This window comes from Micromonospora sp. NBC_00860 (genome assembly GCF_045207375.1).
Lineage (GTDB): Bacteria > Actinomycetota > Actinomycetes > Mycobacteriales > Micromonosporaceae > Micromonospora > Micromonospora vinacea.
The window spans coordinates 2,804,834-2,858,888 of the sequence record NZ_CP108825.1; the positions used below are offsets into that span (position 1 = coordinate 2,804,834).

A 54,055-nucleotide genomic window follows, 5' to 3' on the forward strand; every position below is an offset into this window, starting at 1 on the left:
CCCTCCAAGATCGCACTACTTCAGGGATCTAGTGGTCTCCGTCGCCCGAGAGGCCCCTATATCCCTGAAGTAGTGCGGGCGGGACGGTCCTGCGGTGGCCGTCATCGGAGCTGTTCGGCCAGGCCGACGACGATGCCCTCGGGGCCGCGGAGGTAGCAGAGCCGGTAAATGTCCTCGAACTGCGCCAATTCCCCGACGAGCTCGGCGCCGTGGCCGCGCAGCCGGGCAACGACGTCCTCGATGTCGTCGACGGCGAACATGATGCGCCGAATGCCCCGCGTGTTCGCCGGTGCATCCTTCGGTTCCGCGCTGATCGCCGTCGGTCGGCGGAACATCGCCAGCTCGACCTTGCCGTGACCGTCCGGGGTACGCAGCATCGCGACCTCCTGCCGGACGTCGTCGATGCCGATGACACGCTCCACCCACCGCCCCTCGACCGGACCTCGCCCTTCCACCTCCATGCCAAGTTCGACGAAGAACGCGATGACCGCGTCAAGGTCCTCGACAACGATGAGGACGTTGTCCATCCGCTGGATCGCCATGCTGGATCTCCCTGCTCTGGTGCGGTCACGGTGACCCCACCCTCCCCGAGGACGGAGCCACTCGTCCGTTCTCGACATCCATAGCGGCCCGCCTTGGCGCGTGGCGGGCCGCTAGCCGTCGGCCCGGCTGTGCGGAGGCACGAGCATTCTCGACACGCCCGTCTCCACGTCGTACTCATAACCAGAGATCTTGATCTGGTCAGACAACAGGTGGCCCATTTCTGGACCCTAAGCGAGGCGCCCTGCCGCCCGGCCGCGTATCTGCGATGTGGCCTGATCAGCGCCTGTTCCGCAGGAGTTAACACCGTTGGTCGGTCCGGGACCCGTCAGTAGCGTCGTGCGCGTTCGGTCGACGACCTGATCGGCCTTGACCACAAGGAGAAAACGGATGGTCTCTGCGTTTGCGCGGCGCCTCGCCAGCGTGGTAGTCGCTGGCACGGTTCTGGCCGGGGCGATGCTCACGTCGGCGGGCCCGGCCGCAGCCGCCTACCCCACCTGCTACGGCAAACGGAAGGTGGCGACGGCCCCGTACAACGAGCTGGTGTGGATTCCCGCCGTGTCGTCCACCGGCTCGACCAGCTGCAACCTGCGCCTGGGCAACTACAACAACACCGGTGTCAGCGTGCTCCAGGATGCGATCAACAGGTGCAACCGGCCGCAGAACTTCGCCCCGATTGTCGTAGACGGCGACTTCGGGCAGAAGACCAAGGATCTGCTCATCGTGGCGCAGGCGATCCGGGAGACGACGACGGACGGCATCTACGGCCCCCTCACCCGGGATGCGCTCTTCTGGCCACTGCCATCCGGGGAAGGCTGCCGCGCGGTCCTCTGACCGCCGGTCAGTCGTCGCGGGTTGTGTCGGCACGGCTGACGGCGTCACCGCCACCATCCGGGCCTTGCGAGCGGACCGCGGCCACCCGATCATCGCCGTGTGCTGCGCATCCACTTCTCCCGCGAAGATTTGGCGCGTATCCATTTCGCGCCCGGCGTCGACTGGTTCTGGGAGACCGCACTTAGCATCCACCAGCTGCGTCTGCGCGACTCCCATCCCCTTCTCGACTCGTGGAAGCGGTCCGCGCGGCAACAGCTACATCCCTCCGCCGGGCTGAGAGCGAAGACGAACCTGATCATCGCTCTCAGCCCGCCCCGCGGCTACTTCCCCGACTTCCTCACACCCCCGGACCAGGGGTTCGATTCTGGCGTCGAGGCCATCCTGTCCACCCCCCGCGCGCGACTGCAACAGGAGATCGGTCTACTCGCCGCGTCCAACAAGGACGTCCGCGCCGGCGTCGACAGCCTCGCCCGAGGCCAACCGGCGGCGCTGGCCGCCCTCGGGACCGCCCTACGGGCCTACCGCGACGTGGTGCTGGCACCGATGTGGGCACAGGTGTCCGCCGCAGTCCAGACCGACCTGCAACGCCGCCTGCGGCACCTGGTCGCCGGAGGATGGGCGCAGGTGCTCGACACCCTGCACCCCCAGGCCAGATACGCCGACGGCACCCTGCACGTCGCGCAGTGGGGCGTGGCCCGCGACAGCGACCTGCACCTCGACGGACGCGGGCTGACCCTGATTCCGTCGTACTTCAAGGAAGCCCGGCAGCTGATGGTGCTCGCCGACTTCGACCTGCCGCCGGTGCTGGTCTACCCGATCGACCCCGCCATCCGGGTCCTCACGGACGCCAGTCACTCACCCCTGGCCGCGCTGATCGGCGCCACCCGCAGCCGCATCCTCGAACTCGCGGCGGGCCGCAACACCTCCGAGATCGCCCGGATCGCCGGCATCTCCGTGCCGGCGGCGAGCAAACACCTGGCGGTACTGCGCCAGAACAACGTCATCACCAGCGTTCGACGTGGTGGCATGGTCATCCACACCACGACCGCGCTCGGCATGGCGCTGCTACAAGGCGACGGCGTGACCGCGGCTGGGGTCAACGTCGCTGGTGTACGCGCCACTAAGTAGCTGGCGCGGCCATGCGACGCCGCACGGCCCGGCGATGGCCGGGATGTGTGGGGAGGCCGGATGATCGAGGTAACGGGACCCGTCAGGACTGATGCTGGCATGCAGGTGCTCTGGAACCCGGCCACACGGCGGCTGGAAGGCTGAGTGGGTGGGGCTGAAGAACGAGTTCGCGGCACAGCTTGCCGAGGCGCGCCTGGCTGAATGGCAACGCGCCAACTACGGCGACTGGCGGGCGATGCTCGACGACAAGGAGGTACGCACCGTCGTCGGGGCGGACGGCACGCGGTACTGCATGGTCAGCTACGCCCTCGATGACGGCGACGGGCGTATCCGTATGTCCGTCGCCGTGGATCACGGGACCTGGTCGGCGTTCGTACCGCTGGTGCGCGACGAGATCATGAATCCGGATGGCACGTTCGTGGAGTGAGGAGCGGTCAGCTGCTGCGACAGTGTGCCGGCAGCCGTCCGTGCGTCCGGGCTCGATCGACGTGAGGCGAATATCGGCGGAGACGCCGACGGACTATCGCACCAGTCGCCCGGCGTGGGGGCGCCAGGTCAGGCTGCGGTCTTGCGGATGATCAGTCCCGGTCCCACTCCGACGAGGCACTGAGCACCAGCGGGATCGTGTCGACCAACTCTCGCGGCCCTTCCATCTGCCACGCACGTACACAGCAGCCGCAGCCGGTCTCCGCTATTGAGGTCAACGACTCGCGATAGCGCGCGATCCACGTTTCGGCGTCGGCCACCTCATGAGGCACGTCCACGCGAGCCATCATGCTGAATCGAGACATGGCGACACCGTAGCGGGAACCAGGCACGGTCCAGGCCCCCGCGCTACCACCGCCGACGCCATTCGACGGCACCCCGATGCGCCACCGCCGGGGCGTCTCCGCGCTGGACGTACAGCACCTCGTCCTCAACCCACCAGACGTCACCGGCACGAAGAAAGACGGGAGATGCCAACGTCAGGGCGAGGCAACAGCCGTCGGAGCTGCCGGGCAAGCCCTCCAGGTCGTCCACCAACGCCGCCCGGCCTGCTGTGACGGGCTCGGTCTTCACGCCACCATCTTGCCGGTGCCCGGATACCGGCCAGGACCAGGATTCATTGCGGGCTGCCTCCTTGATGACACCGGCGGTGAGCACGGTCGCCAACGGCCGCGACCTCTGACTGGCCGGTCAGCCCGGTCTACGAGTCGTCTCGGCCCTGCCAGGTCGTCACACAAGCCTCGTTACCCTCGATGTCGGCGAGAACCCAGAAGGCGGGGGCACGGGACGCGGACACCAGTCGGCCACCGGCCGTCAGCGCGGCGTCGATCCGCCGTGGTGCCTCGTCGTGCGGGACGCAGATGTCGAAGTGGATGCGATTCCGGCTCGGGCGTGGCTGATCCATCTGCTGAAACCACATCGCCGGACCCTGCCCGACCGGGTCGACGATCGGATCCTCGGGACCATCGGCTCCCGCCTCGTCCGTGTAGCCCAGCACGGCCTTCCAGAACGGCCGGACCGCTGCGATGTCGAGCGCGTCGATAGCGATCTCCACGAGCTGGACCGACCGCGGAGCTCCCGTACCGATCTCAGGCTCCGTCCGGAGCCCGACGTTCCGCATGGCGGCGGAAAGCCGATGCGCAAGGTCGATATCGCAAGCGGTGAGCGCCGCCTGATCCAACGACTGCAGGGTCAAGACGACCCGGTCGGACCGGATGTCAGCGCGTAGGTGCCCATCGGCGTCGCTACCGCAGGCCGCCACTACGCGCGCCGCCACCTCCGTTGCCTGGACCAATGAGCCGACGGGGACCGACGTGCGCAACGCGCCCAGCAGATACCGCCATCCCTGGTCGCTGATCGCATCCGAGGCCGCCTGCCGACTCAGCGCCTGGTCCATGTAGGCATCCTCACATGCGCCCGTAATGAGTTCCGCACGCTGGCAAGGTTCTCCAACATGTCTGCGCTGGTAGCGGGGCCCGTCGAGGGCTGAACGTCCATGTTCCACGCAGCGTGCGGCGCGCGATTAGCCGTCGAACCGTTCCCAGATGAAGTCCGGCGCGCGCAGCAGTCGCAGCGCCGACCGGTATCGGCTTCCTGCGTATACCTCTACTGATCCATCGGGGCAGGCCGCGGTCGTGACGACGAGCCCGGGAGCTACGTAATGCTGGGTAGGGTCTCCGGGCCATCGCATGGGTTGCAGAGGTACCTGATGCAGCGGTTCAACCAACCGCCGCGCCTGCTCGGCTGCAACAGTCGCGAAGCCACCAAAGGGACTGGAGTATGACGCCTCGCAGAGAAGGAACTGCAACAGGAACGCACTTAAGGGCTCCCGCTCGTGCTTCGCGTGCAGTCCGCTGTACTGAACTGTCGGGTCAGCCTCGGTCGGGTCCAGCAACATCGCGAAGACGCCCTGGCTCTCCGCCCCGAACTGCACCAGCCCGTCGTCCTCGTCCTCGAGCTCGTCGGCAGTGTAGAGCTGGTTGTGTAACCCGTACACCTCTTCGCGGCCGGCAGCCGCCCGGTAGAAGGCGAGCAACGGTTCGGGAAGTACCCGGTCCACGTCGCCAAGCGCATCGTCGCCTCGTGGGACGTCGGCGTACCAATCGGCCACGAACTCACCCAACGCGGCGACACCGTCGTAGGGCAGGAACCCGAGCCAGTTGAGGCCGGGAAGCGGGTGCTGCGATGTGGGCCGTACGCGGTCGAGAACGTAAAACGGCAGACGGTCTGTGATGTGCAGCTGGCAGAACGACAGTTTGCCTGGCAGACGATACGGAAACGGGCTGTCCTCAGCTATGTCACCCGGTTCGTGACGGCTGACCGCATGCCGCAACTCGCCCAACGACATGAATCCCTCTGGGAGGCGGACGAATCCGAGGCGCGGAAGCTCGGACCCGGCCAACCGGGCTTCCACACCTTCGGGGAAGGGCCCATGCAGCGCCAGATCGTCAAAGTTCTGCACCGCGCTGCCGTCGGGCCGGTCCCCGGCCTGGACGATGACCAGCGTCGCCGACGGCCCGACCACGAAGCTGACATCGCCACCCGACAGCACCTGCGCTCGCGCTCCCGCATACGACAGCACATCGGCTTCCGCAACGACACACCACGGCTCAGGCACGCGGCAAGGCTAGATGATTTCTACGCTCATCGGGTGTCCAGGCGTCGTCCCTAGCAATCGTTGGAGTACTAGAGCAGCGCATTTCCCAGAGTCCAATCTCCAGGGACGAGACGGTAGATCCGCCGCAGATCGTCTGCCGTCCGGCCCCGGACGAACAGCCACGCCCACTCGCCTGCCCCGTCTAGGCGCAGCAACTGGCCCGGCGCGGAGAACCAGCGAACTGGCTCCGCCGGTTCAGACCACATCGGGTACTCAGGAAAGTTGACCCGCTGGTAGTTCGCCTCGACCACGCTGATCAGCTCGGCCGGTAGCTCGGCGGCGTTCTCCAGGTACTCGGAACCGAACAGCACCTCGGTGAGCACCATCTCCACGCAGGCCAACGAGACACTGTCCAGGAACGGCCGCCAGCCCTCCCCGTGCTCCACGACCACTGGCGGATCCAGGTCAGCGATGTCGGCCAGCGGTATTCCCCACGAAGCCACGCCTTGGTTCTCGTCGCGAAAAACCAGCACCTCGCCGCGCTCGTCGACCCCCAGGACGCGTGGTGGCAACAGCCGGTCCTGGTTCCTTGTCAGGTCATCGCGCCGACCGAACAGCAGGTACGCCTCACGCAACGCCGCCGGAAGCTCGAATCCCAGCGCCTGTTCCGCGTCACGCACCTCTTCGCGGTCAACCCCGTCACCGTCGCGCAACGGCCTGGTCCACTCAGCTGCGAAGGCCCGGATGAAGCGCCAGGCCTCCGCCCGACCGCCGATCCCAGACAACATGGCTTCCCCGACATCGAACCTGTCCGTCATCCAACCCTGCCCATCCGCGCCCCGTCTACGGAGGCTGAGGCTAGCGCCCGAGTTGACAGCCTGAAGACGGCATGACCATGGTCCAGGGGCCTTCCGGGCGACCTGAGGTGCAGCTCAGGTCGCCCGCCGCCGCTACTTGGCGTTGAAGTAGTTGGCCTCCGGGTGGTGGACCACGATCGCGTCGGTGGCCTGCTCCGGCATGAGCTGGAACTCCTCGGACAGCTCGACCCCGATCCGGTCCGCGCCGAGCAGGTCCATGATCTTCGCCCGGTCCTCCAGGTCGGGGCAGGCCGGGTAGCCGAACGCGTACCGGCAGCCCCGGTAGTCGTTGTGCAGGATGCCGGCCAGGTCCGCCGGGTCGTCGTGCCCCAGCGGACGACCGTCGGGCAGGGTCATCTCGGCGCGGATGCGCTGGTGCCAGTATTCGGCCAGCGCCTCGGTGAGCTGCACGGACAGCCCGTGCACCTCCAGGTAGTCGCGGTACTCGTTGCGGGCGAACAGCTTCGCCGCGTACTCGCTGACCGGCTGGCCGACGGTGACCAGTTGCAACGCGACCACATCGAGCTGGTCGCCCTGGGGCCTGAAGAAGTCCGCCAGGCAGAGCCGCCGCTCCTGCCGCTGCCGGGGGAAGGAGAACCGGGCGCGCTCCGCGTGCCCGTTCTCGTCGAGCACCACCAGGTCGTTGCCCTCGGAGTACGCGGGGAAGTAGCCGTACACCACGGCTGCCTCAAGGACCTGGTCGGCGATCAGCCGGTCCAGCCAGTACCGCAGGCGCGGCCGGCCCTCGGTCTCGACCAGTTCCTCGTAGGAGGGTCCGCTGCCGCCCCGGGCGCCGCGCAGCCCCCACTGCCCGGAGAAGGTGGCCCGCTCGTCGAGCAGCGCCGCGTAGTCGGCCATCGGCACGCCCTTGACGACCCGGGTGCCGAAGAACGGCGGGGTGGGCACCGCCACGTCGGCGGCCACGTCCGAGCGGACCGAGGAGTCGTGCAGCTCCGGCAGCGAGGTGGTGACCATGGAGCGCTGCCGTTCCCGGCGCGCCCGCCGGGCCGCGAGAGCCGCCTCCCGCTCCGGGTCGATCACCGGGGCGCCGCCACGCTTGGCGGTCATCACCTTGTCCATCAGGGACAGGCCCTCGAACGCGTCCCGCGCGTAGTGCACCTGCCCGGGGAACGTCGACCGCAGGTCGTCCTCGACGTAGGCGCGGGTCAGCGCCGCCCCACCGAGCAGGACGGGCCAACGCTCCGCTACCCCGCGGGTGGCCATCTCGGCCAGGTTCTCCTTCATGATGACTGTGCTCTTCACCAGCAGCCCGGACATGCCGATCGCGTCGGCGCGGTGCTGCTCGGCGGCGTCCAGGATGGCGCTGATCGGCTGCTTGATGCCGATGTTCACCACCTCGTAGCCGTTGTTGGACAGGATGATGTCGACGAGGTTCTTGCCGATGTCGTGCACGTCGCCGCGCACTGTGGCGAGCACGATGCGACCCTTGCCGCCGTCCTCCGCGGTCTCCATGTGCGGTTCCAGGTAGGCCACCGCGGTCTTCATCACCTCGGCGGACTGGAGCACGAACGGCAACTGCATCTGGCCGGAGCCGAACAGCTCACCGACCACCTTCATGCCGTCCAGCAGGATGTCGTTGATGATCGACAACGGGGACCGGCCGCCGGCCATCGCCTCGTCCAGGTCGGCCTCCAGGCCGTTGCGCTCGCCGTCGATGATCCGCCGCTTGAGCCGCTCGTCCAGCGGCAGCGCCGCCAGCTCCTGGGCGCGGGTGGCCCGGGCACTGGTCACGTCGACGCCCTCGAAGAGCTCCAGGAAGCGCTGCACCGGGTCGTACCCCTCGCGGCGCCTGTCGTAGACCAGGTCCAGGGCGACCTCGCGCTGCTCGTCGGGAATCTTCGACATCGGCAGGATCTTGCTGGCGTGCACGATCGCCGAGGTCAGCCCGGCCTGCACGCACTCGTGCAGGAACACCGAGTTGAGCACCTGCCGGGCCGCCGGGTTGAGCCCGAAGGAGATGTTCGAGATGCCCAGTGTGAAGTTGACGCCCGGGTAGCGGCGGGAGATCTCCCGGATCGCCTCGATCGTCTCGAGGCCGTCGCGGCGGGTCTCTTCCTGCCCGGTGGCGATCGGGAAGGTCAGCGCGTCGATCAGGATGTCGGCGCGGTCCATGCCCCACCGGCCGGTCAGGTCGTCGATCAACCGCGCCGCGACCCGGACCTTCCACTCCTGGGTACGGGCCTGCCCCTCCTCGTCGATGAGCAGCGCCACCACCGACGCGCCGTGCTCGCGGACGATCGGCATCACCCGGGCGTACCGGGACTCGGGGCCGTCGCCGTCCTCGAAGTTCACCGAGTTGACCACGCAGCGGCCGCCGAGCATCTCCAGCCCGGCCTCCACCACGTTCGGCTCGGTGGAGTCCAACATGATCGGCAGCGTCGACGCGGTGGCGAACCGGCCGGCCAGCTCCCGCATGTCCTGCGTGCCGTCCCGGCCGACGTAGTCCACGCACAGGTCGAGCAGGTGCGAGCCGTCGCGCGCCTGACTGCGGGCGATCTCCACACAGGCCCGCCAGTCACCGGCGAGCATCGCCTCCCGGAACGCCTTCGAGCCGTTGGCGTTGGTCCGCTCCCCCACCATCAGCACCGACGCGTCCTGGGCGAACGGCACCGGGTGGTACACCGAGGAGACGCCCGCCTCGTGCTGAGGCTCGCGGGCCGGGGCGGTGGCGCCGTGCAGCCGCTCGGACAGCACCCGGATGTGCTCCGGGGTGGTGCCGCAGCAGCCGCCGATCAGCCCCACGCCGTACTCGGTGATGAACCGCTCCAGGGCCTCGGCCAGCTCCACGGGAGTCAGCGGGAAGTACGCCCCGTCGGCGGTCAGCACCGGCAGGCCGGCGTTCGGCATCACCGACAGCGGGATCCGGGAGTGCTGCGACAGGTAGCGCAGATGCTCGCTCATCTCGGCCGGGCCGGTGGAACAGTTGAGCCCGATCAGGTCCACCCCGAGCGGCTCGATCGCGGCGAGGGCCGCGCCGATCTCACTGCCGACCAGCATCGTGCCGGTGGTCTCGACAGCGACGTGACAGATGATCGGCACCGACTGGCCCAGCTCGGCCATCGCCCGCTTCGACCCGACCACTGCCGCCTTCACCTGGAGCAGGTCCTGGCAGGTCTCGATGATCAGTGCGTCCGCGCCGCCGACGATCAGACCCGCGGCGTTCTCCTGGTAGGCGTCGCGCAGGGTCGAGTAGGGGGCGTGCCCGAGGGTGGGCAGCTTGGTGCCCGGCCCGATCGAGCCGAGCACGAACCGGGGCCGCTCGGGGGTGCTGGCCGCGTCGGCGGCCTCCCGGGCGATCCGGGCGCCCGCCTCGGACAACTCGCGGATGCGGTGCGGGATGTCGTACTCGGCGAGGTTGGCGAGGTTGGCGCCGAAGGTGTTGGTCTCCACGCAGTCGGCGCCGACCGCCAGGTAGGCGTCGTGCACCCCACGCACCACGTCCGGGCGGGTGACGTTGAGGATCTCGTTGCACCCCTCCAGCCCGTCGAAGTCGTCGAGCGAGAGGTCCGCGGCCTGCAGCATCGTGCCCATCGCGCCGTCGGCGATGAGGATCCGGTCTGCCAGCACATCCATCAATGAAGTCCGCACCCGTTCAGGTTAATGCGATCGGACCGCACTCCACGACCGCCCTCGAGCGATCCCCTATTGTGTCACCGGGATCACCCTGTCTGGTTCGTTCGGGTATGACCTGTTGCCGGACCGGCCGACCGGCGCGGCCGACGGGCCGCACCCTCGCCCGACACGTAGGCTGACGGACGTGAAGGACAACAGGGACGCCGCCGTGCCCCACGGTATGACGACCGGGCGCGGTCCCGGCGCCAGCCGCGACGAGCAGGGTGAGGTGACGGCGTGACCGAGTTCGACGGACTGCCGGTGCTGCGGTCCCCGGTGGCGATCGCCGCGTTCGAGGGTTGGAATGACGCCGCCGACGCGTCCACCGCGGCGGTCGAGCACCTGGAACAGGTCTGGAACGCCCGACAGATCGCCGAGCTGGATCCGGAGGACTTCTACGACTTCCAGGTCAGCCGGCCCACCATCACGATGGCCGACGGGGAGACCCGGCGGGTGGAGTGGCCGACGACCCGGTTCATGGTGGCCAGCCCGGAGGGCACCGACCGTGACGTGGTGCTGATCCGCGGCATCGAGCCGAGCATGCGCTGGCGGACGTTCTGCGAGCAGGTGCTGGAGATCTGCCACAGCCTGGAGGTGGAACGGGTGGTGCTGCTCGGCGCGTTGCTGGCCGACGTGCCGTACACCCGGCCGCTGCCCATCAGCGGCAGCGCCTCCGACGCGCAGGCCGCCGAGCGCTACCAGCTCACCCCCACCCGGTACGACGGTCCGACCGGCATCGTCGGCGTGCTGCACGACGCCTGCACCCGCGCCGAGGTGGACGCCGTCTCGTTCTGGGTGCACGTGCCGCACTACGCCAACAACCCGCCCTGCCCGAAGGCCACCCTCGCCCTGCTGCACCGGGTCGAGGAGGTCGTCGACCTGCCGGTGCCGATGGCCGACCTGGCGGAGGAGTCCGCCGAGTGGGAGCAACGGGTACGCAGCGCCGCCGAGCAGGACGCCGAGCTGGGCGAATACGTCCGCGAGCTGGAAGAACGGGTCGGCGACGAGGGAATCACCCCGTTGACCGGTGACGAGATCGCCCAGGAGTTCGAGAAGTACCTGCGCCGCCGGGGCGGTTCGGCCGGTCCCACCGCCGGCTCCTGGTAACACCATTTCGCTGCGGGCCTTCGGACTTTTTGTGGTCCGGGGGCCCGTTTTCGCGTGTCCCGGGTAGCGCCGTCACACCCTCTAGGGCATCCTAGGAACCTAGATGTGATCAAGGAGGCGGGTGTGCAGATCAACCCCGGGGCCGCCGAGTTCCCGCACCGACAGATCGCCGCGCAGCTCAAGGCCCAGGTCCGCCGCGGCGACTGGGGCCCGGGCGAGCGGCTGCCGTCCATCCCGGCCATCGCCGAGATGTTCGGCGTCGCCAAGCAAACCGTGCAACGCGCCGTCGACCAGCTGCGCGTCGAGGGCATCCTGATCACCAAACCCGGCTCCGGTACGTACGTCCGGGGCACCCGCCGCCGACTCAACCGCCTCTCCCGAGGCCGGTACGGCGGCTTCCGCGGCTACCACACCGACCTGGCCGCCCGATACCGTCAACAACTCGTCTCCGTCGGGCACGCCCCCGCCCCCGCCGAGGTGGCCGACGCGTTCGGCGTGTCCGACGGCACCAGCCTGCTCTGCCGCCGGCACCTCGTCCGCACCGACGACTCCCCCGTCGAGGTGGGCGCCTCCTGGTTCCTGCCCCGCGACACCGCCGGCACCTCGCTGGAGCGCACCGAGGCGTTCGGCCGGCCGCTCTACCAGGAGGCCGAGGAAGCCACCGGACGGCGGTACGTCTCGGCCACCGACACGATCAGCGCCCGCCAGCCGAGCCGGGAGGAGGCCGAGACCCTCCAGATCCGGCCGGACACCCCGGTGCTGCACCTGCTGCACGTCGCGTACGACGCGCAGCGCAAGCCGATCGAGGTGTCCCAGGCGACCTGGCCCGGCCCCATGACCACCCTCACCGAGGAGTACAAGATCCCCGGCCCCACCCCCGATCCGGACCCCGACCCCGGCCTGATCCTGGGCTGACCCGCCCGCCCCGGCCCGCCCCGCCCCGGCCCGGCCCGGCCCGGCCCGGTCGATCTTGCACTTCCTGTCGCCCTTCTGCCCCGCTTAGCAACTTTCGGAACGTCAGAAAGTGCAAGATCGACGGCTGAGCATGGGGGCGACGCATGGCGCCGTTACGCCCCACTTCGAGCGCTCCGTCGATCATGGAGTTGTGGTGCGTCGCATAAGGGGCGCAGCACTACATACCGGCCACCACAACTCCATGATCGGCCAAGCCGGCGCGGGGCGAGGGCCAGAGCCAGCGCGGGGCGAGCCAGCGCGGGATCAGAGGCGGATGCCCAGGAGGGCGTCGACCGTCTTCGCGAAGAGGGCGGGCGCTTCGGTGTCGTCGGTGGCGCCGGCGAGGGTCGCCTCGGCCCAACGGTCTGCTGCGGCCAGGGCTCCGGGGGTGTCCAGGTCGTCGGCCAGGCGTGCGCGTACCTCGGCCAGCAGCTCAGCCCCGGACGGCCCGGCGGGCGCGGCGGCGGCCCGCCGCCAACGGTCCAGGCGCTCGTGCGCGGCGGTGAGCAGGTCGTCGGTCCAGGTGCGGTCGCTGCGGTAGTGCCCGGAGATCAGCGCCAGCCGGATCGCCATCGGGTCGACCTTGTCGGCGCGCAGCCGGGACACGAAGACCAGGTTGCCGCGGGACTTGGACATCTTCTCGCCGTCCAGGCCGATCATTCCGGCGTGCACGTAGTGCTCGGCGAACGGCGCCTGGCCGGTGAGCCGCTCGGCGTGCGCGGCGGAGGCCTCGTGGTGCGGGAACAGCAGGTCGTTGCCGCCGCCCTGCACGTCGATCCGGTCGCCGAGCAGGTTGAGGGCGATCACCGCGCACTCGATGTGCCAGCCGGGGCGGCCCCGGCCCAACTCGCCGCCCGGCCAGGACGGCTCGCCCTCGCGGGCGCCGCGCCACAACAGCGGGTCGAGCGGGTCCCGCTTGCCGGCCCGGTCGGGGTCGCCGCCGCGCTCGGGGAAGATCTCCAGCATCTGCTCGCGGGTCAGGTTCGACTCGTAGCCGAAGCTGGGCGTGGCGGAGATGTCGAAGTAGACGTCGCCGGTGCCGTCGTCGAGCCGGTACGCGGCGCCGTCCTTGAGCAGCACCTCGACCTTGTCGGCGATGTCCGGGATCGACTCGACAGCGCCCACGTAGTGCGCCGGCGGGATGATCCGCAGCGCCTCCATGTCCTCCCGGAAGAGTGCCGTCTCGCGCATCGCCAGGACCACCCAGTCCTCGCCGTCGCGGGCGGCCCGCTCCAGCAGCGGGTCGTCGATGTCGGTGACGTTCTGCACGTAGCGCACCGGGCGGCCGGCGTCACGCCACATCCGCTGCACCAGGTCGAACGTGATCATGGTGGCGGCGTGGCCGAGGTGGGTGGCGTCGTACGGGGTGATGCCGCAGACGTACATGCTTCCCGCGTCGGCCGGCTCACTCGGGTGGACACCCTGCCGCGCCGAGTCGTACAACGCCAGTGGCTCGCCCCTGCCCGGCAGCCGTGGCACCTCGTGTCCCGCCCAAGACTCCATGGGATCAGCCTAGCCAGCCCGGCGACGACGCCGGAGCACCCCACGGGTGATCAAGATGACAGCGGCTCACATGGGCGGCCAGGGCATCGCCGGCCAGTCCTCCGGAGGTTGGGGGAAGCAGCCGGTGTCGCGCAGCCGGTCGATCCGGGCAGCCACCTCGGCCACCTCGCTGATCGTCAGGTGGTCGGCCAGCTCCGCGCCGAGCGCCCCGGCGGCCTGCCCGGCCAGCGCGTCGAGCATCTCCACGGCGTCCGCGGGCAGGCGCTTGCCGGCCCAACCCCAGAGCACCGTCCGCAGCTTGTCCTCCACGTGGAAGCTCACCCCGTGGTCCACGCCGTAGATCCGGTCGTCGGCACCGACGAGCACGTGACCGCCCTTGCGGTCGGCGTTGTTGAGCACGGCGTCGAGCACCGCGAGCCGGGCCAGCCGCGGGTCGTCGGCGTGGGCGAGGGCGTACGCGGCGCCGTCGTCGTCGCGGGCCGCGGCGATCGGAATCCAGCGCGGCGGCAACTCCCCGGCGGGCAGGAAACCGACGAGCGGTTCGGCGTCCTCCGGCTCGTCGATCCACAGCTGGCAGGAGCCGGGGCCGAACGGGCCGTCGCGCAGCACTGTGGGCGGCACCAGGTCCCATCCGGTGGCCCGGGAGACCAGGTACGCCGAGACCTCCCGACCGGCGAGGGTGCCGTCGGGGAAGTCCCAGAGTGGGCGCTCGCCACGGACCGGCTTGTAGACGCAGCGGGCGGTCACCCCGTCCAGGGTCAGGATGCCGCGCAGCGTCGTGTTCGACGCGTCGACAAGCCGACCCTCCAGGTCGAGGGCGCCGTCACGCAGCAGCCGCAGTGCGGCGTCGCCGTCCTGGCGAGGCTGGAGGCCGGACGAGGTCACCGGTGGTAACCGTTGTGCCGCGGGCAGAGGTGCCCGGCGGGGTCCAACGGTTGGCCGCAGAGCGGGCACGGTGGCCGGCCCGCGTTGACCACTCGCCGGGCCCGCTCGATGAACTGGCGGGTCGCCTGCGGGGTGAGCCGGACCCGGAGCCGATCCAGGTCCTCGTCCGGCTCGTCGTCCTCGTCCTCGTCGTCGTCCTCGTCGTCCTCGTCGCCGAGCTCGACCTCGGGCTCGACCTCGCCCGCCGCGATCGCCTCGATCACCACGGTCGCGGTGTCCACGTCGAAGGCCAGCCCGAGCGTGCCGACCCGGAACTCCTCGTCGACTGGCGTGTCCAGCGGCTCGTTGTCGCCGATCACCGGCGCCAGCTCGGGCAGGTCCACCCCGAAGCGGCGCTGCGCCTCGGTGAGCAGCTCCTCCAGCTTCTCGGCGAGCAGGGACACCTGGACCTTCTCCAGCGCGACGCTGACCAGCCTGCCGCCGCCGCGGGCCTGCAGGAAGAACGTGCGCTCCCCCGGCGGCCCGACAGTCCCGGCGACGAACCGCTCCGGCGGTTCGAAGGCGTGCACCTGGTGGGTCATACCCACGACCCTATCCGGCCCGCCTTGGCACCGCGCACCCCACCGACGCGAATCGCCGCAGCGGCGGCGCGCCCGGTGCACGAGGGGCTAAACCCGGGCGTGGCGGCGTTTCCGGCGTGCGCCGACGCCCCGGTCGCGGGCGCTGTCGTGACGTGCCTCACCGCGCCGCACCCGCCCCACCGCCGACGGCCGCGTCCGAGTCGGCCACCCGGCTCGCGCGGCGACGCCGCTTGGGCGGCGGCGGCACCAGCGCCGCCAAATCGCCACCGGTGTCGTTGAGTCGCACCACAAACGGACGCAGCGGCGTGAACCGGATCGCCGTCACCGACGCCGGGTCGGCCACGATCCGCTGAAAGGCGTCCAGGTGTACGCCGAGCGCGTCCGCCACGATGGCCTTGATCACGTCGCCGTGGCTGCAGGCCAGCCAGACCGCCTCGGGCCCGTGTTCCGCGCTCACCCGGGCGTCCCAGGAGCGCACGGCCGCCACGGCCCGCGCCGCCATCGCCGCCATCGCCTCCCCGCCCGGGAAGACCGCCGCGCTGGGGTGCTGCTGGACGACCGGCCAGAGCGGCTCCTTGGCGAGCTTCTTCAGCGGCTGCCCCTCCCAGCTGCCGTAGTCGCACTCGATCAGCCCGTCCTCGACCACCGGGGCGGCCTGCGGAAGCGCCAACTCCAGCGTCTGCCGGCATCGGATGAGCGGGCTGGTCACCACGGCGGCCAGCGGCACCGGCCGCAGCCGTTCGCCGACCGCGGTGGCCTGGGCGCGCCCGGTGTCGTCCAACTCGACCGGTTGCCGGCCGGCCAGGCCGCCATCGGCGTTCGCCGTGGTTCGGCCGTGTCGCAGAAGCAGAAGGGTCGCCACGGAGACCACCCTATGACCTGCGCCCCGCGCCGGGCCGTCGTGGGCTCCGGAGGGATCACGACTGCGGCCCCCGGCTCCGCCTGCGGGCGGAGCCGGGGGCCGTCGACAGATCGGTCAGGTGGCGTCGATCGTTCCGGTCAGCAGCAGGGCCAGGACCAGGGTGCCCAGCGCGACCCGGTACAGCACGAAGACGTACAGGGTGTGGTGGGCGACGTAACGCAGCAGCCAGGCGATGGCCGCGTAACCGATGCCGAACGCGATGAGGGTGGCCACGATCGTCTGGGCCACCGTGGGCACTGACGTGCCCGGGGCGGACGGTTCGAAGACGTCCCCGAGGCTGAACACGCCGGACATCACCACCGCCGGGATGGCCAGCAGGAACGAGTACCGTGCCGCCGCCTCCCGGGTCAGGTTGAGCAGCAGCCCGGCGGTGAGCGTGCCGCCGGAGCGGGACACCCCGGGGACCAGCGCCATGGCCTGGGCGAAGCCCATCACGATGCCGTCCTTCATCCGGAAGTTCTCCAGGGTGCGGGTCTGCCGCCCCCAGTACTCGGCGAAGGCCAGCACGAACGCGAACACGATGAGCGTGGTCGCCACCACCCACAGGTTGCGCCCTGCGGTCTTGATCTGATCCTTGAACACGAAACCGAACAGCCCGATCGGGATCGAGCCGACGATCACGTACCAGCCCATCCGGTAGTCGAGGCTGGAGCGGACCGACTTGTCCCGGATGCCCACCAGCCAGGTCCGGGTGATCCGCCAGATGTCCTTGGCGAAGTAGATCAACACGGCCGCTTCGGTGCCGAGCTGGGTGACCGCTGTGAACGACGCGCCGGCGTCCCGGTCGAAGAAGATCGCCGAGGTGATCCGCAGATGCCCCGACGAGCTGACCGGAAGGAACTCGGTCAGTCCCTGGACGATGCCCAGGACGATGGCCTCGACCCAGGTCACTCGCCGACTCCCGAGAGGTCGAGAGCCTCGGCGACGGTACGCAGGGTCTGCACACCACTGTCCCGGTCGGCCACGAAGAGGGTCACCGACAGCGTGGTGACGCCTGCGGCGGCGTACTCCCGCATCCGCTCGGCGATGCGCTCCTTCGGGCCGAGCAGCGAGGTGCGGTCGATGAACTCCATGGGTACGGCAGCGGCGGCGTCGCGCTGCCGCTTGGCCAGGTACAGCTCCTGCACCTCGCGGGCGGCGTCGCCGTAGCCCATCCGGGTGGCGAGCTGGTTGTAGAAGTTCTGCTGACGGCTGCCCATGCCGCCCACGTACAGCGCGGCGTACCAGCGGACGAGTTCGGCGCAGGAGGCCACGTCGTCACCGATCACCACGGGCACCGACGGCACGACGTCGAACCCGGCCAGATCCTTGCCGACCTTGGCCCGCCCGGCGCGCACCGAGGCGAGCTGCTCCTCGGCGAACTCCGGGGCGTAGAACACTGCCAGCCAGCCGTCGGCGATCTCGCCGGCCAGCTCAAGGTTCTTCGGGCCGACCGCGGCCAGGTAGATCGGTATGTGCTCGCGGGGAGGGTGGAAGCCCAGCCGCAGGGCCTTGCCCGGGCCGTCCGGCAGCGGCAGCGTGTAGTGCTCGCCGTCGTACGCCACCTCCTTGCGGGCGATGGCCAGCTTGACGATGTCGACGAACTCGCGGGTCCGGGCCAGCGGCTTGGCGAAGCGCACGCCGTGCCAGCCCTCGGACACCTGCGGGCCGGAGACACCCAGACCGAGCCGGAACCGGCCGCCGGAGAGCGCGTCGATAGTGGCGGCGGTCATGGCGGTGGCGGCCGGCGTACGGGCGGGGATCTGCATCACCGCGGCGCCGACATCGATCCGTTCGGTCTGCCCGGCCATCCAGGCGAGCATGCTGGGCGAGTCGGAGCCATAGGCCTCCGCCGCCCACACCACCGAATAGCCCAGCCGGTCGGCCTCCTGAGCCAGCGCCAGGTGGTCGGCCGGTGTGCTCCACGCGGTCTGGTATCCAAGACTGAGCCCGAGTCGCACTGGTCCTCCCCCATCCGTGGCACAGGTCGCCCCAGGTTACGCAATGCCGATAACGGACTCGATCACCGGCTCGACCCCTTTGATCCCCCCTCCATCGGGGCAGCCCGGGGCGGCGGAACCGGCAGAACCGGCAGAGATACGGGAGCGAGGATATCGGTGGCGGCAGGTTCGAAATAAGGTTCACCCATGCAACAGCGACCGCTCGGCCGAAGCGGGCTGGCGGTTTCCCGGCTCGCGCTCGGCACCATGACCTGGGGCCGGGACACCGACGCCGACGATGCGGCCGCTCAGCTGAAGAGTTACCTCGACGCGGGCGGCAACCTGATCGACACCGCCGACGTGTACGGCGACGGCGACGCCGAGTCGGTGATCGGCTCACTGCTGGGCTCCCTCGTCCCCCGCGAGGAGCTGCTGATCGCCACCAAGGCCGGGTTGCGCCCCGGCAGTGGGCGACGTCGGGACGGCTCCCGGGGGCACCTGCTGCGCACGTTGGACGCGTCGCTGCGCCGGCTCGGCACCGACCACGTCGACCTGTTCCAGGTGCACGGGTACGACCCGGACACCCCTCTGGAGGAGACCCTGGCCGCCCTGGACCACGCGGTGGCCAGCGGCAAGGTCCGCTACGTCGGGGTGTCGAACTTCTCCGGCTGGCAGACCGCGCGGGCCGCCGCCTGGCAGACCGCCTGGCCGGGGCGGGCGCCGGTGGTCGCGTCCCAGGTGGAGTATTCGCTGCTGGAGCGGGGCGTGGAGCGGGAGGTGCTGCCCGCGTGCGACGCGCTGGGCCTGGGCGTGCTGCCCTGGTCGCCGCTGGGCCGGGGCGTGCTCACCGGCAAGTACCGGCACGGCCGTCCGGCCGACTCCCGGGCCGCGTCGCCGCACTTCGAACGGTTCGTCTCGACGTACCTGGAGCCACGCTGCTCCAGCATCGTGGAGGCGGTGGCGACAGCGGCCGGTGGGCTGGGGGTGTCGCCGCTGGAGGTGGCGTTGGCGTGGATCCGGGACCGGCCCGGCGTGACCGCGCCGATCCTCGGCGCGCGGACTGTGGGGCAGCTGCTCGGTGCGCTCCAGGTGGAACGGATCACCCTTCCCGAGGAGATCACCACCGCGCTGGACGACGTCTCCGCGGTGCCGGTCGGCTACCCCGAACGCGACGGCTGACCCACGCGCCGGGTCACCGTTGAGCAGCCGGCCGGGCCAAGGCTGACCGGCCGGGTCACGGCGTCGGGCGCTGGCCGGGGAGGTCCTGGATCGCGGTCAGGAAGCGCGACTGGTCGTCGCGGAGCGCGGGCTGAGTGAGCCGGATCCACGAGCCGTCGTCGAAGACGATGGTGGAGGCGAGCTGCACCAGCCCGCTCGCGCCACGCTCGGAGTCGACCCGGGCCACCCGGTCGCGGCGCACACTCCACAGCACCCGCGGTTGACGGCGGTCCGGCCGGTCGGCGTCCGGGCGGGGGCCCATCCGCAGCAGGTGCAGGTGGGTGTCGGTCACTGCCAACGGGGTGCCGGTGTAACGCTCCAAAAAGAGCAGCAGGCTGCCGGCGAGGGTGGCGAGGTCACCACTGAAGACGTACCGGCGGCGGTAGGCGATCTCGGCGAGCTGCTCGGCCAGCGGACGGTACTGACTGAGCCGGAACAGCGCCCGGAACGCCTCCTGCTCCTCGGTGAGCGGGATCGGCTCCCGCTGGGCGGGTTGCTGGGGCAGGCCCGGCTCCGGCGCGGCCACTTCCGGCACACCGGCGGCGATGGCACCGGCCTTGCCCGGCAGCAGCAGCACACCCGCGGCCAGCCGCACCGGAGCCAGCACGGCGTCGACCCAGACCACCGGGTTGACGATGTTGAGCAGCCCGAACAGCACCTTCGGGTCGAGCGCGTCGGCCAGCTCGGCGCCGACCTCGTCGGCGAGCTGCCGACCGGCCCGGTGGGTCTGCGACATGCGTACCGGCCCGAGCCCCACGTAGCGGAGATCCTGCCCGGCCAGCAGCGGCGCCACCAGGGCGCGCTCCGGCTCGTCGCTGGTGCGGAACTCGTCGCGCAGCTCGCGGGCCTTGTCCCGGGCGGCACGCGCGCCGCCGAGCACCGCGTCGGTGAACCGACCGAGCCGACCCCGCTCCCCTGACATCACCCGTCGCCCCCCTAGCGGCCCGCCGGCTGACCTGCCGGCGGCTGCCCGAAGACATTCTGGTCGATCCAGTCCGCGCCGCCCTGCACCGCCTGGTCGATCTGGTCGCCGACCTGTTCGCTGCCGGGAACGGAGAGCCCGCTGGTCAACGCGACAGTCCCCCAGGTGACACCGTGGACCACCGAGTTCGGCACGTTCCACGGCAGGTGGGTCGCCCAGTCCCGGGCGATCACCCGGGCCCCGTCGGCGACACCGTGCGCCCGCAGCGCGGCGGCCCGGTCGAGGGCGCCCATGTCGAACGGGGAACCGGACTTGCCCAACTTGTAGGTGCCCTTGGTCGGGTCGAGGACCTTGTGGTGCCACTTGTCGAGCTTGCCGGCGGCGCGGCGCTTGTCGGCGTACTTCTTGCCGGCGCGCAGCGCCTTCTGCATGTCGACCAGCTTGTCCAGGTGCGTCCGCAGCTTGCGCAGATACAGCAGAACCCGCTGGAGCAGGCGGATGACCTTCTGCAGGTGCACCGCGAGCGGCCGGATGACCTTCAACATCCGGGTGACGACGATCAGGCCCCTGGTGACGGCCACGCCCACACCGGCAGCCCAGGACGCCCCCATTGTCACCGGGGCCATCAGCAACGCCGTCACCAGCGTCACCAGGAGGAAGTTCACGAACTCCACGCAGATGTCCACGAGCACGTCGTGCACTGTCTGCAGGCCGTCGGCGACACTGCGCAGGTATTCCGCGGTCGCGGCGAACTGCTCGGCGACGTCCAGGAGTTGCTGCTCCACCTCGGCCAACCGCTGGCCGTACGCCACACCGGACGGTGAGCGCCAGCCGGCCTGCGCGGACTCCCGGGCCCCGCGGTGCCCCTGGGCCAGGTCGCGCACCTGCGCGGCCAGCGCGTCCCACTCGGCGGCCTTCGCGCGCAGCACGGCGGGCTCGCCGTCGACCAGGTCGACGAGCTGGATCAGTGGCCACGCCAGGGTGCGGCAGACACTGTCGACGGCGTCCTGCACGCCGGAGAGCGCGCTGTCCAGGCCGTTCCACAGTTGGACGGCGCTGCCGGCCGGGCCGCTCATCCGGGCAGCCCCGACTGGATGGCCTTGAACCCGGCGTCGAGGTCCCGCTCGTTGTGCTCGTACGCCTCGACGGTGTCGGCCAGCGCCGTGGCGACCCGCCCGAACGCGGCGTTCGCGGCGGCGAACAGCTCCTTGCCGCCGGTGACCTGCTCGGCGTACTTGTCGCGGAGCATGTCGCTGGCGAACGGCAGATGACCGAAGGCGTCCGACGGCACGTCGCCGGCCGAGACGATCTGCCGTTCCAACGCGGCGAGCGAGCTGGAGACCTGCTTGGCGGCTGTCTCCAGTCGACGGACCGCCTGCACGTCGACATCGATATCCGGTGGCATGCCGTTCCTCCCCCATGAGTCGAGCGCACCGACGATACGATCTCCCGGCCGCCGGGCACCACCCGGTCGCACGATCCACGGGGAGGAATCTCATGACGGACCCGACGTCCGCGTTCGACGCGCTCGCCGGGCGGATCGCCGACATCGAGCGCCGGTTCGCGGGCCTCCGCGACGACCTGGCCGAGCTGTCCGGCACCGCTACCGACGAGAGCGGGCTTGTCTCGGCGACCGTCGACGCCACCGGAGCGTTGACCGGGCTCACCCTCGCGCCGGCCGCCCTGCGCGCCGGCACCGAGGGGGTGGCCGAGCTGGTGCTCGACGCGTACCGGCGGGCTCGCGAGGTCGCCTCCACGCACGTCGACGAGCACACCGAGGGGTTGGACGTCGCGCTCGGCGCGGGGCTCGGCGACCTGTTCGGCACGCCGGGCGACTTCTCGGCGCTGGGCCGGCTGGAGGAGACAGTGGCCCGGCTCGGGCGGCTCGACGACCGCCTGCCGGGCGCACCGGCGTGACGTCGCCGTCGCCGACCTGGCCGGACATCGCCGCTCGGCTGCGGGACACCGTCGCCCGCTGCGACCGGGACACCGACCTGGAGCTCTCCGCCGGTCCGCGCGGGATCCGGCTGCTGGTGCGCCGCCAGGTGGTGCGGGTGGTCTGCCCCGGCTACGACGAGGCACGCCTGGCCGCGCTCGGCTGGCACCGTCCGACCGGCGGCGAGGGCTGGTGGTACGAGACGGCGCGCACTCCGGAGCAGGTGGAGCGGCTCAGTGTGTTCGTGACCCGTACCGCCGCCGAGGTGGTGACCGACGAGCCCGGCGCGCTCTCCTGCCGGCCGGTGCCGCCGGCCGCCGGCCCTGGCCCGACGGTGCCGCCGGCCGGGCACCCTGGCCCGGCAGCGCTACCGGTCGCCCGGCCGGCACCGGTCGAGGTGACCCAGGTCGGGGCGACACCCGCCGAGGCGGCGGAGCCGACGGTGGTTGCGGTGCTCGCCGCTGCCGTCGACCGGCGTGACCTGCCCGGCTACCTCGGAGCGCTGGCCGGCGCCACTGTGTGCGTCCCCCTCTCCGGGGAGCCGGCGCCCGACGCGGACTTCCCGTGGACGGTGGTCGGCGACACGACCGGGGCGCCGCTGCTGCCGGTCTTCACCTCGCCCGGGGCGCTCACCGGGTTCGCCGGGGACGGGGTGCCGTTCATCGCGCTGCCCTGCGCCGAACTGTTCGAGGACTGGCCAGACCCGTCCTGGGGGCTGACTGTCGACCCGGGCACCCCCCGGGCGGTCGCCCTGGCCGCGCCAGCCCTCGCCGCCCTGCTGACGGCGAACGTCCCCCCGGCCTGAGCGCCGCCCCTTTTCAGCGATCTTGCGGTTGCTGTCGCGGCACACCGGGCGTTCCCCCTCATTCCGGCAACAGGAACCGCAAGATCGGCGCGATGGGGCGCGGGGCGGCACGAACCGCCCACGGCAGCGTCGTTGGTCACTCCGGAGGGGGTGGCGAACAGCCCCTGGGCTGGGCAGCATGGAGGGCATGGACTACGAGTACGCGCCACTGCGGCTGCCGCCGAACGTCGACCGGCTGACCGCCGCGGCGCAGTTGGCGATCCAGGCGGAGTTCTCCGGATGGGAGTTGGCCCGGGTGCGGCTGTACCGGGACGGCACGCGCCAGGTGGTGCTGCGTCGTCGGCGGGTCAACCAGCCGCAGCCGGGTCTGTCGTACTGACGACCGGGCGGTGCCGCCCGAGGCCGGAGTCGGCCCCGGGCGGCACCCGGCCTAGTGCTGGTGCCCGGCGTGGTCGTGGTCGTCGTCGAGCTCCAGGAACGGGTGCTCGTCGAGCCGACCGACCAGCCGGTCGTCGGCAGCCGGCTGGAACGGGCCGACAGCGTCGTCGTCGTCGAACGACTCCAGGTCGACAGGGGTGCCCACCTCGCTGACCATGACCACGCCGTCGAGCGGCTCCAACTCGGGGACGTCCAACGCGCCGAGCGAGCCGTCACCGCTCTGCAGCAGCTCCAGCACCGCCTCGCCGACGCCCTCCACCGGCGCCGGCTCGTCGTCCTCCGGGGTGCCCTCGCGGCGGGCCGCCTCGGCCACCCGCAGCAGCGCGGCGACGCTCGGCACCCGGTAGTCACGACGCTGACGCACCGAGATCACCCGGGGGTGCGGGTCGCTGGCCTCGGCACCCTCGCCGCCGCCGAAACGCTCGTCGGCCTCGTCCGGGTCGATCGAGTCGACATCCCACGGCGTCACCTCGCCGAAGGCGTCGAGCAGTCGCTCGTCGTACGCGTAGGAGGCGTTGTTCAACGCCACGTACGCCTGCCAGACGTCGTCGTCGTCGACGCGGCCCTGCGCGGCGCGTACGGCAGCCAGGTGGTGGCGGGCCGCTTCGATCACCCGCTCGAGAGCGGCGTCCAGCTCACCATGCTGGTCGGTCATGTGGGGCAGTCCCTTCACGATGGGGAGGTTGCGCGCCGGCGGCCACCGCCGGACACGACTAGCAGGTGCGGAGGAACCGGTCGAGAACCCGCACGCCGAACTGTAGTCCGTCCACCGGAACGCGCTCGTCGATGCCGTGGAACAACGCCGAGAAGTTCAGGTCGGCGGGCAGCCGGAGCGGGGCGAACCCGAAGCAGCGGATGCCGAGCTGCGAGAACGCCTTGGCGTCGGTGCCACCGGAGAGCATGTACGGAACGGGACGCGCCCCCGGGTCCTCCGCGCGCAGCGCCGCCGACATGGCCTCGACCAGGTCACCGTCGAAGGTGGTCTCCAGCGCCGGCTGCCGCTGGACGTACTCGATGGCGATGTCCGGGCCGACCAGCTCGCGCAGCTGCCGCTCCAACAGCTCGGACTGGCCGGGCAGGCTGCGGCAGTCGATGGTGGCGGTGGCCCGGCCGGGGATGACGTTGTCCTTGTAGCCGGCGCTCAACCGGGTCGGGTTGGCGGTGTTGCGGATGGTCGCGCCGATGATGTTGGCGATGGGGCCGAGCTTGGCGATGGCCGTCTCCGGGTCGTCCGGGTCCAACTCGATGCCGAGCAGGTCGGAGACCTCGGTCAGGAAGGCCCGCACGGTGTCGGTGACCACCACCGGGAAGCGGTGTCGGCCGATCCGGGCGACCGCCTCGGCGAGCGCGGTGACGGCGTTGTCGTCGTGCATCATCGAGCCGTGCCCGGGGCGGCCCTTGGCGTGCAGCCGCAGCCAGTCGATGCCCTTCTCGGCGGTCTCGATGAGGTAGAGCCGCTGGCTGTCGTTGACCGAGTAGGAGAAGCCGCCCACCTCGCCGATCGCCTCGGTGCAGCCGTCGAAGAGGCCCCGGTGGTTGTCCACCAGGAAGCGCGCCCCGTAGTCGCTGCCCGCCTCCTCGTCGGCGGTGTATGCGAGCACGATGTCGCGCGGGGGTCGCACGCCGGTGCGCTGCCAGTGCCGCACCACGGCGAGCACCATCGCGTCGAAGTCCTTCATGTCGATGGCGCCCCGGCCCCAGAGGTAGCCGTCGCGCAGCTCGCCGGAGAACGGGCCGACCGACCACTCGTCAGCGTCGGCGGGCACCACGTCCAGGTGGCCGTGCACCAGCAGCGCGCCCCGGCTCGGGTCGGTGCCCGGGATGCGGGCCACCACGTTCGCCCGGCCGGGCGCGGACTCGTGCAGGACGGACTCCACGCCGACCTCGGCGAGCTTCTCCGCCACGTACTCGGCCGCGCGGCGCTCGCCGACGCTGGTGTCGTTGTCACCCGTGTTGGTGGTGTCGATGCGCAGCAGGTCGCGGCAGAGGTCCACGACCTCTGCGGTGGGGTCGGGTCGGGCGGAGGCGGCATCGCTCGTCATCGCCTCTTCATACCAGCATGGGCTGGTCGGCGGGCCGGCGCGGGTGGACGCATCGACGGCTCGGTTTCGCGGTGGTCGCGTTCGGGTACCGCCGCCCACGACCGTACGTCCCTGCCGGAGCTTCCGCCCGCCAGTCGAGGAGGGCACCATGTCCGCTGTTCCCCTGCCGCCGTTGCCGCCCGCGCCCGCACCCGAGGAGGGCTACCGACCCGCCGGTCGCAGCATCGCCGACATCGTCGACCGGGAGCACCGGCAACTGCTGGCGCTGCTGGACCAGCTCTCCGGCCCGGACACCACACCGCGGGAAGGGCTGCCGGTGCTCACCGCCGCGCTGTCGCGGCACCTGTCCGCCGAGGAGCAGTACCTGCTGCCGGCGGTCCGCGCGGCGCTGCCGGCGGCCACCGAGCGGGTGGACGCGGAGATCAACGCCGACGCGGCCCTGCTGAGCGCCCTGAAGGGGCTGACGGACGAGGCGCTGACCGAGGTCGCGGAGCGGGTCCGCCGACACGTCGACGGGGTGGGCGCGCTGGTCGTCGAGCTGCGCGCGGTCGCGACCGAGGAGGAGCTGATCCGGCTCGGCAACCGGTTGGAGATCGCCGAGGAGGCCGCGCCGACCCGACCGCACCCGGGCACGCCGGCCACCCCTCCGTGGAACCGGATCGTGGAGCCGGCGGTCGGGGTGGTGGACAAGGTCCTCGACGCGGTGACCCGGCGGCCGACGTACCTGGCGGACCTGCCGGAGCCACCGCGCGACCGGTGACCGGCGGCCGCCGGCAATGCATTCATTATCACCGATCCGCTCGGGCTATTCCGCCAGCAGACCCGTAGTCCTACCGTCACCCTATGAACCTGGAGCTGCGTCACCTGCGGGTGGTCTGCGCGATCGCGGAGACGGGAAGTGTGACGAAGGCGGCCTCGGCGCTCGGCCTGGCCCAGCCGGCGCTCACCGCCCAGCTCCAACGCATCGAGCGGACGCTGGGCGGCCCGCTGTTCGACAGGGACCGGCGCGGGGCCCGGCCCACCGCACTGGGTGAGCTGGTGCTGGCCCGCGCCCGGGTGCTGCTGCCGGCGATGAAGGGGTTGCAGGACGAGGCCGCCCGGCTGGCCGGGGCGGGCGACACGCCGCCGTGCTACCGGTTCGGTGGGGTGAACAGCCCGATCCTGGGTCGGCTGGTGCACCGGTTGGCGGCCGAGCAACCGCCGGCCCAGATCACCACGTACGCGTCCTGGTCGGTGGACGAGTTGGCGCAGTTGGTGGCCGGCGGTCGGCTGGACTTCGCGCTGGCCGGGGTGTGCGGCGACGCCAGCCCGTCGGCCGGGTTCGGGTTGAGCTGGCAGGAGGTGGCCGTCGACCCGGTACTGGTGCTGCTGCCGGAGACCCATCCCCTCGCGGCCCAGGACGAGGTTCGCCTGGCGGACCTGCGCCACGAGCAGTGGGTCGCCGCGCCGGGCGACGGCTGCTTCGCCGACTGCTTCGCCGCCGCCTGCGCCCGCGCCGGCTTCACCCCCCGCAAGGTGTACGAGACCGACATCCGCGGCTGCGTCGACCTGGTGGAGGCCGGTGTGGCGGTGGCCCTGTGCCAGGCGACGTTCCGCCCGGTGAGCGGTCTGGTCACCCGTCAACTCGCCGGTACGCCGCTGCGCTGGCGGCTGCTACTCGGTTGGCATCCGGACTCCCCCGCCGCCCAGGGCGCCCAGCTGGTGCTGGAGACGGCCAAGGCGGCGTACGTCGACTCGTTGGCGCCGCACCCGGCGTACCTGGCCTGGCTGCCCCGCAACCCGGGGTTCGGGGTGCGGCAGCCGACCGGGGTCCGGCCGGGCTGACCGGCCGGTATTCCCGGCCGCTGGCGGTGCGAACCGCCGTGGGCCGGGTATCTGGCGGACATGACCGACCTCTACCCGCCCGCCGACGACCGCGAACTACTGCGCCAGGCGGCTGCCGCGCACACCGCCGCCACCCGTGAGGTGGAGGCGTTCCTGCGCCGACTGCCGACGGTGCCCGACCCGGCCGACGTGACCGAGTACGCGAACCTGCTCACCCGGGAGGACCAGACCCGCGGCGACCGGGACGCCGCCGCCGACGCGGCGGGCCTGACCATCGGCAGTCTCGAGTCCGACCAGGGCCAGTAGTACGCCGCGACGGTGCCGTCCCGGGCTCGGGACGGCACCGTCGCGGGTGGCCTCGCTCAGCGTTCGACGAGCGGATCGTGACCCAGGTCGAGCAGTGAGTGTCGCCAGCTGTCGTCGGCGTTGCCGCGCGACGGCTTGGCGTCCATCAGCTCGCGGATCCGCTCGACCGCCTCCCGCATCACCTCGATGTCCTCCGGGGTGAGGTCCACCTTGCGCTTGTTGAGCACCTTGAGGATCTCCCGGCCGGGCTGGGGCAGGTCGAGGTTCGGGTTCGGGCTGAACGACTCCTCCCCCGAACCCCGGGTCAGCAGCCAGGTCCGCAGCTGCTCCGACGGGACGTTCACCTCGGCGTGGAAGTCCTCCCAGAGCACTTCCACCTCGGGGTCGAGCCGCGCTTCGCGTACCATCAGGTCTCCTCTCCGGGCGGCGGCCCGGACGTCTCCGGGTCGTCCTGGTCGGTCTTCGGGTGCAGGCCCTCCGCTGGCACCCGCGTGCGGCGGGGGTTCGCGGTGGGCGACGCCAGGATCGGGTCGGGATGGTCGTCCTCGTCCCGGGGTTTCGCGGGCTGGTGCGGGTCCTCGTGGTCGTCCCCTCCCGCCGACCCGCTCATCGCGGGTGGGTGGTCGTGGCGGCGGTGTACCCCCGCTCACCCGCGGTCACGTCGAAGGTGAGCGCGCCGTCGCGGACGTCCACAGTGACCTTCTGCCCCGGCGAGATCGCCGACTCCAGCAACATCCGGGACAGGTGGTTGTCCACCTCCCGCTGGATCACCCGGCGCAGCGGGCGGGCACCGAACTCCGGCTGGTAGCCGTGCTCGGCGAGCCAGTCGATGGCGGCGGTGGTGAACTCCACCTGGAGGTCCTGGGCGTGCATACGGCGGCGGGTCTCCTCCAGCAGCAGCGCGGTGATGTCGCGCAACTGCTCGGCCTCCAGCCGGCGGAAGATGATGACCTCGTCGATGCGGTTGAGGAACTCCGGGCGGAAGTTCTCCTGCAGGCGACGCATCAGCCGCTCGCGCAGCTCGTTGCTCTCCTGCTCGCTGCCCACGTCCCCGGTGCCGAAGCCGACCGAGCGCTGGGCGCCGGTGATCAGCTCGGAGCCGAGGTTGCTCGTCATGATCAGGACGGTGTTCTTGAAGTTCACGGTGCGACCCTGGCTGTCGGTCAGCCGCCCGTCGTCGAGCACCTGGAGCAGGATGTTGAACACGTCCGGGTGGGCCTTCTCGATCTCGTCGAGCAGCACCACCGCGTACGGGCGGCGACGCACCGCCTCGGTGAGCTGACCGGCCTCCTCGTAGCCGACGTATCCGGGCGGCGCACCGACCAGCCGGCTGACCGTGTGCCGCTCCTGGAACTCGCTCATGTCCACCCGGACCATCCGGTCCGCCTCACCGAACAACGCCTCGGCCAGGGCCCGCGCCAACTCGGTCTTGCCGACACCGGTCGGGCCGAGGAACAGGAAACTGCCCATCGGCCGCTCCGGGTCGGCCAGCCCGGCCCGGGAGCGACGCACGGCCTCGGCGACCGCGCTGACCGCGTCGTCCTGACCGACCACCTTCTGGTGCAGGTGACCCTCCAGGCGCAGCAGCCGGTCGCGTTCCTCCTCGGTGAGCTGGCTGACGGGGATGCCGGTGGCCCGGGAGATCACCTCGGCGATCTCCTGGGGGCCCACCTCGGGCACCTGGGAGCCGGACGAGCCGTCGTCGCCGTTCGCGCGACGGATGTCCTCCTCCAACTCGGCGATCCGGTCGCGCAGCGCGGACGCCCGCTCGTACTGCTCGTCGGTGACTGCCTGTTCCTTGTCCCGGCGTACCTCGTCGAGTTCCTGTTCCAGCTCCCGCACGTCGGACGCGGGGGTGCGGGTGCGCAACCGCACCCGGGCGCCGGCCTGGTCGATGAGGTCGATCGCCTTGTCCGGCAGGAACCGATCGGTGACGTACCGGTCGGACAGTTCGGCGGCGGCGACCAGCGCCTCGTCGGTGAAGCGCACCTGGTGGTGGGCCTCGTACCGGTCGCGCAGCCCGCGCAGGATGGCGATGGTGTCGTCGACGCTGGGCTCGGGCACCAGCACCGGCTGGAACCGCCGGGCCAGCGCGGCGTCCTTCTCGATGCTCTTGCGGTACTCGTCCAGCGTCGTCGCGCCGATCACCCGCAGCTCACCCCGGGCGAGGGCGGGTTTGAGCATGTTGGACGCGTCCATCCCACCCTCGCTGCCGGCGCCGCCGGCCCCGACCAGGGTGTGGATCTCGTCCATGAAGATGATCAGCTCGTCCCGGTGCGCCCGGATCTCGTCGATCACCTTCTTCAGCCGTTCCTCGAAGTCGCCCCGGTAGCGGGTGCCGGCGACCAGGCCGGCCAGGTCGAGCTGGACGACCCGCTTGCCGAGCAGGGTCTGTGGTACGTCGCCGTCGCAGATCCGCTCGGCCAGCCCCTCGACGATGGCGGTCTTGCCGACGCCGGCCTCGCCGATCAGCACCGGGTTGTTCTTGGTCCGCCGGGACAGGATCTCCACGGCCTGTTCGATCTCGTCGGCGCGTCCGATCACCGGGTCGATCTGGTCGTTGCGGGCCAGGTCGGTGAGGTCCTGCCCGTACTGGTCCAGGGTGGGGGTGCCGCGGTCGGGCTTGGGCCCGGTCATCGGCCCGCGCTCGGCGTTGGCGGCCTGCAACGACTCGGGTTGGATCCGGCCGGCGGCCAGCATCCGCCCGGCCGGTGACTCCGGGTTGAGCGGCAGCGCCATCAGGATGTGCTCGGGGCCGATGTAGTTGGCGCCCATCGCCCGGGACAACTGATGGGCGTCGAGCAACGCCCGCTTGGCGGCGGGGGTCAACGACAGGTTGGGCGGCACCTCCCCGCGCGGCGCGCCGTCGCCCTTTCCGCCGAGGGCGTTGAGCAGGGTGTCCGGATCGGCACCGGCCCGGCGTACCAGGTCACGCAGCGGTTCGCGTTGCAGCGCCGCCCAGAGCAGGTGGTCGGTGTCCAGGTCGCTGCTCTGCCGTTGCGCGGCCCGCCGGGCCGCGTCGGCCAGCATCTCCCGGGCGTCGGCCGTCATCAGTCGGGTGATGTCGACCCGGTGCGGCGGTCGGCGCCCTCCCTCGCCCCGGCCGAAGTACCTGGCCAGGAATTCGTCCCACGGGTCGGAGCCGATGTCACCGGGTCCCATCATGTCTGTCCTCCGCAGTAGGGCTCGGCACGGTCGGCAGGGGCTACCCGGCGCGAGCGCCGACAAACGCCGCATGTGGCGGAGGACCGGCATTCCGGGAGTGGCGTCGGGTCACTGCCGGCCGATGGTGGGAGGCTGACGGGATGGATGAGACCCCGCTGCTGATCGTGGATGGCGCCAACGTGGTGGGCTCGCGCCCGAACGGGTGGTGGCGTGACCGGGCCGGGGCCGCCGCCCGGTTGCGCGACTCGCTCGCCCCGGTGGCGAGCGTCGGGTTGCCGGCCCGCCTGACCGCCCCGGTGGAGGTGGTCCTGGTGGTCGAGGGGGCCGCCCGGGACGTGCCGGGCACCGAGGGCGTCCGGGTGGTTTCCGCCGCCGGCTCCGGCGACGACACGGTGGTCGAGCTTGTGGAGGGCGCGCCGCGCCGTCGCCGGCTGGTGGTCACCGCCGACCGGGAGTTGCGCGGGCGCGTGACGGCGCTCGGCGCAGAGGTGTACGGCCCGCGCTGGCTCCGCGAGGAACCGACCAACAACTGAGAAGTTCTCGCACTGGGACTCCCACAGATCGGACTCCCGGCACTTCCGAGGGCCTTCCGGACAGGCGGGCAGGAACACCGACAGGGCGGATGTTCTTTCGGGACCGCCGATAGGCTCTAATGGAGATCTCCCCGCCCCCAGGAGGTTCCGCCGTGGCGAGCGTCGCCGAGCTGAAGGCTGCCATCGATGTCGCCCTCCAACAGATCGGAGACGGGCAGACAGCTGTGCAGGCGGCCGGCGAGAAACTGTCCGAGGCACAGCAGACCCTGGCCGGGGCGCTGGAGGGCAGCGGGCACGAGACGGTGGAGGCCGCCCAGGCGTCGCTGACCCAGGCCAGCCAGGAGCTGGAGGAGTGTCTCGCCGCGACACTTGTCGCGGTGGAGCAGGCGCAGCTCTACGTCTCCACCCTGTAGGCGACCATGTCCATCATCGAGGATGTCGGCGGGCAGGTCCGTGCCGCCACCGAGGAGTTCCCGGTGGCCCTGCTCGGGCAGGCGCTGGAGAAGTTCGGCCTGGCCGCGGAGCGGCTGCGCTGGGTACGACAGGAGTCGGCCAACCCGATGGGGGTGCCCGAGCTCTCCGCCGCCACCGAGCACGCCGAGAGCGCCGGCTACGCGCTGCGGGTGGCACAGGAACAGCTGTCGGCCTACCTGACGGCGATCGGGCTCGGCGCGGACGGCGCCCCGGCCCCCCGCCCTGAGCAACGCGCTCCCCGACACGACACGCCCCCGGCGTCCGGGCCCACCCCTGTCGCGCCGGAGCAGGCCGAGCAGGTGCGGATGCGCCGCTGGTGGTCGGTGCGGGTGGCCGAGCTGACCGGCGGGCGCGAGGGCACCGACGACGAACCCGACGAGCGGGTGGACGACTCCCAGGAGTTGCTGCGCCGGGTGGTGGGTGGTGTCCGCTCCGGCGACCGGGACCGGCTCCGCAGGGAACTGCGCCGGGCCCCGGCCGACGTGGGGCTGGGCATGGCGGCGCTGGCGCCGCCGCTGCTGCGCGAGTTGGCCGGCGAGTTGCTGGGGCACCCGCCGCGCGCCACCGACCTGGGGCGCCTGCGCGGCGAGTTGGACGGACGTGTCCGGGACCTGCTGCCCGGGCTGCCGCCGCCCGTGCTGGAGACGCTGCTGACCCGAATGTGCCGGATGCCGCCGCCGCGCGCCTCCGGGGAGCCACCGCACGCCGCCGACTCCGCGGTGACCGCTGGGGTGGCGACCGGGCTGCTGCTCGCCCGCCTCGGCCGGGACCTGCCGGCCGGCGGCACGAGAGAACCGGCGGGCGCGGGGCAGCGAGGCGACGCGGGGCAGCCGGCGCGGGCCGGGCAACCGGCGGGCGCGCCGCAACCGGGCGGGACCGGACGGCCAGCGGTCGGGGTTCCCCGCCCCGGCGGTGCGGTGCAGCGGCCGGGCACCGCCGCTGCGCAGCGCTCCGGTGGTCTGCCGCCGCGTTCGGGCAGCCCCTGGCGGGACGCGCCGACGCGTCGGGGCTCCGATGGCTGACCGGCGCGGTCAGCTGGCCAGCCGGGTCCGGGACACCCTCGCCGAGGCGTTGGGGGCCACCCGCACCCGCCTGTCCGCCGCCCAGGCCGACCTGACCGCCGGGCGGGAACGACTCGCCCGCGTCCAGCGGGCGGCGGCCGCCGTACCGGAGCGGGTGGGCACCCAACGGGACCGCCGCATCGCCGAGATCGACGCCCGCTACTCGGCCCGGATCGCGGAGCTGGCCCGGCGGGCCGCCGACGCGGCCCGCCAGGAGGCGCCCGGGTGCGCGGGGTCCGACTGGGCCGGGTGGACGCGGACCCCCGCCCGCCGGGCCGAGCCGCCCGGCGCGCTGCGGGTCGGCACTGTCGGGATCGACGGCGTCGACCCGGTGCCCGCGCTGGTGCCGCTGCTCGACGCCGGGCACGTCCACCTCTCCGGCGACGACCGCGCCGGCTGCGACGCGGTGGTCTCCGCGTTGCTGCTGCGGGCCGTCGGCCGCGCCGACCCCGGGGCGGTACGACTGATCGGGTACGACCCGGACCAGCTCGGCGGTGGCCTGGCCGGGTTCGCCCCGTTGGGCACCGCGGGGCTGCTCACCTTCGTCGGCCCCGGCGGGCTGGGCCCGCTGCTGGACGACCTGGTGGAGCAGATCCGCCGGATCAACGAGACGGTCCTCGCCGGGGAGTACGCGTCGCTGCGCGAACTGGCGGCGGCGACCGGCCGACGACCCGAACCGTGGCGGGTGGCGGTGCTGCTCGGTGGTGAGGAACTGAACCGGCACGAGCGCGGCCAACTCGACCGGGTGGTGCGGGCAGGCGCGGCCTGCGGCGTACACCTGGTGGTGCACGGTGCGCCGTTGCCGGAAGATCCGACGGTGACCCGGGTGGTGGCCGGGGCGTCCGGCGCGCGGATCGGCGGTTCGGCCGGGCTACCGGTGCGGCTGGACCCACCGCCACCGGCGACGCTGGTCACCGAGACCTGCCGGGAGATCGCCGCCCGGGTGAACGCGGGCCCACCGCCGACCCCCTTCACCGATCTGCTGCCCCCGCCCGAGCTGATGTGGCGGGAGGACTCCTCCGACGGGCTGACCGCGCCGATCGGTGAGGGTCCGCAGGGCCGGCCGGTGCGGTTGACGCTGGGCGACTATCCACCGCACGCGCTGATCGGCGGGCCGTCCGGCACCGGCAAGACCAACCTGATCTTCGCCTGGATCGGCGCGCTGGCGGCCCGCTACTCCCCCGCCGAGCTGGAGTTCTACCTGCTGGACTTCAAAGAGGGGGTCTCCTTCGCGCGGTTCGCGCAGGGCCGGCGCGACCCGAGTTGGTTGCCGCACATGCGCCTGGTCGGCATCAACGTCAACACCGACCGGGAGTTCGGGCTGGCGCTGCTGCGCTTCCTCGCCGAGGAGTTGCGCCGACGCGCCGACGCGGCCAAGAAGCACGAGGTGACCAAGCTGGCCGAGCTGCGGGCGGTCGACCCGACCGGGCACTGGCCACGGATCGTCGCGGTGGTGGACGAGTTCCAGATGCTGCTGGCCGGCCGGGACGTGGTCGCCCGGGAGGCCGCCGACCTGCTGGAGGACCTGGCCCGCCGCGGCCGGTCCCAAGGCATCCACCTGGTCCTCGCCTCGCAGGACGTGCGGGGCATCGAGGCGCTCTGGGGTCGCCCCGCGCTGGTCGCCCAGTTCACCCTGCGCATCGCGCTGCCGAAGGCGCTGCGCATCCTCGCCGAACGCAACGACGCCGCGCAGTCGCTGCCGCGCTGGCACGCGGTGGTGAACGCCGAGTCGGGCATGGTGGAGGGCAACGAGGTCGCGCGCATCCCGTCGGCGAGCGACTGGGAGACCTGGAGCGGGCTGCAGCATCGACTGTGGCGGATGCGCGCCCCCGACGCGGCGCCCGCCCGGCTCTTCGACGGCGACGCCATCCCCCGGCTGGCGGACGCCCCGGACTTCCGGGCGCTCGCCGTCCCCCCGGACGGGAGCGCGCCCCGCAACCCGGTGGCAGTGCTCGGCGAGATCATCGACGTGCAGTCCCGCTCGGCGTCGCTGCGGCTGCCGCGCGCCCCGGGCCGCAACCTCGCGGTGCTCGGCACCCGCGTCGACGAGGCGTGCGCGGTGCTGGACGCGGCGGCCCGGTCGCTGGCCCGTCAGCACCCGCCAGGCACCGCCCGGTTCTCCATCGCCTGCCTCGACCCGGACGCCGACCCGATCGCTCGGGCCCTCTACGACGATCTGGCCGACGACGCCGCCTGGTACGACGAGGAGACCGTCGGTGAGCTGATGGCCGAGACCGCCGACGGGCTCAGCGGCCCGGCAGGCCCGCACTACCTGCTGCTCTTCGCTGTCGACGCGGCAGCGGGTGCGCTGGCCGCCCGGGTGGGTCGGCGCACCGGCCTGGAACAGCTGCGCCGGATCATGCACGACGGGCCGGAACGACGTACCCACGTGCTGGCCTGGTGGCGGGGCGTCGCCCGGATGCGCGCCGACCTTGGTGGGCCGGGCGCCCGGACCGACCAGATCGGCGCCTGGGTGGCTTTAGACGCGCACGGCGACGAGCTGGGCTCCTCGCTCTACCCGGGCACCGGCGGCCCGGACTGGTATCCCCGCCCCTGGCGGGGGCTCTTCTTCGACCGGGCGGTCCACCGCACCGGACAGGTGATCATCCCGTATGGACCCACACGATGAACGAACCGGTGACCAGCGAGACGTACGCGGCGCAGCTGCGGCGACTGGCCGACCTCACCACGCGGGTGCGCGAGCAGCGCGCCGAGGCGCACACCTGGCACGAGCGGCAGTGCGCTGCCGCCGAGCGGGCCGTCGCCGACGCGGTCGAGCAGCTCCAGAGCGCCGAGGAGGAGCTTGTCGCCGCCCGTGAGCAGCAGGAACGGGTCGACGCCGAGGTGGCGCACCTGTGGCAGCAGGTCCGCTCACGCCTCGGTGCCCGCCGCCTCGGCGGCCCGCCCGCGCCGGCGAACGGGGTCGGGGCCACCGACCCCGTTCTGCTGCTCGCCAAGGCCCGTGACCTGCTGGAGCGGGCCGGGCAGCCGGGCGAACTGCCGGGCTCGGTCAACCCGCTGCTGGCGCTCTGCGGGGTGGCCGGCGGCGTGCTGGCGTACGCGCTGGGCGCCGGCGCCCGCGCGCTCGGTGTCGGGTACGGCGGCGACCTGGCGGTCGGGCTACCGGTGCTGGCGCTGGTGGTGACGCTGCTCGGGCCCCTGGTCGGCCTGGTGCCGGCCCGGGTGCTGGCCGACCGCCGACACGCGGTGCTCGGCCCGCGACCGATCACTGTGGTCCTCGGCGCGGGGGTGATCACGACGGTGCTGCTGCTGGTGCTCGGCCGCTGACCCACGCGGGTCGAACCCACCCCCGACCCCGTCGATCTTGCAGTTTCTGTGGCGACATAAGGCGCAAGAGCGGACGAATCAGCCACAGAAAGTGCAAGATCGCGCTGGCCCACCCGGCCGGGACGGTCGATCACCGCCGACCGGCCGGCCTCAGGCCGGGACGAGCACTGCCTCGCGGAGCAGCCGGCGGGCCAGGGTGACCCGGTCGGTGTCGTCGGGCAGGCCGGGCAGGTCACCGACCCGGGTGACAGCGCCGGTGAGGAGGGCGCGGGCCGCCGGTTCGCAGCTCACCGGCAGGGTGATGGTGCGGTCGAACAGCCGCAGCGCCACAGTGTCCGCGTCGTGCGACACCAACTGCCAGCGCAGGCCGGGCCGCACTGTGAGCCGGGATTCGACGTCCAGGGTGGCCAGCGCGTCGGCCTGGGCGAGTGGTCGGATCGGCGCTGGGCGGGCGGCCGGCCAGGCGCGCTGCCGCAGCCGCGCGGCGACCGCACCCGGGTCGGCCCGCAGCAGCCAGTCCCGCAACGCCTCCACGGTCTCGGTCAGCTCCGGCTCGATGGCGTCCGGGTCGGCGACGTCGGTGCCGAACGGCAGGCTGGCCCTTAGCCGCTGATCCTCGGCGGCCAGCGCCAGCAACTCCTCGACCAGGGCGTAGCGGGTGAGCGCGCGGATGCCCACGGTCAGGTGCAGCGAGCTGGCGTCCTGCGCCTGTGCGCTGTGCAGCCACCCCCGGGGCAGGTAGAGGGCGTCGCCGGGGGCGAGCACCACGTCCAGCGCGGCCGGGCCCTGCGCGGTGGCACCGACCTCGTCGGCGCGCCCGCCCCACTGCTGCTTCTCCAGCGGGTCGGGCAGCACCGGCGGGTGGATCCGCCAGTGCTTGCGGCCGTCGACCTGGAGCACGAACACGTCGTGGGTGTCGTAGTGGGTGGCGAAGCCCTGGCTGCCCGCCGGCGTCAGGTAGGCGTTGATCTGCAACGGCTGGTTGAGCGCGAGGCCCAGGTCGCGGGCGAAGTCGACGAGCGGCGGCCAGATCCGGTGCAGACCCTGTAACACCAGGGTGGCCCCGGACGCGTACTGCTCCAGGACCCGTTCGTCGAGGACCTGGTCGCCGATCTCGGCGCCCGCGCCGCCGCCGCCGGTCCAGCGTGACGCCGCGACCAACTGGCCGTCCTTGGCCACGCGCAGGAACGGGGTACGCAGACCGCGCCGACTCAGCAGTTCGTCGGCGTCGGTCGGGCTGAGCAGGTCGGTGAAGCCGGCCGGGTCGGGCAGTTCGGCGGCGCGGGACAGCAGCGGGGTGTGCCCCCAGTGCGCGGCGGCGAACTTGGCCGGTTCGACCGAGACGCAGCGGGCCAGCGCCGCGGCGGCCTCGGGGGACGGAACCGCCGGGCGACCGTGGTGGCCGCCCGGCGGGTCGAGGTACGTCATGGCGTGCCGCTACCGGGCGCTGCCGTCAGCGCCACCGTCCTGCTGGCCCGGAGTGGCACCACCGTCGGCGGGACCTTCCGCGCTGCCGTCGGCGCCACCGTCGTGCTGGCCGGGGGTCGCGCCGCCGTCGGCCGGACCCTCCGCGCTGCCGTCAGCGCCACCGTCGTGCTGGCCCGGCGTGGCACCACCGTCGGCGGGGCCTTCCGCGCCGCCGTCGGCGCCACCGTCCTGCTGGCCGGGGGTCGCGCCGCCGTCGGCCGGACCCTCCGCGCCGCCGCCGGTGGTCTGCATGTCGTCATCGTTGAGTGCCATCGGTACTCCCTCGGGTGTGCCGCCCCGCCGTGCGCCGGGGTCCGTCGTGCTGCGGGTGGTACCCCACGCGCGATCTTCTCTAACCCTCACCGTAGACGCCGAACCGGGGCGACACGGGCAGTTCGCGAGCGGCGGCGGAGAGTGCCAGGATGGGGTGGTGATCCTGGTGGGCACGTCCGGCTGGCAGTACCGGGACTGGCGCGGCCGCTTCTACCCGCAGCGGCTGCCGCAGCGACTCTGGCTGGAGCACTTCGCGGCCGGGTTCGCCACTGTCGAGGTCAACAACGCCTTCTACCGGCTGCCCGAGCGGGACACCTTCGCCGCCTGGCGGGCGCGGACCCCGGAGGACTTCTGCGTGGCGGTGAAGATGAGCCGCTACCTCACCCACATCAAGCGGCTGCGCGACCCTGCGGAGCCGGTGGCCCGGTTCCTGGGCCGCGCCACCGCCCTCGGCGACCGGCTCGGCCCGGTGCTGCTGCAACTGCCACCGAACCTGCGGGCGGACGTCGAGGCGCTGGACGCGACGCTGCGACTCTTCCCGGCGGAGGTGCGGGTCGCCGTCGAGCCCCGGCACCCCTCCTGGTGGACCGACGCCACCCGAGCCGTGCTGGAACGGCGTCGGGCCGCGCTGGTCTGGGCGGACCGGCTGGGACGCCCGGTCGCCCCCCGCTGGCGCACCACCGACTTCGGCTACCTGCGGCTGCACGAGGGGCGGGCGCGGCCGTGGCCCCGCTACGGTCGGGCCGCCCTGCGATCCTGGGTGGGCCGGCTGACCGACGCCTTCGGCCCGGACGAGCCGGCGTACGTCTATTTCAACAACGACCCGGGCGGCGCCGCGATCGTGGACGCCATCGCGTTCGCCGCGCTGGCCCGTCGGGCCGGGCACCCGGTGTCCCGGGTGCCCGCCGCCGCCGAGGCCGCCGACGACTGAGCCCGCCCGACGGTGGTCGGGCGGGCTCGCGGGGTCAGGCCGTCACGGCATCATCGTGGCGAGGTCCTTCGGCATGGTGTCCTTCACGTCCTGCCACTCGCCCTGGGTGACATGGCGGCGCAGCGTGTCCAGCACCACCTGCGTCACCCGCTCCGGGCCACCCTCCGCGTCGTACGGGAAGCCCTGCCGGACCTCGTAGAGGAAGTCGTCACGGTTGAGCTTGATCGGCACGTCGGAAGGCACCCAGCCGTCGAAGTAGATCCCCCGCACCAGCACCGGCAACTGCTGGGCGAACTCCACGCTCTCGTCCACCGGCAGCCGGTCGCGCAGCAGGTGCAGGACCGTGCGCAGCGCCGCGTACGACTGGTTGCGCCGTTCCTTCGGCCAGCCGTAGGCGTTCTCGATGTCCTTGAGAATGAGGTTCGTCTTGTCCAGCGAGGACTCGAACGCTGAGATCATCGCGTCAGCCATCGGTCGACCCCCGTTCCGTGGTGTCCCACCGTCGGTCGTCGGCGCGGCGCGGCGGCCCCACCGGCCCACGGCGGGCCCGCACCGGGCTGCCCTGCGGGGCGCGCCGGGCGTTGTCGGCCGCACCGACCACATGTAGGACGGCACCGCGCCGTCGATCCGTCACCAGTCGAACCGTCATCCCCGTCACCTCCGTGTCGTCTCCGGCGTCGGCCGCCCAGGGACGGCCGTACCCACCGCGTCCACCCTGCCCGCCAGTGGGGTGAGGCGGCCCCACCCGGATCGGGTGAGGTCAGTTGGCGTCGAGGAGACCCGCGAGGGTCTTCGCGTTGGTCTGCGCGTAGTCGCGGTAGCAGTTGTTCATGAGGACGTGGGTCTGCCCGGCCTCGTCGGCCAGCTCGCGCAGCTTCGGCGCCCAGTCGGCCAGCTCCCGCTTGGAGTAGTGGTAGCCGAACTTCTCGTGGATGTCCTTGCTGGTCCACTTGTCGCTGTGCCCGTGGAACCGCATGACCGCGAGGTCCGCGGTGGCGGCCAGCACCGGGGGCAGCGACGAGCGGTGGCCCTGCGGCATGTCCACGCAGACGTACGGCAGTTTGTGCTCGCGCAGGAAGGCCAGGGTCTCGTCGGCGTTGTCACCGTCGAACCAGGAGGCGTGCCGGAACTCGTACACCGGGCGCAGCGGCGCGCAGCGCTTCGCCACCTCCAGCAGGTACTGCTTGTTGGCCCGCTTGATGGTGAACCAGGGCGGGAACTGGAACAGCAGCGCGCCGAGTTTGCCAGCCTCGACCAGCGGGTCCAGCGCGGACAGGAAGCGCGTCCACACCTCCTCGTACGACTGCGCGGGCAGGTCGTCGGGGTAGACGTTCTTCTTGTCGGTCTCCGGGCGCAGGTCCTTGTAGAGCGCGCTGACCCGGGTGGGGTGCCCGGTCAGCAGGCTGAACGCCTTGATGTTGAACGTGAAGCCGGCCGGGGTGCGTTCGGCCCACAGCCGCGCCGTCGCCTCGGCGGGCGGCGAGTAGTAGGTGGCGTCCACTTCGACCAGCGGGAACTGCCGGGCGTAGTAGGCCAGCCGCTTCTCGGGGGTGTCTGCGGTCTGCGGGTACCACCCCGAGTCCAGCAGTGTGCGGTCGGTCCAGGACGCGGTGCCCACGAGGATGTCACCCATTGTGGAAGTCCATCGCGTCGCGGACCGACCGGCAACCGCTGGTGTGGCTCAGGCCGCCCGCCGCTCGCGAGTCTGCTTGCACGTCACACACGTGGTGGCGGACGGGAAGATCTCCAGCCGCTCCACCGGGATCGCCGCCGAGCAGCCCTCGCACCAGCCGTAGGTGCCCTCCTCGAGTCGGCCGAGGGCGTGCTCGTACTGGGCGCGGCGGTCGAGGATGGTGCGCAGTAGGGACTGGGCGGTGTCCCGCTCGGCGGTCTTGGTGCCGCTGTCGGCCTGGTCGTCGCCGGCGGTGTCGCCGACCTCCACCAGCCGCAGCACCTGGCTCTGGAGCACCGCCTGGTCGTACTCCGCGGTCAGCTCGTCGTAGCGCGCCTGGAGCGACTGCCGGATCTGGTCGATCTCCGTCTGGGACCGGGTCGTACCGACCGTGTCGTGGACGAGCATCGCTGCCTGCCTTTCCTGGGCCTGTGGCTCAAGGTGTACCGGGTGCCGGCGGCGCGGGGCCCCGGTCACGGTCGCGTTCGGTGCGCGGGCGATCACCCGCGCTCTGTGAGCCGGGCGAGTACCCGCCGGATCAGCCGCGCAAACCGACAAATTCTCGGTTGTTGTCAGTCGTCTCCGCCGGGTTCCACGAGGGCTGGTCGGCGGGGGTCGTCGGCGCGTACCACCACGTCGGCGAAGCTCGCCGGAGCGACCTCCTCGGCGTACCTGTCGAAGGCCGGCAGCGCCCACTGCTGGGCTGGTTCGGTCCGTCGGCGCAGCGCCGCCGGCGACAGCTCCAGGTGGACGGTGACGTCGAAGGGCAGCGCGCCGCCGAGCAGCAGCGAACCGCTGACCAGGACGACGCCGCCGGGTGCCAGGTCGACGTAGCGGGCGCGGCTGGCCCGGTCGGCGTCGGCGTCCCAGAGCGACGGGAGGAGCCGGCCGGTGCCGCCCGGGCCGGCCGGGTCGAGCACCTCCCGACGGAGCCCGGCCTCGTCGACCCAGGCCTCGTAGAAGGAGTCCGGGTTGGTGCGTCCCAGTTCGAAGCGCAGCGAGGCGGGGCGGAGGAAGTCGGTGGCGCGGACGTGCAGCACCGGGTGGCCCTGGGCGCGCAGCGGGTCGACGAGCGCGGCGGCCAGTTCGTCGGCGCCGGCGGCGGGGGCGCCGTCCACTGCCACCCGCAGTCGCGCGGGCCCGGCGGCACCGCTCGCGGCGTGTGTCGCCGCCTGGGCCAGGCGGCCGGTCAGCTCGGTGACGAGCAGGTCGGGCGAGATGGGACGGATGCGCACCCGACCATCCTGCCCGGCGCCGGGCGCGTCAGTGCCGCCGGTCAGCCGGTCAGCCGGTGCGGTCGATGGTGACCCGGGCATCGTCGGCCAGCCGGTAGCCCACGCCGTAGACGGTGGTGACCAGCGGGACGTCCACGCCGACCTTGCCGCGCAGCCGACGCACGTGCACGTCGACGGTGCGGACGCCGGCGTGCTCGTAGCCCCAGACGGCGTTGAGCAGTTGCAGCCGGGTGAACACCCGGCGCGGGTGGGCGACCAGGTGCAGCAGCAGGTCGAACTCCAACCGGGTCAGCGGCAGCGGCTCCTCGTCGCGCAGCACCGAGCGCGACGAGGCGAGGATGTGCAGGGCGGGAATCGTCGGGCTGATCGGGCGGGCCGGCGACCGGCCGGCGGGCGCCTGGTCGGGGCGGCGTTCGGCCGGGACCGAGCCGATGATCACCCCTTCGCCCCGTTCCAGCATCTCGCGAGCGGCCTCCAGCAGCCGACGTGCCGCCGGGGTCAGCGACTCCTCACAGGCCAGCGGGATGGACAGCGTCACGGTGAGCACGGGCGCTGCGGTGTTCGCCGGGCGACGCTGGCCACCGGGAGGTCGACCGGGCACCGCGGGTTGGGACGTATGCCATCCGGCGCGCGACGAGGCAGGGCTGACCGACATGGTCCTCCTTGGGCTGGTCCGGGTATCTCCCCACGGCCCGGGACGCCGCTGCATCGATGCTTCCCGGCGCCTGGGCGAGGGTCAAGAGGCGGCTGCGTTGCATGAATGTGACAATTGACGAACACATCGGAGCCAGATGCTCGCTCTGCGTACGAGGCCTGATGATTACAGCAGAGTCGTCGAGATGCCCCGATACGGGGGTCCCCGACCGGTTCACCAGGCCTGTCACATCGCCGCCGGACCAGGGCTCAGCTGCTGTGATCCACGCTGATCGGGGCCTCGTCGGCCAGCCGGTACCCGACCCCGTAGACAGTGGTGACCAGCTCCGAGCCGGCCAGCTTGGCGCGCAGCCGACGGACGTGCACGTCCACCGTCCGAGCCACCGCGTGCTCGTAGCCCCAGACGCTGGACAGCAACTGCAGGCGCGTGAAGACCCGGCGGGGCCGCTCGGCCAGGAACAGCAGCAGCTCGTACTCGATGCGGGTCAGCGGAATGACCCGGTCGCCCTGGCGGACCATCCGGGAGCCGGCCAGGATGCGGACGTGGTCCGCGTCGGCGGACGGCGCGGCGGCGACGGGGCGGGGGGCCGGTCGCGGCCCCGACCTGGGGTCCTGGGCGGCACCCAGTTGACCCTCACCCGATTCGGCCAGCTCGCCGAGCAGTTCCACCAGTCGGGCCAGCCGGGGGCTCAGCGGCCCGGGGACGAGGTCGAGGGTGATGGTCAGGGTCGGGCTGGTGCGTGGGCGGGCCGGGCGTACGCCCGGGTGCCGGCGGGTGGGGATCGCGACGACGGACATGGTGCCTCCTGAGTGGCGGTGCGGCCGCCACGCCGGGTGTGGCGTGGCGGTCAGTGGCGCGCCCACCCGGCGTTGACCGGGGACGCGTGGGGAGAGGGGTGGTGCAGTGGGGTCGGGCCGAGGGCCGGCAGGCCCGCGATCCGCCAGGCCGCGAACCCGCCGACCACATCGGTGGCCCGGTGCAGGCCGACGTCCTGCAACGCGGCGGCGGCCAGCGACGAGGTGTAGCCCTCCTGGCAGAGGATCATCACCGGCACGTCGTAGTCGACGGCCTGCGGCAGCCGGGCCGGGCAGCGTGGGTCGAAGCGCCACTCCAGCACGTTGCGCTCGACGATGAGCGAGCCCGGCACCATGCCGTGCGCGGCGCGCTGCGCGGCCGGTCGGATGTCGACCAGCAGCGCTCCGGTCCGGTACGCCAGGTGCGCCCGCTCCGGGTCGAGCCGGCCCAGCCGGGCCCGCGCGGCGGCCAGGATCTCGTCGATGCCCCGGGAGCCCGGCGGCGGCACGGGGGCGGGACAGTGCTCGGCGGTTGTCTGCATTATCGGTTCCTTCCGGTGACAGGGGAGATCTCGGGGCGCACTTACCAGGACCGGCCGGCCTCGGCGACCTCGGCGACGCGGAGTCGCCCGTCCAGGAGGTGGTAGCGGGTCATCCGCAGCAGCGCCGGCCGGTAGACGTGCACGCTGACCGCCGGATCGACGCCCCGGTTGGTCACCTGGTGCACGTGCCGGGGGCCGAAGCGGCGGCCGGCGCCGGCCGACAGCAGTCGCGGGCGTAGTCGGCCGACGCTGACCGTCTCCTCGGTGAGCGCGCCGCTGACCACCCGGAACGCTCCGGAGGAGCCGCCGTGGTCGTGCAGGTCGGTGCCCTGCCCGGGCAGCCAACTCAGTGCCCACACCTCGTGCTCGTCGCTGACGGCGAGGCGGGCGTACCAGCGCTCGGCGGGATCGAAGCGCAGCGCGACCGGCCAGCCGGCCGGGTCGGCCCACCTGGCGGCGACGGCTTGCAGGTCGGGCTCCGGACGGTGGTGCGTCATGGCGGTTCCTCGCGGGTCGTTCGGCGGGGTGCCCTCGTACTCTAGACGGCAAAGCCTATAGGTTTAGTAGGTAATTCCGCCTGGTGGGATGCCGGTCAGCCGCACAGGTCGATCAGCGCACCACCGGCGGGTCCACGCGGTAGCCCGGCAGCGACGGCCAGCGCACCGTCAACACCACCGACGCGCGCTCGGCGAACCAGGAGTGGTCCACCCCACGGGCCCACACCACGTAGTCGCCCGGCGCGGCCAGCCGTACCGTCCGGTCCGGCAACTCCACCCGGAAACACCCCTCGACGAGTACGAGCAGAGTGGTCCGCACCTCACCGGTCGCCCACCGCGACCGGGCCTGCCCGGGCGGATGCACGCCCCACTTCACCTCGACGTCGGTGCTGTGCCGGATCTCCCCCGCCGGCGCGAAGTGCCCGAGCAGCCAACCGGCGTTGGTGGCGCCGTCGACGCCCGCGTTGCCCACGTACACCGTCTCACCCATCGGACCCTCCCCCAGCGCACCGGCCGAGCAACCTACCAGGACCGGCGTGGCTAACCTGAACGGGTGACCGAGAACCTCGACGCCGAGACCCTGGCGTTCGCGCATCGGATGTTCGACCTGGCCCGAGCCGGCGCCACCGACGAACTGGCGGCACAGGTCGACGCCGGCCTGCCGGTCAACCTCACCAACGACAAGGGCGACACGCTGCTCATCCTGGCCGCGTACCACTCCCACCCGGACACGGTGGCCGCCCTGCTCAGCCGCGGCGCCGACCACACCCGGGCCAACGACAGGGGTCAGACCGCGTTGGCCGCGGCGGTCTTCCGCAGCAGCACCGAAGCGGTCCGGGCGCTCCTCGCCGCCGGCGCGGATCCGGCACACGGCAACCCGTCGGCCATCGACACGGCGGCCTTCTTCGACCTGCCCGAGATGACCGAGCTGCTGCGCGTCGGCTGACACCGGCACGCCCGGCCGGTATACAGGGGCGGTGGAAGATCCTCTGCCGGAGCAGATGCGGGCGGCCGGCACCGCGCTCCTGACCGCCCTCGACCCCGCCGCCCGCGAGAGCGCCGTGCACTCGTTCGACGACGAGGCGGCCCGACGCTGGCTGGAATACCGGCCCCGACCCCGACCGGGCGTCTGCCTCGCCGAGCTCGACGTCACCGCCCGCAAGGCCGCGCACCGGCTGCTGGCCACCGCGCTCAGCCCCTCGGCGTACGCGCAGGCCATGGCGATCATCTCGCTGGAGGAGGTGCTGGACCGGGCCGAGGGCTGGCAACGCGGGCGGCACAGCGCCGACTACTGGGTGGCCGTGTTCGGCGATCCAGCGCGCGACGACCGCTGGGCGTGGCGGCTCGAAGGGCACCACCTGTCGGTGAACATGACAGTGGTGGACGGTCAGGTCTCCCCCGCGCCGATCTTCTTCGGCGCCAACCCGGCGGCGGTCCGCTACGCCGGCCGGCCGGTCTCCCGCCCCCTCGGCGTCGAGGAAGACCTGGCCCGTGCCCTGCTCGACGCGCTGGGCCCGGCCGAGCGGGCCGCCGCGATCATCGCCGACGAGGCCCCCGCGGACATCATCAGCGCCACCCGTGGGCGGGTCGACGCGCCGCTGGAGCCACTCGGCGTACCGGCGGAGCGGCTGGGACCGACCGGCCGCGCACTGCTCGACCAGGTGGTCGCCCTCTACCTCGACCGGCTGCCGCCCGAGCTGGCCATCCGGGAGGCGGCCCGGCTGGACGCCGGCCCGCTGCACTTCGCCTGGGCCGGCCCGACCCACCCCGGGCGGCGGCACTACTACCGGGTGCAGGGCGACGACCTGCTGATCGAGTACGACAACACCACGGCGGACGGCAACCACGCGCACACAGTGCTGCGCCGCCCCGCCAGCGACTTCGGCGCCGACGTCCTGGCAACCCACCACCGGACCCACCCCCACTAGCAGGGCCCCCACCGCCGTCGATCTTGCAGTTTCGGTGGTCGAATTGCCCGGGTAGGCGGCTTTCGGGGGTGCCGAAAGTGCAAGATCGGCGGGTGAGGGTGTCCGTCAGGGGCGGCTGGCCTCGATGAGGAAGCGTTGGGCGTGGGCCACGAAGGGGCCCTCGTTGGTGATGCGCTGGTGGAGGTCGCGCAGTGGGGCACGGTAGCGGTCGACAGTGAACCCGGGCACCGTCCAGATCACCTTGCGCAGGAACCAGACCACCGCGCCGATGTCGGAGAAGGTCGCCCGCAGGGTGGCCCGCCGCAGGTCGACCACCCGCAGACCGGCGGCTTCGGCGGCGGCGACCGCGTGCTCGGGGTGCCGCTGGGTCGGCGGCGGCAACGGCCCGAGAATCGCCTCACTCAGCTCCCGCATGGTGCCGTTCCCGATCTGCTGCGACAGGAACGTCCCGCCCGGCCGCAGCACCCGCGCCGTCTCCACCCAGTCGGTACGCACCGGATGCCGACTGACCACCAGGTCGAACGAGGCGTCGCGGAACGGCAGCGGCCCGTCCGGCGCGACCGCCACCACCGTAGCGCCGACCCGACGCAGGGTCCGTCGGGCCACCTCCACGTTCGGCGGCCACGCCTCGGTGGCTGTCAGCAGCTTCGGTGGACGCGGCACCTCGGCGAGCACCTCCCCGCCGCCGGTGTCCACATCCAGTGCCGCGTCGGCGCGCGCCATCCGGTCGGCGACCAGCCGGGCGTACCCCCAGGGTGGACGCTCCTCGGTGGCCCGGCCAGCCAGCCACCCGAAACCCCAACCATCGACGGGTGCTGCGGCGGCCTCCGCGATCAGGTCTTCGGCGTCACGCTCAACGGTCATGACGGTCAGCCTCGCGGCCGGCCACCGGGCCGGCAACCCATTTGCCGCCGCCGGGCCGGGGCGTCCGCGGTGGATTTCAGCCGAGGCCGAGCCCGTGCTCCTCGAGGGCGGCCTGGAGGATTCCGATCGCCTTCGGGCCCATGCCGTGCAGCTTGGCCAGATCACCCCGGGGGACGCCCGCGAGCTGGCGCAGCACGGTGTAGCCGGCACCGTGCAGGGCCCGGGTGGCGGGCGCGCCGATCTTCGGGAGCGAGTCCAGAGAGGAGGTCATCCGCGGATGGTAGACCGACCGGTCCGGCGCGCGGGTCGGTCAGGGGCGGGCGATCTCGCCGGTGGAGCTGGCGAGCGCGTCCAGGCCGCCGGCCTCGACCCGGCCGCTGCTGTCGAACTGACGCATCAGCCGGGCGCCCAGGTGCACGCCGACCCCGCCGACGGCCAGCGCGACCAGCTCGGTGACCAGGATCGCGACCGACGCGCCACGCTGCGGGGAGTGTGACCGGACCAGGCAGGTGAGCAGGAACATGGCGGCCATCACCGCGTTCACCAGGTTGAAGGCGACGGCGGTACGGCGGGTGCGGTCGCCTGGCACATCCCACAGGTCGACCATTCCGGCCACGGCGGTCAGCGCGGCGGCGACGAGGGCGGCGACGGCCGTCCAGTAGCCGACCTCGCCGAGGAACGCGGGCCCGCCGATCACGTCGGTGAGGTCGAAGACGGTGGCACTGACGAAGAGCCCGAGCGGGAATGTCACCAGCATCGGTTGGATCGGGTGCCCCTGCACCCGCAGCCGGCTCTGCATCGGTCCTCCCCCGGGTCGGCGCAGCTCACCTGACCAGAGTGCTACCCGGGGCTGGTCGAGGCGAAACGATGCCGCCCGACTCGCCGGCAGCAGGGAGAACGGGCACGCCGCACGCCGCCTGCGACGCCGGACGGCCGGGTAATCGACTCGGTTTTTCAGGAAGTCGCGGCGTCCGCCGGCCCCGGACACCCCGACTTCCAGGAACCCGAGTTGATCACGCGGCAGGCACGGCCGGCACCACCAGCGCGGCCAACCCGACCAGCGCGGCCACCCGACCAGCGCGGCCACCCGACCGGCGCGGCCGGGATCAGGTGTCGCGTTGGCGGGAGACCGTGCGGACCAGGCGTTCGGCCACCTCGCGCAGCGGGATGTCCAGCGACGAGGCGGCGGTGCGCAGCACGTCGAGGGCCTCGGCCGGCGGGCACCCGCGCTGCGTCATGATCACACCGATGGCCTGGCCCACCACCCCGTCGTGCAGGAGCGAGGCGTCGCGTTCCCCGGCGAGGGTGAGCTGCCGGCCGCGGTCGCGGACGGCGGCGAGCAGCAGGCCGGCGTGTTCGGCGAGCAGCATGGCGGTCAGCTGGTGTTGCGGGGTCAACACGTCCGGCGCGGCGGCGTACAGGTTGATCGCCCCGATCACCTGGTCGTCGATGTCGACCGGTGCGGAGATCACCCCGCGTACGCCGAGGTCGCGGGCGCGAGCCGTCCAGGCCGGCCAGCGGGGCTCACCGGCCAGGTCGGCGGCGAGGACCATCTCGCGGCGGTGGATCGCGCTCATCGCCGGGGAGTCCGGCCCGTGTCGCAGGTCGTCCAGCCCGGCCAGTCCCTCGTCGGAGGCGGCCACCCCGGCCGGCTCGCCGGCCCGCAGGGCGGTGAACCCGCACCAGCGCACCCCGGCGACGGCGTCCCGGGTGACCCGGACCAGGGCCAGTAGCGCCTCATCAAAGTCGGTCAGGGCGATCAGCCCGGCGGTCAGCTCGCGTAACAGCGCGGCTGCTTCCAGGACGCCGAGGGTCTGCAGCACCGGTTCCCGCGTGTCGAGGTTCACCGGTTCGCAGCCTCCGTGCCGTCTGGCGCCTGTACGGCACGCATCGTCACCTGTGTCATCGTCTGCTCTCTCCCCGACTCGACCGACCAGCCCTACTACCCTGGGAAACCTGGGTCGAAACGGCGTAAATCGGGGCCCCTGCCGCACCCGGAGGCGCGACCGGGGCCCCGACGGACGGTACGTCAGCGCGAGGCGCCGCTGAGCCGACGCCCGATCGACGCGATCAGACGGTCGAGCTCGGACCCGAACGGGTTGTCGTGCACCAGGTACGTCCAGGTGGCGGTGGGCCGGACCAGGGTGCCGTCGTCGGGCTGCCAGTCCTCATCGAATTCGGTCTCGGTGAAGGTGGCGATGGTGCGGGCCTCGATCTCCGGGATCAGGTCGTTGAACGCCGGCACCGCGGCCCGGTGGAACTCGTCCAGCGGGTCGAGCCGACCCAGTGCGCGCAGGTGCACGCCCTCGCGGACCTCCGACAGCTCGGCCAGGTGCTCGGCCCAGAGCCGGTCCAGGTGGTAGAGCGCGATCGACCGGGCGGCACGGGCGAGCAGGTCCTCGTCCATCTCGCCGGCCTTCTCGGGCTCCTTCTCCAGCAGCATCACCGCGGCCACGTCGCTGGTCAGCAGCCGCTCCCGGCGCGCGGCGAGGGCCTTGCGCTGCTGCTCGATCACCACGCTGTAGCGCCAGGTGTTGCGGTGGATCTCGTGGTTGACGCCCTCGGCGACCCGCTGGGCGTGCTCCACCGCGTAGTCGACCTGCTCGTCGGTCACCAGACCGTCGGCGTTCATCCGCGGCGAGGCCGGCACCGAGTCGGCGGCGTGCCGGACGACGAGGTCGTCCTCCAGGCTGACGAAGAAGACCGAGCCGCCCGGGTCGCCCTGCCGGCCGGCCCGACCGCGCAGCTGGTCGTCCACCCGGCGGCTGTCGTGCCGGCCGCTGCCGATCACGTAGAGCCCGCCCAGCTCGGCGACCCGCTCCTGGTCGGTCTGGTCGCTGCCGCCGAGGCGGATGTCGACGCCCCGGCCGGCCATCTGGGTGGAGACGGTCACCGCGCCGTACGCGCCGGCCTCGGCGATGATCGCGGCCTCTTCGTCGTCGTTCTTGGCGTTCAGGACGACGCAGGGCACCCCGGCGGCGTTCAGCCCGGCGGCCAACCCCTCGGACTCCTTGACGTCCAGGGTGCCGACCAGCACCGGCCGCCCCTTGGCGTGCCAGCGCTGGATCTCGTCGATCAGCGCCTCGTCCTTCTCCGCCCGGGTGGCGTAGATGCGGTCCGGCTCGTCCTCGCGGATGCACGGGGTGTTCGGCGGGATCACCGCGACCTCGAGGTCGAAGAACTCCCGCAACTGGTCGCCGACCAGCACCGCGGTGGCGGTCATCCCGCAGACCTTCGGGTAGAGCGCGATGTACGCCTGCATGGCGATGGTGCCGAGCACCTCGCCCTCGGCGGTGGCGTCCAGCCCCTCCTTGGCTTCGACCGCGGCCTGGAGGCCGTCCGGCCAGCGGCGGCGCTGGGCCACCCGGCCGCGCATCTCGTCGACCAGCTCGACCGAGCCGTCCCGGACGATGTAGTCGACGTCACGGTGCAGCAGGGCGTGCGCGTGCAGCGCCACGTTGACAGCGGAGAGCTGCGCGACGTGCTCCTCGTCGTACAGGTCGATGCCGAGCTTGGCCTCGATGGCGGCCAGGCCGGCGGAGGTGAACGCCACGCTCCGACCGTCCTCGGCGACCGTGTAGTGCTTGCCCTTGCGCAGGCCACGGACGAGCGCGGCGGCGGCGTGCACCGGATCCTGCTCGCCCGGCACCGCGCCGGCTAGGACCATCGGCACCCGGGCCTCGTCGATCATGATCGAGTCGGCCTCGTCGACGATGGCGGTGGTCAGCGCGGGCTGCACCCGGTCTTCCACGTCGGTGACCAGCTGGTCGCGCAGGTAGTCGAAGCCCGCCTCACTGACCGAGACGTAGGTGACGTCGCAGGCGTACGCGTCGCGCCGCTCCTGCGGGGTGGAGGCCTCGTTGACCCAGCCGACGGTGAGGCCGAGCAGGGTGTAGACCGGCTCCATCCACTGGGCGTCGCGGCGGGCCAGGTAGTCGTTGATGGTGAGCACGTGCACCGGGCCGTTACCGAGCCGGACGTGCCCGTACGCGGCGATCGTGGCGGTCAGGGTCTTGCCCTCACCGGTGGCCATCTCGGCGACCTTGCCGGAGAGCAGCGACATCGCGCCGAGCAGCTGCACGTCGTACGGCCGCTGATCGAGGCCACGGCGGGCGGCCTCGCGGCCGACGGCGCAGATCTCCTCGTAACCGGCGGCGGCGCCCGCGGCAGCGGTCAGCTCGGCGTCGTCGAGCGCGGAGAGCTCAGCCTCGCGCGCCTCGATCGCCGGGAGCAGTTTCTCCAGCGGAGCAAGATCCACGGTCGAGCCGGGGCGCTGGAGGAACCGCCGGAACTTGCTCTTGAACCGTTGCGACACACCCATGAGCGGCAACGGTACGCGATTCCGGGCGGCGTGCGCGGCCCGGCCGCCCGGCAAGTCGGCCTTCCTGGGACGACGTCAGCCGACCAGCAGCTGGTGGGTGGCGAGTTCCCGGTACAGCGGGTCGTTGGCGGTCAGCTCGGCGTGGGTGCCCACGGCCACCACCCGGCCGCCGTCGAGGACGACGATCTGGTCGGCGTCGACCACCGTGGCGAGCCGGTGCGCCACGATCAACAGGGTCCGGCGGACGGCCACGGCGTCGATGGCGCGGCGCAGCGCTACCTCGTTGCGCGAGTCGAGGTTGCTGGTCGGCTCGTCGAGCAGCAGCACCGGCGGGCCGGCGAGCAGCGCGCGGGCGATGGCCAGTCGCTGCCGCTCACCTCCGGAGAGCAGGACGCCGCCCTCCCCCACCTGCACGTCGAGGCCCTGCGGGGTGCGCTGTGCCAGGTGGCCCAGATTGACCTCGTCGAGGACGGCGCGCAACCGGTCATCGGTGGCGTCCGGGGTGGTGATCAGCAGGTTCTCCCGCAGCGTGCCGGCCAGCACGGGGGCCTCCTGCTCGACGTAGCCGAGCCGGGCCCGCAACGCGTCGCGGGGCAGGTCCCGCACGTCGGTGCCGTCGAGGCGGACCGCGCCGGCGCTCACCTCGTAGAAACGCTCCACCAGGGCCAGCAGGGTGGACTTGCCGGCGCCGGAGGGACCGACCAGGGCGGTCCGGGTGCCGGCGGGCACCGCGAAGCTGACCTCGTGCAGCACCGGCTCGCCACCCGGGTAGCCGAAGCCCACCCGGTCGAACTCGATCACCGGGGTCGGGCGGCGCGGGGTCGCCGTCGCCACGGCGGGCGCGGGCCGGTCGTCCGCGCCCTCCGCCGGCACGGTGAGGATCTCCTCGATCCGCTGGAGGGCGCCCAGGCCGGACTGCAACTGGGTGTACGCCCGCAGCACCTGACCCAGCGGCAGCGCCAGGAGGAACAGGTACATGACGAACGCGACAAGGTCACCGACGGAGATCGCCCCGGCGGCGACCCGCGCCCCACCGATGCCGAGCACCAGCAGGAACGCGCCCTGCACGGTGACCGAGCCGATCGGGCCCACCAGCGCCTGCACCCGGGCCACCCGCAGCCCCGCCGCGTACGCCTCCCGGGCGCTGCCGGTGACGGCCTCCGTCTCGCGGGTCTCGGCGCGGCTGGCCCGGATGGTCCGGGCCGCCGAGATCGCCCGTTCCACCGCCGAGGTCATCTCGCCGATCCGTTCCTGGGCGACCCGGGCCAGCGCCCGGACCCGGCGGGCGAAGGTGGCGGCGAAGACCAGCCCCAGCGCCACCCCGAGCAGGGTGACGCCGAACAGCAGCGGGTCGAGCAGCACCATGGCCGTGCCGGCGCCGACCACCGTCACCGCCCCGGTGACCGTCTCGAAGAGCCCGGAGGTGACCACCGCGCGCAGCAGCGTGGTGTCCGAGCCGACCCGGGAGAGCAGGTCGCCGGTGCGTCGGCTGTCGTACTCGGCGATGGGCAGCCGCAGCAGGTGGCCGGCCAGCCGGCGCCGGGTGCCCAGCACCACTCCTTCGGCGGTGCGTTGCAGCAGGTAGTCGCGCAGTCCGCCGATCGCCGCGCCGAGCACCACGAGCGCCACCAGCACCGCCACCAGCCGGGACACCCCCTGCTCGGCGCCGATCCGCTCGAGCACCGACCGGGTGAGCAGCGGCTGCGCCAGCGACGCCGCCGAGCCGACCAGCGACAGCGCGCCGACCACCACGAGGGTGCCGCGGTGCTCCCGCAGGTACGGCAGCAACGCGGCCAGGCCGACCGACCGGCTCTTGGCGGTGCCGGGAGGAGCCGGTCGGTCCTGCACTGTGCTCATGCCGGGAACGGTAGCCGCCCCTGGCACGCGACGACGGCGGGTCAGACGGTGAGCACCACCTGAAGCTCCTGGCGGCGACGGTCGGCCAGGTCGGTGAGGAGGGTGGGCGCCTCGTCGAACGGCACCACCGCCGAGACGAGGTGCTTGCGGATCGTGTCGCCGTACGTCCTGAGCAGATCGACGGTCTCGGCGGACAGCCGTTCGCGGTCCCAGGTGGGTGCGAGGCCGCGCGGCACCCGGCCGATCTGGGCGCAGCGCAGCGACAGCCCGTTGTGGTGGAACTCCTCACCGAGGCGGACCGCGTCCGCGCCGCCCTGGTAGAAGGCGAGGTCGATGACGGTGCCCTGGGGCCGCAGCAGCCGCAGGGCGAGGTGCAACGCCCACGCCTGCCCCCGGCACTGGAACACCACGTCGGCGCCCCGGTCGCCGGCGGTGTGCGCCCAGCGGGTCTTGAGCACGACCGCCGGGTCGTCCGCCTCGGGGTCGAGGGTTTCCAGGCCGAGCGCCTCGGCGACCTGGCGGCGCTGCGGGGTGGGGTCGAGCACCACCACCGACGCGGCGCCGTTGCGTCGGGCGAACAACGCCGTCAGCAGGGCCACGACTCCGGCGCCGACGACGGCGACCCGTCGCCCGCGTACCCCGTCGCCGAGCGCCCGGACGTCGGTGCCGTGCAGGTCGGCGGCGGCGTGCAGCAGACCGTTGGCGCAGATCGGGCCCATGTGCGCGACGTAGACGCCGAGCAGCGGGTCCAGGTCGTCGGGCAGCGCCACGAACCGTTCGGCGACCGGGTCGGCCAGCCAGCCGGTGCGGTGCCCGTACGTCATAGCGCCGACAGTGCCCACCGCGACGGCCGGGGTATCGCTTTCCACCACCCGGCCGACCTGCATGTAACCGAGTCGGGTCACCGGGTACGGCGTGCTGGCCTCGCCCGGCTGGAACAGGCCCAGGTCGGCGTTCCAGGTGACGTTCAGGTAGGGGTTCGTGCCCTTGACGTAGCTCAGTTCGGTGCCGGCGGAGACGCCGCTGAACAGCGTCTCGACCCGGAACGTGCCGGGGCGCAGC

60 protein-coding genes (1 of these 60 only partly in view) are annotated in these 54,055 nt (G+C 72.3%); 20 read left to right on the plus strand and 40 right to left on the minus strand.

The features are described from left to right. Positions 1-101: 101 nt before the first annotated feature. Positions 102-542: a VOC family protein gene (locus tag OH804_RS12845; protein WP_406065284.1), complete on the minus strand. Its 441-nt coding sequence runs from the start codon at positions 540-542 to the stop codon at positions 102-104. Positions 543-930: 388 nt separating this feature from the next. Between OH804_RS12845 and OH804_RS12850 the strand changes: the two genes are divergently transcribed. The 3 genes from OH804_RS12850 to OH804_RS12860 all read left to right on the plus strand — a co-directional run bounded on the left by OH804_RS12850 (position 931) and on the right by OH804_RS12860 (position 2,929). Continuing rightward, entirely contained in the window at positions 931-1,374 is a 444-nt protein-coding gene (locus OH804_RS12850; protein ID WP_196922887.1) for a peptidoglycan-binding protein, read from the plus strand. A 99-nt stretch (positions 1,375-1,473) separates the two neighbouring features. Next, on the plus strand, positions 1,474-2,502 hold the full coding sequence (locus OH804_RS12855) for an ArsR/SmtB family transcription factor (protein ID WP_406065286.1): 1,029 nt from the start codon (positions 1,474-1,476) through the stop codon (positions 2,500-2,502). 91 nt (positions 2,503-2,593) lie between these two features. After that, complete coding sequence (locus OH804_RS12860) at positions 2,594-2,929, plus strand: hypothetical protein (RefSeq protein WP_406065288.1); 336 nt, start codon at positions 2,594-2,596, stop codon at positions 2,927-2,929. Positions 2,930-3,080: 151 nt separating this feature from the next. On the opposite strand, the gene OH804_RS12865 is transcribed toward OH804_RS12860, so the two are convergent. The 6 genes from OH804_RS12865 to metH all read right to left on the minus strand — a co-directional run bounded on the left by OH804_RS12865 (position 3,081) and on the right by metH (position 10,035). After that, a complete protein-coding gene (locus OH804_RS12865) occupies positions 3,081-3,293 on the minus strand; it encodes a hypothetical protein (RefSeq protein ID WP_196922884.1) in 213 nt (70 codons plus the stop codon). Positions 3,294-3,336: 43 nt separating this feature from the next. Further along, on the minus strand, positions 3,337-3,561 hold the full coding sequence (locus tag OH804_RS12870; RefSeq protein ID WP_406065290.1) for a hypothetical protein: 225 nt from the start codon (positions 3,559-3,561) through the stop codon (positions 3,337-3,339). A 127-nt stretch (positions 3,562-3,688) separates the two neighbouring features. Then, positions 3,689-4,384, minus strand: coding sequence for a VOC family protein (locus OH804_RS12875; protein ID WP_406065292.1), 696 nt, complete (start codon positions 4,382-4,384; stop codon positions 3,689-3,691). Between the two features lie 126 nt (positions 4,385-4,510). Beyond that, positions 4,511-5,605 carry a hypothetical protein gene (locus OH804_RS12880; RefSeq protein WP_406065294.1) on the minus strand — a complete coding sequence of 365 codons (1,095 nt, stop codon included), beginning with the start codon at positions 5,603-5,605 and terminating at the stop codon, positions 4,511-4,513. A gap of 68 nt (positions 5,606-5,673) precedes the next feature. Further along, complete coding sequence (locus OH804_RS12885; RefSeq protein WP_406065296.1) at positions 5,674-6,402, minus strand: hypothetical protein; 729 nt, start codon at positions 6,400-6,402, stop codon at positions 5,674-5,676. 132 nt (positions 6,403-6,534) lie between these two features. Next, positions 6,535-10,035: a methionine synthase gene (gene metH / locus OH804_RS12890; protein ID WP_406066525.1), complete on the minus strand. Its 3,501-nt coding sequence runs from the start codon at positions 10,033-10,035 to the stop codon at positions 6,535-6,537. Positions 10,036-10,311: 276 nt separating this feature from the next. Here metH and OH804_RS12895 point away from each other — a divergent pair, with 276 nt between their 5' ends. Then, positions 10,312-11,181, plus strand: coding sequence for a PAC2 family protein (locus OH804_RS12895; RefSeq protein ID WP_030332815.1), 870 nt, complete (start codon positions 10,312-10,314; stop codon positions 11,179-11,181). A gap of 123 nt (positions 11,182-11,304) precedes the next feature. After that, positions 11,305-12,096 (plus strand): GntR family transcriptional regulator, encoded by a 792-nt coding sequence (locus tag OH804_RS12900; RefSeq protein ID WP_406066527.1) that lies wholly within the window; start codon positions 11,305-11,307, stop codon positions 12,094-12,096. Positions 12,097-12,399: 303 nt separating this feature from the next. Here OH804_RS12900 and mshC read toward each other — a convergent pair whose 3' ends face one another. The 6 genes from mshC to OH804_RS12930 form a co-directional block, all read right to left on the minus strand. Then, positions 12,400-13,638 (minus strand): cysteine--1-D-myo-inosityl 2-amino-2-deoxy-alpha-D-glucopyranoside ligase, encoded by a 1,239-nt coding sequence (gene mshC / locus OH804_RS12905; protein WP_406065298.1) that lies wholly within the window; start codon positions 13,636-13,638, stop codon positions 12,400-12,402. Between the two features lie 66 nt (positions 13,639-13,704). Next, positions 13,705-14,523: an SCO1664 family protein gene (locus OH804_RS12910; RefSeq protein WP_196922876.1), complete on the minus strand. Its 819-nt coding sequence runs from the start codon at positions 14,521-14,523 to the stop codon at positions 13,705-13,707. After that, complete coding sequence (locus OH804_RS12915) at positions 14,520-15,104, minus strand: DUF3090 domain-containing protein (RefSeq protein ID WP_196922875.1); 585 nt, start codon at positions 15,102-15,104, stop codon at positions 14,520-14,522. Before OH804_RS12915 ends, OH804_RS12910 begins: the two co-directional genes overlap by 4 nt. Before the next feature lie 157 nt (positions 15,105-15,261). Beyond that, a complete protein-coding gene (locus OH804_RS12920; RefSeq protein ID WP_196922874.1) occupies positions 15,262-15,975 on the minus strand; it encodes an MSMEG_4193 family putative phosphomutase in 714 nt (237 codons plus the stop codon). 105 nt (positions 15,976-16,080) lie between these two features. Further along, positions 16,081-16,917: an undecaprenyl-diphosphate phosphatase gene (locus OH804_RS12925; protein ID WP_112587410.1), complete on the minus strand. Its 837-nt coding sequence runs from the start codon at positions 16,915-16,917 to the stop codon at positions 16,081-16,083. After that, positions 16,914-17,966 (minus strand): LLM class F420-dependent oxidoreductase, encoded by a 1,053-nt coding sequence (locus tag OH804_RS12930; protein WP_196922873.1) that lies wholly within the window; start codon positions 17,964-17,966, stop codon positions 16,914-16,916. The genes OH804_RS12925 and OH804_RS12930 overlap by 4 nt, the downstream gene beginning before the upstream one ends. A gap of 186 nt (positions 17,967-18,152) precedes the next feature. On the opposite strand from OH804_RS12930, the gene OH804_RS12935 reads away from it, so the two are divergent. After that, entirely contained in the window at positions 18,153-19,124 is a 972-nt protein-coding gene (locus OH804_RS12935; protein ID WP_406065302.1) for an aldo/keto reductase, read from the plus strand. Positions 19,125-19,179: 55 nt separating this feature from the next. Here OH804_RS12935 and OH804_RS12940 read toward each other — a convergent pair whose 3' ends face one another. The 3 genes from OH804_RS12940 to OH804_RS12950 are packed head-to-tail and all read right to left on the minus strand — an operon-like array spanning position 19,180 to position 21,490. Further along, positions 19,180-20,085 (minus strand): hypothetical protein, encoded by a 906-nt coding sequence (locus OH804_RS12940; protein WP_406065304.1) that lies wholly within the window; start codon positions 20,083-20,085, stop codon positions 19,180-19,182. A 14-nt stretch (positions 20,086-20,099) separates the two neighbouring features. Then, the gene (locus tag OH804_RS12945) at positions 20,100-21,161 is read right to left on the minus strand and encodes a WXG100 family type VII secretion target (protein WP_406065306.1); all 1,062 of its coding nucleotides are present in this window, start codon (positions 21,159-21,161) and stop codon (positions 20,100-20,102) included. After that, positions 21,158-21,490, minus strand: coding sequence for a hypothetical protein (locus OH804_RS12950; RefSeq protein WP_406065308.1), 333 nt, complete (start codon positions 21,488-21,490; stop codon positions 21,158-21,160). The genes OH804_RS12945 and OH804_RS12950 overlap by 4 nt, the downstream gene beginning before the upstream one ends. A gap of 92 nt (positions 21,491-21,582) precedes the next feature. On the opposite strand from OH804_RS12950, the gene OH804_RS12955 reads away from it, so the two are divergent. From OH804_RS12955 to OH804_RS12965, 3 genes are all read left to right on the plus strand, one after another. Continuing rightward, entirely contained in the window at positions 21,583-22,002 is a 420-nt protein-coding gene (locus OH804_RS12955; protein ID WP_196922869.1) for a YbaB/EbfC family nucleoid-associated protein, read from the plus strand. Beyond that, complete coding sequence (locus tag OH804_RS12960) at positions 21,999-22,826, plus strand: SseB family protein (RefSeq protein ID WP_406065310.1); 828 nt, start codon at positions 21,999-22,001, stop codon at positions 22,824-22,826. The genes OH804_RS12955 and OH804_RS12960 overlap by 4 nt, the downstream gene beginning before the upstream one ends. 187 nt (positions 22,827-23,013) lie before the next feature. Then, complete coding sequence (locus OH804_RS12965) at positions 23,014-23,205, plus strand: DUF5703 family protein (protein ID WP_013734349.1); 192 nt, start codon at positions 23,014-23,016, stop codon at positions 23,203-23,205. Positions 23,206-23,256: 51 nt separating this feature from the next. Here OH804_RS12965 and OH804_RS12970 read toward each other — a convergent pair whose 3' ends face one another. Both OH804_RS12970 and OH804_RS12975 read right to left on the minus strand, forming a co-directional pair. After that, positions 23,257-23,919: a hypothetical protein gene (locus OH804_RS12970; protein WP_196922867.1), complete on the minus strand. Its 663-nt coding sequence runs from the start codon at positions 23,917-23,919 to the stop codon at positions 23,257-23,259. Positions 23,920-23,977: 58 nt separating this feature from the next. Next, positions 23,978-25,306: a M20/M25/M40 family metallo-hydrolase gene (locus tag OH804_RS12975; protein ID WP_196922866.1), complete on the minus strand. Its 1,329-nt coding sequence runs from the start codon at positions 25,304-25,306 to the stop codon at positions 23,978-23,980. A gap of 148 nt (positions 25,307-25,454) precedes the next feature. On the opposite strand from OH804_RS12975, the gene OH804_RS12980 reads away from it, so the two are divergent. The 3 genes from OH804_RS12980 (at position 25,455) to OH804_RS12990 (ending at position 27,436) form a co-directional block, all read left to right on the plus strand. Beyond that, a complete protein-coding gene (locus OH804_RS12980) occupies positions 25,455-26,066 on the plus strand; it encodes a hemerythrin domain-containing protein (RefSeq protein WP_196922865.1) in 612 nt (203 codons plus the stop codon). An 83-nt stretch (positions 26,067-26,149) separates the two neighbouring features. Continuing rightward, positions 26,150-27,130: a LysR family transcriptional regulator gene (locus OH804_RS12985; RefSeq protein ID WP_196922864.1), complete on the plus strand. Its 981-nt coding sequence runs from the start codon at positions 26,150-26,152 to the stop codon at positions 27,128-27,130. Between the two features lie 60 nt (positions 27,131-27,190). Next, positions 27,191-27,436, plus strand: coding sequence for a hypothetical protein (locus tag OH804_RS12990; RefSeq protein ID WP_196922863.1), 246 nt, complete (start codon positions 27,191-27,193; stop codon positions 27,434-27,436). Between the two features lie 56 nt (positions 27,437-27,492). Here OH804_RS12990 and OH804_RS12995 read toward each other — a convergent pair whose 3' ends face one another. The 3 genes from OH804_RS12995 to OH804_RS13005 are packed head-to-tail and all read right to left on the minus strand — an operon-like array spanning position 27,493 to position 30,601. Further along, complete coding sequence (locus OH804_RS12995) at positions 27,493-27,843, minus strand: DUF3140 domain-containing protein (protein ID WP_091408434.1); 351 nt, start codon at positions 27,841-27,843, stop codon at positions 27,493-27,495. Then, complete coding sequence (locus OH804_RS13000; protein WP_196922862.1) at positions 27,843-28,046, minus strand: hypothetical protein; 204 nt, start codon at positions 28,044-28,046, stop codon at positions 27,843-27,845. Before OH804_RS13000 ends, OH804_RS12995 begins: the two co-directional genes overlap by 1 nt. Then, positions 28,043-30,601, minus strand: a complete 2,559-nt coding sequence (locus tag OH804_RS13005) for an ATP-dependent Clp protease ATP-binding subunit (RefSeq protein WP_196922861.1) — start codon at positions 30,599-30,601, stop codon at positions 28,043-28,045. The genes OH804_RS13000 and OH804_RS13005 overlap by 4 nt, the downstream gene beginning before the upstream one ends. A gap of 140 nt (positions 30,602-30,741) precedes the next feature. Here OH804_RS13005 and OH804_RS13010 point away from each other — a divergent pair, with 140 nt between their 5' ends. From OH804_RS13010 to OH804_RS13030, 5 genes are all read left to right on the plus strand, one after another. Then, positions 30,742-31,134, plus strand: coding sequence for a hypothetical protein (locus tag OH804_RS13010; RefSeq protein WP_196922860.1), 393 nt, complete (start codon positions 30,742-30,744; stop codon positions 31,132-31,134). Positions 31,135-31,286: 152 nt separating this feature from the next. Continuing rightward, positions 31,287-31,547, plus strand: a complete 261-nt coding sequence (locus tag OH804_RS13015) for a hypothetical protein (protein WP_030332749.1) — start codon at positions 31,287-31,289, stop codon at positions 31,545-31,547. Between the two features lie 6 nt (positions 31,548-31,553). Then, positions 31,554-32,630, plus strand: a complete 1,077-nt coding sequence (locus OH804_RS13020) for a hypothetical protein (RefSeq protein ID WP_196922859.1) — start codon at positions 31,554-31,556, stop codon at positions 32,628-32,630. Beyond that, complete coding sequence (locus OH804_RS13025) at positions 32,623-35,298, plus strand: FtsK/SpoIIIE domain-containing protein (RefSeq protein ID WP_406065316.1); 2,676 nt, start codon at positions 32,623-32,625, stop codon at positions 35,296-35,298. The genes OH804_RS13020 and OH804_RS13025 overlap by 8 nt, the downstream gene beginning before the upstream one ends. Continuing rightward, positions 35,295-35,957 (plus strand): hypothetical protein, encoded by a 663-nt coding sequence (locus OH804_RS13030; protein WP_406065318.1) that lies wholly within the window; start codon positions 35,295-35,297, stop codon positions 35,955-35,957. Before OH804_RS13025 ends, OH804_RS13030 begins: the two co-directional genes overlap by 4 nt. Before the next feature lie 150 nt (positions 35,958-36,107). On the opposite strand, the gene OH804_RS13035 is transcribed toward OH804_RS13030, so the two are convergent. Further along, positions 36,108-37,385 (minus strand): cupin domain-containing protein, encoded by a 1,278-nt coding sequence (locus tag OH804_RS13035; protein WP_406065320.1) that lies wholly within the window; start codon positions 37,383-37,385, stop codon positions 36,108-36,110. A gap of 9 nt (positions 37,386-37,394) precedes the next feature. Further along, positions 37,395-37,697 (minus strand): hypothetical protein, encoded by a 303-nt coding sequence (locus OH804_RS13040; protein ID WP_406065322.1) that lies wholly within the window; start codon positions 37,695-37,697, stop codon positions 37,395-37,397. 157 nt (positions 37,698-37,854) lie between these two features. On the opposite strand from OH804_RS13040, the gene OH804_RS13045 reads away from it, so the two are divergent. Next, positions 37,855-38,628 (plus strand): DUF72 domain-containing protein, encoded by a 774-nt coding sequence (locus OH804_RS13045; protein WP_196922854.1) that lies wholly within the window; start codon positions 37,855-37,857, stop codon positions 38,626-38,628. A 42-nt stretch (positions 38,629-38,670) separates the two neighbouring features. Here the strand turns inward: OH804_RS13045 and OH804_RS13050 are convergent, their stop codons facing one another. From OH804_RS13050 to OH804_RS13095, 10 genes are all read right to left on the minus strand, one after another. Further along, positions 38,671-39,099: a DUF2267 domain-containing protein gene (locus OH804_RS13050; RefSeq protein ID WP_124775985.1), complete on the minus strand. Its 429-nt coding sequence runs from the start codon at positions 39,097-39,099 to the stop codon at positions 38,671-38,673. Then, positions 39,092-39,277 (minus strand): hypothetical protein, encoded by a 186-nt coding sequence (locus OH804_RS13055; protein ID WP_124775983.1) that lies wholly within the window; start codon positions 39,275-39,277, stop codon positions 39,092-39,094. Before OH804_RS13055 ends, OH804_RS13050 begins: the two co-directional genes overlap by 8 nt. A gap of 111 nt (positions 39,278-39,388) precedes the next feature. Beyond that, the gene (locus tag OH804_RS13060; RefSeq protein ID WP_406065324.1) at positions 39,389-40,261 is read right to left on the minus strand and encodes a DUF72 domain-containing protein; all 873 of its coding nucleotides are present in this window, start codon (positions 40,259-40,261) and stop codon (positions 39,389-39,391) included. Positions 40,262-40,309: 48 nt separating this feature from the next. Continuing rightward, a complete protein-coding gene (locus OH804_RS13065) occupies positions 40,310-40,708 on the minus strand; it encodes a TraR/DksA C4-type zinc finger protein (protein WP_091408390.1) in 399 nt (132 codons plus the stop codon). Positions 40,709-40,872: 164 nt separating this feature from the next. Next, positions 40,873-41,535, minus strand: coding sequence for a uridine kinase (locus OH804_RS13070; RefSeq protein WP_406065326.1), 663 nt, complete (start codon positions 41,533-41,535; stop codon positions 40,873-40,875). Positions 41,536-41,584: 49 nt separating this feature from the next. Further along, positions 41,585-42,190 carry a winged helix-turn-helix domain-containing protein gene (locus tag OH804_RS13075; protein ID WP_196922851.1) on the minus strand — a complete coding sequence of 202 codons (606 nt, stop codon included), beginning with the start codon at positions 42,188-42,190 and terminating at the stop codon, positions 41,585-41,587. Between the two features lie 248 nt (positions 42,191-42,438). Beyond that, on the minus strand, positions 42,439-42,987 hold the full coding sequence (locus OH804_RS13080) for a winged helix-turn-helix domain-containing protein (RefSeq protein ID WP_196922850.1): 549 nt from the start codon (positions 42,985-42,987) through the stop codon (positions 42,439-42,441). Positions 42,988-43,037: 50 nt separating this feature from the next. Further along, positions 43,038-43,526 carry a rhodanese-like domain-containing protein gene (locus tag OH804_RS13085; protein ID WP_406065329.1) on the minus strand — a complete coding sequence of 163 codons (489 nt, stop codon included), beginning with the start codon at positions 43,524-43,526 and terminating at the stop codon, positions 43,038-43,040. A 41-nt stretch (positions 43,527-43,567) separates the two neighbouring features. Further along, positions 43,568-44,023 (minus strand): cysteine dioxygenase family protein, encoded by a 456-nt coding sequence (locus OH804_RS13090; RefSeq protein WP_196922848.1) that lies wholly within the window; start codon positions 44,021-44,023, stop codon positions 43,568-43,570. Positions 44,024-44,135: 112 nt separating this feature from the next. Then, positions 44,136-44,513 (minus strand): signal peptidase I, encoded by a 378-nt coding sequence (locus tag OH804_RS13095; RefSeq protein ID WP_406065331.1) that lies wholly within the window; start codon positions 44,511-44,513, stop codon positions 44,136-44,138. A 63-nt stretch (positions 44,514-44,576) separates the two neighbouring features. Here OH804_RS13095 and OH804_RS13100 point away from each other — a divergent pair, with 63 nt between their 5' ends. Both OH804_RS13100 and OH804_RS13105 read left to right on the plus strand, forming a co-directional pair. Next, the gene (locus tag OH804_RS13100; RefSeq protein ID WP_406065333.1) at positions 44,577-44,969 is read left to right on the plus strand and encodes an ankyrin repeat domain-containing protein; all 393 of its coding nucleotides are present in this window, start codon (positions 44,577-44,579) and stop codon (positions 44,967-44,969) included. Positions 44,970-45,000: 31 nt separating this feature from the next. Beyond that, positions 45,001-45,951: a DUF3500 domain-containing protein gene (locus OH804_RS13105; RefSeq protein ID WP_406065335.1), complete on the plus strand. Its 951-nt coding sequence runs from the start codon at positions 45,001-45,003 to the stop codon at positions 45,949-45,951. A 105-nt stretch (positions 45,952-46,056) separates the two neighbouring features. Here the strand turns inward: OH804_RS13105 and OH804_RS13110 are convergent, their stop codons facing one another. From OH804_RS13110 to OH804_RS13140, 7 genes are all read right to left on the minus strand, one after another. Beyond that, positions 46,057-46,815, minus strand: a complete 759-nt coding sequence (locus OH804_RS13110; RefSeq protein ID WP_406065337.1) for a class I SAM-dependent methyltransferase — start codon at positions 46,813-46,815, stop codon at positions 46,057-46,059. Positions 46,816-46,891: 76 nt separating this feature from the next. Continuing rightward, entirely contained in the window at positions 46,892-47,086 is a 195-nt protein-coding gene (locus OH804_RS13115) for a DNA-binding protein (RefSeq protein WP_196922844.1), read from the minus strand. A gap of 39 nt (positions 47,087-47,125) precedes the next feature. Then, positions 47,126-47,614, minus strand: a complete 489-nt coding sequence (locus tag OH804_RS13120; protein ID WP_196922843.1) for a DUF2231 domain-containing protein — start codon at positions 47,612-47,614, stop codon at positions 47,126-47,128. Positions 47,615-47,921: 307 nt separating this feature from the next. Continuing rightward, a complete protein-coding gene (locus OH804_RS13125) occupies positions 47,922-48,662 on the minus strand; it encodes a GAF and ANTAR domain-containing protein (protein WP_406065340.1) in 741 nt (246 codons plus the stop codon). A gap of 182 nt (positions 48,663-48,844) precedes the next feature. After that, positions 48,845-51,136 carry an accessory Sec system translocase SecA2 gene (secA2, locus tag OH804_RS13130; protein WP_196922841.1) on the minus strand — a complete coding sequence of 764 codons (2,292 nt, stop codon included), beginning with the start codon at positions 51,134-51,136 and terminating at the stop codon, positions 48,845-48,847. Positions 51,137-51,211: 75 nt separating this feature from the next. Next, complete coding sequence (locus OH804_RS13135) at positions 51,212-52,993, minus strand: ABC transporter ATP-binding protein (protein ID WP_406065342.1); 1,782 nt, start codon at positions 52,991-52,993, stop codon at positions 51,212-51,214. A 41-nt stretch (positions 52,994-53,034) separates the two neighbouring features. Then, positions 53,035-54,055, minus strand: partial view of a zinc-binding alcohol dehydrogenase gene (locus OH804_RS13140; RefSeq protein WP_196922839.1) — the 3' portion only. It continues 68 nt past the right edge of the window; the window shows 1,021 of its 1,089 coding nt (coding positions 69-1,089); its start codon lies beyond the right edge, outside the window; its stop codon occupies positions 53,035-53,037.

What these genes read in the sequence shown, in the direction of transcription:
- OH804_RS12845 (WP_406065284.1), bottom strand. Translation starts at nt 542, where the DNA reads ATGGCGATCCAGCGGATGGACAACGTCCTCATCGTTGTCGAGGACCTT.
- OH804_RS12850 (WP_196922887.1), top strand. Translation starts at nt 931, where the DNA reads ATGGTCTCTGCGTTTGCGCGGCGCCTCGCCAGCGTGGTAGTCGCTGGC.
- OH804_RS12860 (WP_406065288.1), top strand. Translation starts at nt 2,594, where the DNA reads ATGCTGGCATGCAGGTGCTCTGGAACCCGGCCACACGGCGGCTGGAAG.
- OH804_RS12865 (WP_196922884.1), bottom strand. Translation starts at nt 3,293, where the DNA reads ATGTCTCGATTCAGCATGATGGCTCGCGTGGACGTGCCTCATGAGGTG.
- OH804_RS12875 (WP_406065292.1), bottom strand. Translation starts at nt 4,384, where the DNA reads ATGGACCAGGCGCTGAGTCGGCAGGCGGCCTCGGATGCGATCAGCGAC.
- OH804_RS12885 (WP_406065296.1), bottom strand. Translation starts at nt 6,402, where the DNA reads ATGACGGACAGGTTCGATGTCGGGGAAGCCATGTTGTCTGGGATCGGC.
- metH (WP_406066525.1), bottom strand. Translation starts at nt 10,035, where the DNA reads ATGGATGTGCTGGCAGACCGGATCCTCATCGCCGACGGCGCGATGGGC.
- mshC (WP_406065298.1), bottom strand. Translation starts at nt 13,638, where the DNA reads ATGGAGTCTTGGGCGGGACACGAGGTGCCACGGCTGCCGGGCAGGGGC.
- OH804_RS12915 (WP_196922875.1), bottom strand. Translation starts at nt 15,104, where the DNA reads ATGACCCACCAGGTGCACGCCTTCGAACCGCCGGAGCGGTTCGTCGCC.
- OH804_RS12935 (WP_406065302.1), top strand. Translation starts at nt 18,153, where the DNA reads ATGCAACAGCGACCGCTCGGCCGAAGCGGGCTGGCGGTTTCCCGGCTC.
- OH804_RS12940 (WP_406065304.1), bottom strand. Translation starts at nt 20,085, where the DNA reads ATGTCAGGGGAGCGGGGTCGGCTCGGTCGGTTCACCGACGCGGTGCTC.
- OH804_RS12945 (WP_406065306.1), bottom strand. Translation starts at nt 21,161, where the DNA reads ATGAGCGGCCCGGCCGGCAGCGCCGTCCAACTGTGGAACGGCCTGGAC.
- OH804_RS12950 (WP_406065308.1), bottom strand. Translation starts at nt 21,490, where the DNA reads ATGCCACCGGATATCGATGTCGACGTGCAGGCGGTCCGTCGACTGGAG.
- OH804_RS12955 (WP_196922869.1), top strand. Translation starts at nt 21,583, where the DNA reads ATGACGGACCCGACGTCCGCGTTCGACGCGCTCGCCGGGCGGATCGCC.
- OH804_RS12965 (WP_013734349.1), top strand. Translation starts at nt 23,014, where the DNA reads ATGGACTACGAGTACGCGCCACTGCGGCTGCCGCCGAACGTCGACCGG.
- OH804_RS12970 (WP_196922867.1), bottom strand. Translation starts at nt 23,919, where the DNA reads ATGACCGACCAGCATGGTGAGCTGGACGCCGCTCTCGAGCGGGTGATC.
- OH804_RS12975 (WP_196922866.1), bottom strand. Translation starts at nt 25,306, where the DNA reads ATGACGAGCGATGCCGCCTCCGCCCGACCCGACCCCACCGCAGAGGTC.
- OH804_RS12980 (WP_196922865.1), top strand. Translation starts at nt 25,455, where the DNA reads ATGTCCGCTGTTCCCCTGCCGCCGTTGCCGCCCGCGCCCGCACCCGAG.
- OH804_RS12985 (WP_196922864.1), top strand. Translation starts at nt 26,150, where the DNA reads ATGAACCTGGAGCTGCGTCACCTGCGGGTGGTCTGCGCGATCGCGGAG.
- OH804_RS12990 (WP_196922863.1), top strand. Translation starts at nt 27,191, where the DNA reads ATGACCGACCTCTACCCGCCCGCCGACGACCGCGAACTACTGCGCCAG.
- OH804_RS12995 (WP_091408434.1), bottom strand. Translation starts at nt 27,843, where the DNA reads ATGGTACGCGAAGCGCGGCTCGACCCCGAGGTGGAAGTGCTCTGGGAG.
- OH804_RS13000 (WP_196922862.1), bottom strand. Translation starts at nt 28,046, where the DNA reads ATGAGCGGGTCGGCGGGAGGGGACGACCACGAGGACCCGCACCAGCCC.
- OH804_RS13005 (WP_196922861.1), bottom strand. Translation starts at nt 30,601, where the DNA reads ATGATGGGACCCGGTGACATCGGCTCCGACCCGTGGGACGAATTCCTG.
- OH804_RS13010 (WP_196922860.1), top strand. Translation starts at nt 30,742, where the DNA reads ATGGATGAGACCCCGCTGCTGATCGTGGATGGCGCCAACGTGGTGGGC.
- OH804_RS13020 (WP_196922859.1), top strand. Translation starts at nt 31,554, where the DNA reads ATGTCCATCATCGAGGATGTCGGCGGGCAGGTCCGTGCCGCCACCGAG.
- OH804_RS13025 (WP_406065316.1), top strand. Translation starts at nt 32,623, where the DNA reads ATGGCTGACCGGCGCGGTCAGCTGGCCAGCCGGGTCCGGGACACCCTC.
- OH804_RS13030 (WP_406065318.1), top strand. Translation starts at nt 35,295, where the DNA reads ATGAACGAACCGGTGACCAGCGAGACGTACGCGGCGCAGCTGCGGCGA.
- OH804_RS13035 (WP_406065320.1), bottom strand. Translation starts at nt 37,385, where the DNA reads ATGACGTACCTCGACCCGCCGGGCGGCCACCACGGTCGCCCGGCGGTT.
- OH804_RS13040 (WP_406065322.1), bottom strand. Translation starts at nt 37,697, where the DNA reads ATGGCACTCAACGATGACGACATGCAGACCACCGGCGGCGGCGCGGAG.
- OH804_RS13050 (WP_124775985.1), bottom strand. Translation starts at nt 39,099, where the DNA reads ATGGCTGACGCGATGATCTCAGCGTTCGAGTCCTCGCTGGACAAGACG.
- OH804_RS13055 (WP_124775983.1), bottom strand. Translation starts at nt 39,277, where the DNA reads ATGACGGTTCGACTGGTGACGGATCGACGGCGCGGTGCCGTCCTACAT.
- OH804_RS13060 (WP_406065324.1), bottom strand. Translation starts at nt 40,261, where the DNA reads ATGGGTGACATCCTCGTGGGCACCGCGTCCTGGACCGACCGCACACTG.
- OH804_RS13065 (WP_091408390.1), bottom strand. Translation starts at nt 40,708, where the DNA reads ATGCTCGTCCACGACACGGTCGGTACGACCCGGTCCCAGACGGAGATC.
- OH804_RS13075 (WP_196922851.1), bottom strand. Translation starts at nt 42,190, where the DNA reads ATGTCGGTCAGCCCTGCCTCGTCGCGCGCCGGATGGCATACGTCCCAA.
- OH804_RS13080 (WP_196922850.1), bottom strand. Translation starts at nt 42,987, where the DNA reads ATGTCCGTCGTCGCGATCCCCACCCGCCGGCACCCGGGCGTACGCCCG.
- OH804_RS13085 (WP_406065329.1), bottom strand. Translation starts at nt 43,526, where the DNA reads ATGCAGACAACCGCCGAGCACTGTCCCGCCCCCGTGCCGCCGCCGGGC.
- OH804_RS13090 (WP_196922848.1), bottom strand. Translation starts at nt 44,023, where the DNA reads ATGACGCACCACCGTCCGGAGCCCGACCTGCAAGCCGTCGCCGCCAGG.
- OH804_RS13095 (WP_406065331.1), bottom strand. Translation starts at nt 44,513, where the DNA reads ATGGGTGAGACGGTGTACGTGGGCAACGCGGGCGTCGACGGCGCCACC.
- OH804_RS13110 (WP_406065337.1), bottom strand. Translation starts at nt 46,815, where the DNA reads ATGACCGTTGAGCGTGACGCCGAAGACCTGATCGCGGAGGCCGCCGCA.
- OH804_RS13115 (WP_196922844.1), bottom strand. Translation starts at nt 47,086, where the DNA reads ATGACCTCCTCTCTGGACTCGCTCCCGAAGATCGGCGCGCCCGCCACC.
- OH804_RS13120 (WP_196922843.1), bottom strand. Translation starts at nt 47,614, where the DNA reads ATGCAGAGCCGGCTGCGGGTGCAGGGGCACCCGATCCAACCGATGCTG.
- secA2 (WP_196922841.1), bottom strand. Translation starts at nt 51,136, where the DNA reads ATGGGTGTGTCGCAACGGTTCAAGAGCAAGTTCCGGCGGTTCCTCCAG.
- OH804_RS13135 (WP_406065342.1), bottom strand. Translation starts at nt 52,993, where the DNA reads ATGAGCACAGTGCAGGACCGACCGGCTCCTCCCGGCACCGCCAAGAGC.